The organism is Oscillatoria sp. CS-180 (assembly GCF_028330965.1).
Lineage (GTDB): Bacteria > Cyanobacteriota > Cyanobacteriia > Phormidesmidales > Phormidesmidaceae > Halomicronema.
Window position 1 is genome coordinate 57,672 of the sequence record NZ_JAQMUB010000083.1, and the last position, 57,671, is coordinate 115,342.

General features: G+C 49.7%; 51 protein-coding genes and 1 tRNA gene (1 of these 52 only partly in view). 26 read left to right on the forward strand and 26 right to left on the reverse strand.

The genetic code is table 11. The features are described from left to right. Window positions 1-2,742 carry the 3' portion of a hydantoinase B/oxoprolinase family protein gene (locus PN498_RS20595; RefSeq protein ID WP_272065270.1) on the forward strand. Its footprint begins 990 nt before the window's first position, so 2,742 of the gene's 3,732 nt are visible here — the last part of the coding sequence; the start codon falls outside the window, past its left edge; it ends in the stop codon at window positions 2,740-2,742. 240 nt (window positions 2,743-2,982) lie between these two features. Next, window positions 2,983-4,062, forward strand: a complete 1,080-nt coding sequence (locus PN498_RS20600) for a potassium channel family protein (RefSeq protein WP_272065272.1) — start codon at window positions 2,983-2,985, stop codon at window positions 4,060-4,062. 48 nt (window positions 4,063-4,110) lie between these two features. On the opposite strand, the gene PN498_RS20605 is transcribed toward PN498_RS20600, so the two are convergent. Together PN498_RS20605 and PN498_RS20610 are read right to left on the reverse strand one after the other, a co-directional pair. Further along, complete coding sequence (locus PN498_RS20605; RefSeq protein ID WP_272065273.1) at window positions 4,111-4,698, reverse strand: DUF4231 domain-containing protein; 588 nt, start codon at window positions 4,696-4,698, stop codon at window positions 4,111-4,113. A gap of 215 nt (window positions 4,699-4,913) precedes the next feature. Beyond that, entirely contained in the window at window positions 4,914-6,146 is a 1,233-nt protein-coding gene (locus PN498_RS20610; RefSeq protein WP_272065275.1) for an NAD(P)/FAD-dependent oxidoreductase, read from the reverse strand. 75 nt (window positions 6,147-6,221) lie between these two features. Here PN498_RS20610 and msrA point away from each other — a divergent pair, with 75 nt between their 5' ends. The 4 genes from msrA (at window position 6,222) to PN498_RS20630 (ending at window position 8,828) form a co-directional block, all read left to right on the forward strand. Next, on the forward strand, window positions 6,222-6,839 hold the full coding sequence (gene msrA / locus PN498_RS20615) for a peptide-methionine (S)-S-oxide reductase MsrA (protein WP_272065277.1): 618 nt from the start codon (window positions 6,222-6,224) through the stop codon (window positions 6,837-6,839). Window positions 6,840-7,031: 192 nt separating this feature from the next. Further along, a complete protein-coding gene (locus PN498_RS20620) occupies window positions 7,032-7,247 on the forward strand; it encodes a hypothetical protein (protein WP_272065279.1) in 216 nt (71 codons plus the stop codon). After that, window positions 7,244-7,588: a type II toxin-antitoxin system PemK/MazF family toxin gene (locus PN498_RS20625; RefSeq protein ID WP_272065281.1), complete on the forward strand. Its 345-nt coding sequence runs from the start codon at window positions 7,244-7,246 to the stop codon at window positions 7,586-7,588. The genes PN498_RS20620 and PN498_RS20625 overlap by 4 nt, the downstream gene beginning before the upstream one ends. Before the next feature lie 292 nt (window positions 7,589-7,880). After that, entirely contained in the window at window positions 7,881-8,828 is a 948-nt protein-coding gene (locus PN498_RS20630; protein WP_272065282.1) for a threonine ammonia-lyase, read from the forward strand. Between the two features lie 229 nt (window positions 8,829-9,057). Here PN498_RS20630 and PN498_RS20635 read toward each other — a convergent pair whose 3' ends face one another. Together PN498_RS20635 and PN498_RS20640 are read right to left on the reverse strand one after the other, a co-directional pair. Beyond that, window positions 9,058-9,612: an FKBP-type peptidyl-prolyl cis-trans isomerase gene (locus tag PN498_RS20635; protein WP_272065283.1), complete on the reverse strand. Its 555-nt coding sequence runs from the start codon at window positions 9,610-9,612 to the stop codon at window positions 9,058-9,060. A gap of 95 nt (window positions 9,613-9,707) precedes the next feature. Continuing rightward, window positions 9,708-10,031 (reverse strand): phasin family protein, encoded by a 324-nt coding sequence (locus PN498_RS20640; RefSeq protein WP_272065284.1) that lies wholly within the window; start codon window positions 10,029-10,031, stop codon window positions 9,708-9,710. A 213-nt stretch (window positions 10,032-10,244) separates the two neighbouring features. Here PN498_RS20640 and PN498_RS20645 point away from each other — a divergent pair, with 213 nt between their 5' ends. Continuing rightward, window positions 10,245-10,568, forward strand: a complete 324-nt coding sequence (locus PN498_RS20645) for a TIGR03792 family protein (protein WP_272065285.1) — start codon at window positions 10,245-10,247, stop codon at window positions 10,566-10,568. Window positions 10,569-10,595: 27 nt separating this feature from the next. After that, window positions 10,596-10,958: a zinc ribbon domain-containing protein gene (locus PN498_RS20650; RefSeq protein WP_272065288.1), complete on the forward strand. Its 363-nt coding sequence runs from the start codon at window positions 10,596-10,598 to the stop codon at window positions 10,956-10,958. Here the strand turns inward: PN498_RS20650 and PN498_RS20655 are convergent. Continuing rightward, window positions 10,930-12,345, reverse strand: coding sequence for a cobyrinate a,c-diamide synthase (locus PN498_RS20655; RefSeq protein WP_272065290.1), 1,416 nt, complete (start codon window positions 12,343-12,345; stop codon window positions 10,930-10,932). The genes PN498_RS20650 and PN498_RS20655 overlap by 29 nt on opposite strands. A 103-nt stretch (window positions 12,346-12,448) precedes the next feature. Here PN498_RS20655 and guaD point away from each other — a divergent pair, with 103 nt between their 5' ends. Next, window positions 12,449-13,786: a guanine deaminase gene (gene guaD, locus PN498_RS20660; protein WP_272065292.1), complete on the forward strand. Its 1,338-nt coding sequence runs from the start codon at window positions 12,449-12,451 to the stop codon at window positions 13,784-13,786. Window positions 13,787-13,863: 77 nt separating this feature from the next. Here the strand turns inward: guaD and PN498_RS20665 are convergent, their stop codons facing one another. From PN498_RS20665 to PN498_RS20675, 3 genes are all read right to left on the reverse strand, one after another. Next, on the reverse strand, window positions 13,864-14,346 hold the full coding sequence (locus tag PN498_RS20665; RefSeq protein WP_272065294.1) for a photosystem I reaction center subunit XI: 483 nt from the start codon (window positions 14,344-14,346) through the stop codon (window positions 13,864-13,866). Between the two features lie 69 nt (window positions 14,347-14,415). Next, window positions 14,416-14,541 carry a photosystem I reaction center subunit IX gene (psaJ, locus tag PN498_RS20670; RefSeq protein ID WP_272065296.1) on the reverse strand — a complete coding sequence of 42 codons (126 nt, stop codon included), beginning with the start codon at window positions 14,539-14,541 and terminating at the stop codon, window positions 14,416-14,418. Window positions 14,542-14,576: 35 nt separating this feature from the next. Beyond that, window positions 14,577-15,077: a Photosystem I reaction center subunit III gene (locus PN498_RS20675; RefSeq protein ID WP_272065297.1), complete on the reverse strand. Its 501-nt coding sequence runs from the start codon at window positions 15,075-15,077 to the stop codon at window positions 14,577-14,579. Between the two features lie 184 nt (window positions 15,078-15,261). On the opposite strand from PN498_RS20675, the gene tsaD reads away from it, so the two are divergent. The 3 genes from tsaD (at window position 15,262) to PN498_RS20690 (ending at window position 19,910) form a co-directional block, all read left to right on the forward strand. Next, window positions 15,262-16,308: a tRNA (adenosine(37)-N6)-threonylcarbamoyltransferase complex transferase subunit TsaD gene (gene tsaD / locus PN498_RS20680; protein ID WP_272065299.1), complete on the forward strand. Its 1,047-nt coding sequence runs from the start codon at window positions 15,262-15,264 to the stop codon at window positions 16,306-16,308. Between the two features lie 214 nt (window positions 16,309-16,522). Next, complete coding sequence (locus PN498_RS20685) at window positions 16,523-17,029, forward strand: helix-turn-helix transcriptional regulator (protein ID WP_272065300.1); 507 nt, start codon at window positions 16,523-16,525, stop codon at window positions 17,027-17,029. 178 nt (window positions 17,030-17,207) lie between these two features. Then, a complete protein-coding gene (locus tag PN498_RS20690) occupies window positions 17,208-19,910 on the forward strand; it encodes a DEAD/DEAH box helicase (protein WP_272065301.1) in 2,703 nt (900 codons plus the stop codon). A 281-nt stretch (window positions 19,911-20,191) separates the two neighbouring features. On the opposite strand, the gene pyk is transcribed toward PN498_RS20690, so the two are convergent. Then, complete coding sequence (pyk, locus tag PN498_RS20695; RefSeq protein WP_272065303.1) at window positions 20,192-21,982, reverse strand: pyruvate kinase; 1,791 nt, start codon at window positions 21,980-21,982, stop codon at window positions 20,192-20,194. A gap of 379 nt (window positions 21,983-22,361) precedes the next feature. Here pyk and crtR point away from each other — a divergent pair, with 379 nt between their 5' ends. The 6 genes from crtR (at window position 22,362) to carB (ending at window position 31,366) form a co-directional block, all read left to right on the forward strand. After that, window positions 22,362-23,282: a beta-carotene hydroxylase gene (gene crtR / locus PN498_RS20700; protein WP_272065305.1), complete on the forward strand. Its 921-nt coding sequence runs from the start codon at window positions 22,362-22,364 to the stop codon at window positions 23,280-23,282. 261 nt (window positions 23,283-23,543) lie between these two features. Further along, window positions 23,544-24,278: a ribonuclease III gene (rnc, locus tag PN498_RS20705; protein ID WP_272065306.1), complete on the forward strand. Its 735-nt coding sequence runs from the start codon at window positions 23,544-23,546 to the stop codon at window positions 24,276-24,278. A 281-nt stretch (window positions 24,279-24,559) separates the two neighbouring features. Further along, window positions 24,560-26,392 (forward strand): iron uptake porin, encoded by a 1,833-nt coding sequence (locus tag PN498_RS20710; protein ID WP_272065307.1) that lies wholly within the window; start codon window positions 24,560-24,562, stop codon window positions 26,390-26,392. A 280-nt stretch (window positions 26,393-26,672) separates the two neighbouring features. Further along, on the forward strand, window positions 26,673-27,533 hold the full coding sequence (locus PN498_RS20715) for a hypothetical protein (RefSeq protein ID WP_272065308.1): 861 nt from the start codon (window positions 26,673-26,675) through the stop codon (window positions 27,531-27,533). A gap of 99 nt (window positions 27,534-27,632) precedes the next feature. Beyond that, complete coding sequence (locus tag PN498_RS20720) at window positions 27,633-27,965, forward strand: hypothetical protein (protein WP_272065309.1); 333 nt, start codon at window positions 27,633-27,635, stop codon at window positions 27,963-27,965. Between the two features lie 146 nt (window positions 27,966-28,111). Next, a complete protein-coding gene (gene carB, locus PN498_RS20725; protein WP_272065310.1) occupies window positions 28,112-31,366 on the forward strand; it encodes a carbamoyl-phosphate synthase large subunit in 3,255 nt (1,084 codons plus the stop codon). A 152-nt stretch (window positions 31,367-31,518) separates the two neighbouring features. Here carB and PN498_RS20730 read toward each other — a convergent pair whose 3' ends face one another. The 3 genes from PN498_RS20730 to PN498_RS20740 form a co-directional block, all read right to left on the reverse strand. Further along, a complete protein-coding gene (locus PN498_RS20730) occupies window positions 31,519-31,962 on the reverse strand; it encodes a hypothetical protein (RefSeq protein ID WP_272065311.1) in 444 nt (147 codons plus the stop codon). Between the two features lie 150 nt (window positions 31,963-32,112). Then, window positions 32,113-32,186, reverse strand: a tRNA-Asp gene (locus tag PN498_RS20735). Window positions 32,187-32,259: 73 nt separating this feature from the next. Next, window positions 32,260-33,849, reverse strand: coding sequence for a TM0106 family RecB-like putative nuclease (locus PN498_RS20740; RefSeq protein ID WP_272065312.1), 1,590 nt, complete (start codon window positions 33,847-33,849; stop codon window positions 32,260-32,262). Window positions 33,850-34,275: 426 nt separating this feature from the next. Here PN498_RS20740 and PN498_RS20745 point away from each other — a divergent pair, with 426 nt between their 5' ends. The 4 genes from PN498_RS20745 to PN498_RS20760 all read left to right on the forward strand — a co-directional run bounded on the left by PN498_RS20745 (window position 34,276) and on the right by PN498_RS20760 (window position 39,125). Then, a complete protein-coding gene (locus PN498_RS20745; protein WP_272065313.1) occupies window positions 34,276-35,499 on the forward strand; it encodes an aminotransferase class V-fold PLP-dependent enzyme in 1,224 nt (407 codons plus the stop codon). 332 nt (window positions 35,500-35,831) lie between these two features. Continuing rightward, on the forward strand, window positions 35,832-37,367 hold the full coding sequence (locus PN498_RS20750; RefSeq protein ID WP_272065314.1) for an adenylate/guanylate cyclase domain-containing protein: 1,536 nt from the start codon (window positions 35,832-35,834) through the stop codon (window positions 37,365-37,367). A gap of 63 nt (window positions 37,368-37,430) precedes the next feature. Then, the gene (gene hisIE, locus PN498_RS20755) at window positions 37,431-38,063 is read left to right on the forward strand and encodes a bifunctional phosphoribosyl-AMP cyclohydrolase/phosphoribosyl-ATP diphosphatase HisIE (RefSeq protein WP_272065315.1); all 633 of its coding nucleotides are present in this window, start codon (window positions 37,431-37,433) and stop codon (window positions 38,061-38,063) included. A 249-nt stretch (window positions 38,064-38,312) separates the two neighbouring features. After that, window positions 38,313-39,125 carry a MinD/ParA family ATP-binding protein gene (locus PN498_RS20760; protein ID WP_272065316.1) on the forward strand — a complete coding sequence of 271 codons (813 nt, stop codon included), beginning with the start codon at window positions 38,313-38,315 and terminating at the stop codon, window positions 39,123-39,125. Window positions 39,126-39,232: 107 nt separating this feature from the next. Here the strand turns inward: PN498_RS20760 and PN498_RS20765 are convergent, their stop codons facing one another. The 4 genes from PN498_RS20765 to accD form a co-directional block, all read right to left on the reverse strand. Continuing rightward, complete coding sequence (locus tag PN498_RS20765; RefSeq protein WP_272065317.1) at window positions 39,233-39,895, reverse strand: hypothetical protein; 663 nt, start codon at window positions 39,893-39,895, stop codon at window positions 39,233-39,235. 444 nt (window positions 39,896-40,339) lie between these two features. Then, complete coding sequence (petE, locus tag PN498_RS20770; protein WP_272065318.1) at window positions 40,340-40,756, reverse strand: plastocyanin; 417 nt, start codon at window positions 40,754-40,756, stop codon at window positions 40,340-40,342. Between the two features lie 424 nt (window positions 40,757-41,180). Continuing rightward, window positions 41,181-41,696: a photosystem II cytochrome c-550 gene (psbV, locus tag PN498_RS20775; protein WP_272065319.1), complete on the reverse strand. Its 516-nt coding sequence runs from the start codon at window positions 41,694-41,696 to the stop codon at window positions 41,181-41,183. Window positions 41,697-41,940: 244 nt separating this feature from the next. Beyond that, window positions 41,941-42,861: an acetyl-CoA carboxylase, carboxyltransferase subunit beta gene (gene accD, locus PN498_RS20780; protein ID WP_272065320.1), complete on the reverse strand. Its 921-nt coding sequence runs from the start codon at window positions 42,859-42,861 to the stop codon at window positions 41,941-41,943. Between the two features lie 328 nt (window positions 42,862-43,189). On the opposite strand from accD, the gene PN498_RS20785 reads away from it, so the two are divergent. Further along, on the forward strand, window positions 43,190-44,218 hold the full coding sequence (locus PN498_RS20785; protein WP_272065321.1) for a squalene/phytoene synthase family protein: 1,029 nt from the start codon (window positions 43,190-43,192) through the stop codon (window positions 44,216-44,218). Between the two features lie 8 nt (window positions 44,219-44,226). Here the strand turns inward: PN498_RS20785 and PN498_RS20790 are convergent, their stop codons facing one another. The 3 genes from PN498_RS20790 to leuB all read right to left on the reverse strand — a co-directional run bounded on the left by PN498_RS20790 (window position 44,227) and on the right by leuB (window position 46,716). Then, window positions 44,227-44,997, reverse strand: a complete 771-nt coding sequence (locus PN498_RS20790; protein ID WP_272065322.1) for a prepilin peptidase — start codon at window positions 44,995-44,997, stop codon at window positions 44,227-44,229. A 262-nt stretch (window positions 44,998-45,259) separates the two neighbouring features. Further along, complete coding sequence (locus PN498_RS20795) at window positions 45,260-45,499, reverse strand: hypothetical protein (RefSeq protein ID WP_272065323.1); 240 nt, start codon at window positions 45,497-45,499, stop codon at window positions 45,260-45,262. 134 nt (window positions 45,500-45,633) lie between these two features. After that, window positions 45,634-46,716 (reverse strand): 3-isopropylmalate dehydrogenase, encoded by a 1,083-nt coding sequence (leuB, locus tag PN498_RS20800; protein ID WP_272065324.1) that lies wholly within the window; start codon window positions 46,714-46,716, stop codon window positions 45,634-45,636. A 334-nt stretch (window positions 46,717-47,050) separates the two neighbouring features. Between leuB and PN498_RS20805 the strand changes: the two genes are divergently transcribed. Beyond that, window positions 47,051-47,737, forward strand: coding sequence for a YqiA/YcfP family alpha/beta fold hydrolase (locus tag PN498_RS20805; RefSeq protein ID WP_272065325.1), 687 nt, complete (start codon window positions 47,051-47,053; stop codon window positions 47,735-47,737). Between the two features lie 36 nt (window positions 47,738-47,773). Beyond that, a complete protein-coding gene (locus PN498_RS20810; protein WP_272065326.1) occupies window positions 47,774-48,490 on the forward strand; it encodes a hypothetical protein in 717 nt (238 codons plus the stop codon). 140 nt (window positions 48,491-48,630) lie between these two features. Here PN498_RS20810 and mltA read toward each other — a convergent pair whose 3' ends face one another. Both mltA and PN498_RS20820 read right to left on the reverse strand, forming a co-directional pair. Next, window positions 48,631-49,866, reverse strand: coding sequence for a murein transglycosylase A (gene mltA, locus PN498_RS20815; protein WP_272065327.1), 1,236 nt, complete (start codon window positions 49,864-49,866; stop codon window positions 48,631-48,633). Continuing rightward, window positions 49,866-50,120 carry a hypothetical protein gene (locus PN498_RS20820; RefSeq protein WP_272065328.1) on the reverse strand — a complete coding sequence of 85 codons (255 nt, stop codon included), beginning with the start codon at window positions 50,118-50,120 and terminating at the stop codon, window positions 49,866-49,868. The genes mltA and PN498_RS20820 overlap by 1 nt, the downstream gene beginning before the upstream one ends. A gap of 199 nt (window positions 50,121-50,319) precedes the next feature. Between PN498_RS20820 and PN498_RS20825 the strand changes: the two genes are divergently transcribed. Further along, window positions 50,320-51,006, forward strand: coding sequence for a transglutaminase-like domain-containing protein (locus tag PN498_RS20825; protein ID WP_272065329.1), 687 nt, complete (start codon window positions 50,320-50,322; stop codon window positions 51,004-51,006). A gap of 104 nt (window positions 51,007-51,110) precedes the next feature. Here PN498_RS20825 and PN498_RS20830 read toward each other — a convergent pair whose 3' ends face one another. From PN498_RS20830 to PN498_RS20850, 5 genes are all read right to left on the reverse strand, one after another. Next, window positions 51,111-52,103, reverse strand: coding sequence for a pentapeptide repeat-containing protein (locus tag PN498_RS20830; RefSeq protein ID WP_272065330.1), 993 nt, complete (start codon window positions 52,101-52,103; stop codon window positions 51,111-51,113). An 83-nt stretch (window positions 52,104-52,186) separates the two neighbouring features. Further along, a complete protein-coding gene (locus PN498_RS20835) occupies window positions 52,187-53,923 on the reverse strand; it encodes an adenylate/guanylate cyclase domain-containing protein (protein ID WP_272065331.1) in 1,737 nt (578 codons plus the stop codon). A gap of 614 nt (window positions 53,924-54,537) precedes the next feature. Continuing rightward, on the reverse strand, window positions 54,538-55,362 hold the full coding sequence (locus PN498_RS20840) for a hypothetical protein (protein WP_272065332.1): 825 nt from the start codon (window positions 55,360-55,362) through the stop codon (window positions 54,538-54,540). 233 nt (window positions 55,363-55,595) lie between these two features. Next, window positions 55,596-56,510 carry a DUF1206 domain-containing protein gene (locus PN498_RS20845; protein ID WP_272065333.1) on the reverse strand — a complete coding sequence of 305 codons (915 nt, stop codon included), beginning with the start codon at window positions 56,508-56,510 and terminating at the stop codon, window positions 55,596-55,598. A gap of 425 nt (window positions 56,511-56,935) precedes the next feature. Beyond that, window positions 56,936-57,424 carry a hypothetical protein gene (locus PN498_RS20850; RefSeq protein ID WP_272065334.1) on the reverse strand — a complete coding sequence of 163 codons (489 nt, stop codon included), beginning with the start codon at window positions 57,422-57,424 and terminating at the stop codon, window positions 56,936-56,938. Window positions 57,425-57,671: the final 247 nt, after the last annotated feature.

Below are 57,671 nucleotides of genomic sequence, written 5' to 3' on the forward strand. Positions count from 1 at the left end.
GAAACCGAAGTCGCTGGTGTGCGATTGCGGGCACCCATGCTGTCAATTCATACGGTTGCAGCGGGGGGTGGCTCGGTCCTGAGTTTCGATGGTGCTCGCTATCGAGTCGGACCTGAGTCAGGGGGAGCGGATCCGGGACCAGCCTGCTATCGCCGAGGTGGACCGTTGACGGTGACCGACTGTAACGTGATGCTAGGCAAGCTCCAGCCTGAGTTCTTTCCCCAAGTGTTTGGCCCTGATGGCAACCAGCCCTTAGATACAAAGGTCGTGCGCCAAGCTTTTATAGACCAAGCAGCGACGATCGCGACCCAAACGGGCGATCGCCGTTCACCCGAGCAGGTTGCCGCCGGATATCTAGCCATTGCGATCGACAAAATGGCAAGCGCCATCAAAAAGATTTCAGTCCAGCGTGGCTATGACGTCACCGAGTACACCCTCTGCTGCTTTGGCGGTGCAGGGGGACAACATGCCTGCCTGATTGCTGAAGCCTTGGGCATGAAGCAGATCTTTCTCCATCCCTATGCCGGGGTGCTTTCCGCCTACGGCATTGGTCTAGCAGATATTCGCAACCTGCGGGAAAAAGCAATTGAGGCAGAACTCTCTGCCGAACTCTTGCCCCAGCTTGAGCACACTCTAGAACCCCTCACAGTAGAGGGACGGGCTGAAGTAGAGCATCAGGGCATCGCAACTGACGCCGTTGAAGTGATCCGCAAGGTGCATTTGCGCTATGTCGGGACAGACTCGTCGCTACTGGTTCCCTTTGGCACGTTGACAGACATGCGATCGCACTTTCAAAAGCAGCACCAACAGCGCTATGGCTTTACCCGACCCGACAAAGCGCTGATTGTCGAGTCGCTGTCAGTTGAGGTGATTGGCCACACCCCTGCTCTTGAAGAACCGCAGCTTGCAGTCCGGTCCACGTCGCTGGAACCGATGGCTGTGACGTCGTTCTACAGTCGCGATCAGTGGCATCAAGCGCCTGTATATCACCGGGACGACTTGCGAGCGGGCGATCGCATCATGGGTCCGGCACTTATCATTGAAGCAACGGGCACAAACATTATCGAACCGGACTGGACGGCTACCCTAACGGAGCAAAACCATCTCATTCTGCGGCAAGCGCAGACGACCAAAGCTGCACCGGAAACCAAAACGCTAATGGCGACAGACGCCCCCGATCCCGTATTGCTGGAAATTTTCAACAACCTATTTCAATCCATCGCAGAGGAAATGGGAATCACACTGCAAAACACCAGCCATTCCGTCAACATCAAGGAGCGCCTCGACTTCTCCTGTGCGCTGTTTGATGCTGCTGGTCAGCTCGTGGCTAACGCGCCTCATATTCCGGTTCACCTGGGATCTATGAGCGAGAGCGTCCATAGCCTGATTGCTGCTCAGGGCGATCGCCTCAAACCGGGTGACGTCTATGTTTCCAACAATCCCTACAACGGCGGCACGCACCTGCCGGACATCACCGCCATCACCCCCGTTTTTATTGATTCGGAACGTCCCATCTTTTACGTCGCTTCACGGGGTCACCATGCTGACATTGGTGGCATTACGCCGGGTTCCATGCCGCCCCACAGCAGCACTATCGAGGAAGAAGGGGTGCTGTTAGATAATGTGCAACTGGTTGATCAGGGACAGTTTTGCGAAGCCGACATTTTGGCACAGCTGACGGGTGGTTCCTACCCCGTTCGTAATCCCCATCAGAACATTGCTGACTTGCAGGCCCAGATTGCCGCGAACGAGCGAGGCAGTCAGGAACTCTGCCGTATCGCCACTCATTACGGCCTAGACGTGGTACAGGCGTACATGCATCACGTACAAAGCAATGCCACAGAGTCCGTACAGCGGGTTATTGCAACTCTGAGTAACGGTAAGCTCACCTATGCAATGGATGGTGGCCTTTCGATTCAGGTTGCCGTCGCCCTTGATCGCCAGCAGCGCACAGCTCATGTCGACTTCACAGGAACATCCCCTCAGCAGGCTGGGAATCTTAATGCACCGTTAGCGATCGCCAAAGCGGTAGTTCTCTACGTTTTTCGCACCCTAGTAGACGACGACATTCCCCTCAACGCAGGCTGCCTTAAGCCTATTACCCTCACGGTGCCCGAGGGATGCCTGCTGAATCCGCGCTATCCGGCGGCAGTGGTGGCAGGCAATGTGGAAACCTCACAGGCGATCGCCAATGCGCTCTACGGTGCGCTGGGCGTTATGGCCGCTTCACAGGGCACCATGAATAACTTCACCTTCGGCAACGAGCGCTACCAATATTATGAAACGATTTGTGGCGGAGCTGGAGCCGGTCCCGACTTTGACGGCGCTGATGCTGTCCAAACCCATATGACCAACTCACGGCTAACTGATCCCGAAGTGCTGGAATGGCGCTTTCCGGTATTAGTCGATGGTTTTATGATTCGTCCAATCAGTGGCGGCAATGGTCACTATCGTGGGGGCAACGGCGTTATTCGCTGCATTCAGTTCCGCGAACCGATGACAGCGGCAATTCTGTCAGGCCATCGGCAGGTTCGTCCCTTTGGTTTGCGAGACGGCTGGCGTGGGAGCGCAGGTAAAAACTGGATACAGCGTCGAGACGGCACCATTGAAGAGCTTGATGCTTGTGCAGAGGTGTCCATGCAGCCTGGGGATTACTTCGTCATTGAAACACCGGGTGGCGGCGGCTATGGCATGTCGTCCAGACGCTACATCGATGGGATGGGTGAAATGTTGCTGCACTAATTCTGCCAACTTTGGCGCGCAGGTTTGCCGATAACTGTAACGGGATTGCACGCACTCAGGTCATTAGCGAATCTGATTTTTAGAAGACCCATCCCTATCGTCCGGACAGAACAAGGAAACGATCTGATTTAGCCTGTCGCCTTGAGTCAAGGCTCGTTGGCCCTATGTGCGACGTTCGGTCTGACGTGCTGACTCATTAAGTATTCTTGTTAGCTTTTGAAATTCGAAGCTTCGCTTACCATGAGCGAAGCTTTTGGCACTGCTATGCAAACGTCCTTCCAAAGAATTGTCATTGGGATTACAACCTTTCTGCTGACCGTAGTTGTTGCGGTCACAGGCTACGTCTTGGCAGGATGGACGCTACTAGACGCCATCTATATGGTTGTGATCACCATTTTTGGGGTGGGATATGGAGAAGTTCAGCCGCTGACCTCAACGTCCCTCAAGATATTCACCATCTTGGTCATCATTGCTGGGGTTTTATCCGCTGCCTACATTGTCTCTGGCTTTGTACAACTCATTACCGAAGGCGAAATTAGCAAGCTTCTCAACGTAAAGCGCATGAATAAAGATATTGAGCGACTTGAAGATCACGTCATCATTTGCGGTTTCGGTCGCATTGGACAGATGGTAGCTCGCGAACTCAAGGTCGCCCATCAGTCGTTTGTCATTGTGGACAATAATCCTGACCGCATTGCGCTAGCGCAAGATCAGGGATACCTCATGTATCTTGGCAATGCAACGGATGAAACCAGTCTGCAAGATGTGCAAATTCACAAAGCCCGGACTTTAGCGACGGTCCTGCCTAACGATGCGGCCAACGTGTTTATTACCTTAACCGCGCGGGAAATGAATCCTCAGCTTGCCATCCTTGCCCGTGGCGAGATTCCATCAACCGAAAAAAAGCTTCGTTTGGCAGGCGCCAACCATGTCATTCTGCCAGCTTCAATTAGTGCGGTACGGATGGCCCATCTGATTACAAACCCGTCTGCTGTTGATTTTTTATCACAAACAGATGGACAAACCAGCTTGAACGAACTGCTAGCAGAATTGGATATTCAAATCCAAGAATTGCCCGTAGCCGATGCTCTAGTTGGTGGCACCATCGGGGATCTGGAAACGCGGGGCAAAGGTACTTTCATTATCGTGGCATTACGCCGTGCAGACGGTGAAGTCGTCATCCATCCAGGCCGAAATCTATATCTATCAAAAGGCGATGTGCTGATGTTGATGGGCCATCAAGGAGACATGCCCAACTTTGCCCAGCAAGTTGCCCTGAAACGAGAGATCCGCTATCGGGGAGCAAAAATAAGAAAATAATTCAAATGTCTTTCAAGAAGGGACTTGCAGGATATAAGCCAGCATCCTTTATTCATGATCATCGTCAGCATCATGGCCTAGCGATGGCAGAGCAGGCGTTGGTTGTTGTGCTGAATCATCCTCCGTTTTAGCCACTTGTGTCACGTATACCTCAACATCTCGCTGAATGACCTCTTCCACCTGATTGGCGAAAATCATAAAGGCATCTTTGTGGGTAGGAAACTTGGCATAGGGACCACTGAGTTGTGAAAACTGCCAACCATAAGTTTTGAGGGATTCGACGGTACGGCGATAGTGATACCAGCGTTCACCATAATGAAAAAACTCTTCGACGGCGGCGCTCACCGCCACCACTGCACTCAGTCCAATGGTGACGTATTCTTTGACTTTGTCGGCTCTCTCATTTCCGGTACTAACGCCGATCAAGACAGGGACAATCACCCCCAGAACGATGGCTGTAAGTCTGAGGCGGTAATGGCGATCGCGACAGTGATTCGCCTTTTTCTCCATCCACAGCACCTGATCCAGCCAGCGGGATCCCAAGAATTTTCTTTGCACATCGGTCAGTTCTAGCTGGCTGAAAAGGTCTTGAAAGTCTTCTTTCAGAAATTCAGCATACGGATCTGTTTTAGCCATTGGTCTCCCTAAGTTGCTCTGACAATACAGTCTTGACCATGTAGGCTTATGCACCCGACAGCCTGCGGATGCTCAGCAATACCTTTTTTAACTGGGATCCCAGAATTCGATTCTCTTTATGGAAAATTATTCACGTTTGCATCCCAAAAACCAACCATCGCAAAACATACCCGTAGGCTATTTTTTGCGCAGCAATGCACCCCTTTCCCCATCATTCAGTCCTTTGCCATTGCCTGTCCCGCCAGCCAACCCGTTGTCCAAGCACTTTGGAAATTAAAGCCCCCAGTCACACCATCAATATCCAAAATCTCCCCAGCAAAAAACAAACCTGAACAGCGACGACTCGCCATCGTCTTGAAATCAACCTCCGAAAGCTTCACGCCGCCGCAGGTCACAAATTCATCTTTGAAAGCACTTTTCCCCTGAATTGCAAACGTGGTGCGATGAGTCCGTTCCACCAGTTGATTCAAAGCTTTCTTGGATAGATTTGCCCAGGTCACTGTTTCATCCAAGCCCGTTTGCTCAACCCAATAGCGCCAGAGTCGTTTCGGCAATTGAAATGGACAGTAGTTCGCGATCGCCCGCTTAGGCACCTCATCCTTAGCTCTTACCAGTACTTGTCGCACCGCTTCAAAACTCAAGGCAGGTAGCCAATTCACCTGCAACGTTCCCTGATATCGAGTTGTGTGCAGTATCCGTGCCCCCCATGCCGATAGCTTCAGGACAGCTGGTCCACTCAGACCCCAATGGGTAATCAACAGCGGACCTGACTGGGCCAACGGTTTCGCATCAGGCACAGTGAGTTTCAGCGCAACTGGATCAACCGAAACGCCCGCCAGCTGGCGCAAGGCTTTGTCAGGCACATTAAACGTGAATAGCGAAGGAACAGCCGATTCGATCGTATGCCCCAAGGACTGAGCAATGCGATGTCCTTGAGGGCTGCTGCCCGTTGCCAGCAGCAGGCGATCGCACTCCAAAACCTCTCGCGATCGCAAGTTCACCGCAAATCCCGTTGCGGTGCGCTCCACTCCAGTGACCGCCGTTTTGGTCCGCACCGCGACGCCAACCCGCCGCGTCTCGCCCATCAAACAGTCGATAATGGTTTCCGAATCATCCGTTGTGGGGAACATGCGGCCATCTGTTTCCGTTTTGAGACGCACGCCCCGACGTTTGTACCAAGCAATGGTGTCTTGGGGCTGAAAACGAGTGAAGGCTCCCCGCAAAGCTTTGCCCCCGCGAGGATAGTGCTGCACCAGTTCAGCCGGATCAAAACAGTGGTGGGTTACGTTGCAGCGTCCGCCACCCGAAATGCGAACTTTCCCTAGTGGCTCTGCCGCTGCTTCTAGCAGAGTAATTTGAGCATCAGGAGCCACTTCAGCACAGGCGATCGCCCCAAAAAATCCCGCCGCCCCGCCGCCAATCACAATGACTTGCAACCGATCCACCATCACTCATTCACCATTTCGTTAAGAAATATGTCATGGTTTTAAAGGAAACGTATTGTTATTCCTTGCATTCCCACCATGACTCGCCGCTGGTTTAGCTTACTCCTTGTTCTTTTCACTTACTTTAGTAGCGCAACTCCTGCGATCTCTGCGCCGCATAGCCCGACTGCTACTGCTGTCTTTGCTGGGGGCTGCTTCTGGTGTATGGAAAAGCCTTTTGATGAAGTCCCCGGCGTTCTTGATACCACCTCTGGCTATACCGGAGGCACGGTCGAAAATCCCAACTATTACCAGGTTTCCGCAGGCGGCACTGGGCATGTCGAGTCGGTTCAAGTGACCTACGATCCAACTCAGGTGAGTTACGAAACGTTACTCGATGTCTTCTGGCACAACGTTGACCCCGTAGACAATAAAGGCCAGTTCTGCGACAAGGGCAGCCAGTATCGCTCCGCTATCTTTTATGGTAATGACCAGGAACGAGAGACTGCGATCGCGTCTAAATCCTCCCTAGAGAAGTCTCAAAAAATAGAGCAATCTATCGCAACGGACATCCTACCCACCTCAACCTTCTACCCTGCTGAAGACTACCATCAAAACTATTACCAAACCCACCCGGTTCGCTATCGCGTCTATCGCTTTGGCTGCGGACGCGACCAGCGCTTAGCCGAAGTCTGGGGCGATGAAGCAGGGCATTGATAGATCCTGGTGCTAAGTCTCCTTTTTGTGCATTCCAGCAAAGAGGCTAAGGTGGCATAGAAAGATAAATGGGCGAGAATGATGAGTGCCGGCCTGTCAACCAGTGTCAGGAATATCTGAACTCTGACAACTTCAAGGTTGAAGCCGCAGCACAAATCATCCTAGTTCTCGTCGAAAGGGAAGTTTATACGTATGATTGCAAATACTCAATTGATTGAGACTCTGGTGAAAGTCATTCGTTCCCTGCCTGAAGAAGAGCGACGTTTGCTAGAAGAAAAGTTGCTGGAAGGAGATGGTTATCCTACTTCGTTGGAAATTATGCAACTGGCAGAACATGGCGAGGCATTCAGGTTTCTAGAGGAGGAGCCTGACATTTACACCTCGGATGATGGAGAACCTGTGACGTGAGTCTCAAGCGCTTTGATGTCGTCTTAGTCCCCTTTCCCTTTACAGACCTAAGCCACGCTAAACTCCGTCCTGCAGTTGTCCTATACATTCGGACTCAAACAGATGACATCACCCTCTGTTTTATTTCATCTCGCCATCTTGACGTATTGGAGTCTGACGAAATTCTGATTTTGGGCCAGCATCCTGACTACCCCGCAACAGGTCTGAAATTAGCGTCCAAGATTCGCGTCTCTAAATTGCTGACTGTTTCCGAAAGTACCGTGCAACGTCGGCTGGGCTATCTGGGAGATTCTTTAAAAATGGATTTACAATCGCGGCTTCGCGAAATTTTTGAACTGTAAACCTACAATCTCTGCACTCATACTTTGTGAGGCATAGCCATCGGCAAAGTTCAAGCCTAATTATTCGAAATTTCTCACTGGCGTCCTTGATTGAGAGGGAATACAGTGAAGGCAACTTTTCTGGCTACATCCCGGCTGTCCCTGTGCCAAACTCTACCAATTCTCAACGCAACGTGCCAATTCAGAAACCTATTCAACTGCAAGATCTGAGTTCAAGATTCCAGTATTGTGTTGACGGCTATAGTATTGCGAGCATGTCTCGTGCTTGTGTTCTTCATCCAAGTAGCCACCCATGATTCAGCCTCTCTCGCTCAAGATGGTCAAAGCGGCCCGATCGCGGATTTCAGGCCATGTTCGGAGAACGCCACTATTGCAGGCGATCGCGCTCAAACAGCCCATCCCAGGGTGCGATCATCTATGGTTGAAGCTGGATTGCTTGCAGGTAACGGGTTCTTTTAAGGCCAGGGGTGCTGTCAACAAATTGCTGTCCTTGTCCCCTGAAAAACTGGAGCGAGGCATTGTCACGGCTTCTGGGGGCAATCATGGTTTGGCCGTGGCTTATGCTGGATGGATGGCAAACGTGCCTGCTACCATCTACCTACCGCACAATACGCCACCTGCCAAAGCCGACAAGCTCCGACAGTGGGGAGCAACGGTCATTATGGAGGGTGCTGTTTGGGACGACGCTAACCGTGCAGCTCTCAGACAGGCAGAGCAAGAGAATCTGGCTTATATTCATCCCTTTGCGGATCCGTTCGTGATGGCGGGGCAAGGAACCCTTGCTCTAGAAATCTTAGAAGACTTACCTGAAGTTGATACGCTAGTTGTCGCCATTGGAGGCGGTGGACTTATCAGCGGGATCAGCTTCGCAGCAAAAGCACTACGTCCCTATCTCAGCGTCATTGGCGTTGAAGCTGTAGGCGCACCGACCCTCCACGACAGCCTCAAAGCTGGAAAGATTATTGAGTTGGCCAGTGTCAACACAAAAGCTAACACTCTTGCTCCTCGACAAACCGAGGCCGTCAACTTCGACATTATTCAAAACTGCGTCAACGATGTTGTGTTAGTCACCGATGAACAAATGCAAACAGCAGCCCGCTGGCTTTGGTTTGAGTGTGGTATTGCAGCTGAACTCAGTGGTGCTGCTGCGATCGCAGCCCTGCAATCAGGACTCTACCAACCTGCCGATAACGAAACCGTCTGCGCCCTCATTTGTGGCTCAGGTACCGACGGCGTCTAAACCTACACCTTTGTCACAGCAGGTTTCTCCAGGAATTATTACCACTAACTCACTCATGAGGACGGGTTTCTAGATAAGCTCTCTCAGTCCATCCTCAAAAACCCGCCCTGGATATAGCCGTCGCCAGTTCCGTTAGGACAAGACGGCGAGCCATCTGGCTATGGGCTAAAGACTTGAATGCTATTCAGTGCATAAGCCTAGATGGCCAAAGCTAGCCTAACTATTCGCTCTATCCGATTCTTAGAAGCTCAACATCGAACAACAGCGTTGCGTTTGGTGGAATCACACCACCTGCACCCCGAGCGCCATAGCCCAACTCGGGAGGAATGATGAGCTTACGCTGTCCGCCAACCCGCATCGTAGCCACACCTTCATCCCAGCCTTTGATCACCTGACCTACGCCAATCGTGAATGAAAACGGGCGGTTGCGATCGCGAGAACTATCAAACTTCGTTCCATCCTCCAGAGTTCCGGTGTAATGGACGGTCACTCGCTGACCAGCCTGAGGCATCGCTCCAGTTCCTTCCACAATGTCCTCATACTGCAATCCAGAATCTGTCGTCACAAGTGTGTCCTCGGTAGTTGTCTCTTCGTCCGTCGCCGTTTCTTCCTCATCCATCAAATCTTCAGCAGCCTGAGCAATTTGCACTGTTTCAGTTTCAGCTACCTCTGGGTCAGACAAATTAGCCGCGATCGCCCCGTCCTGTCCTCCAGTAAACTGAGCGACTACCAAAACGAGACAAAAAACGACCAATACAGCCAAGCTGATTAAGATATCGCGCATGAGATTTCCCCCAACACTCTGCACTCAAAATAGGGTTATTAGCCCTTGAACATCCTACGAGATTTGAGGCCCCTCTGCTTCATCCTTGCAGCCGTCTAACGCCACAACTTATTCTCTAGATCCCGCACCTGTCGCTCTAGGCGATCAAGACGACCCCGTAGCTCATCCATCTCAGCCTGTCGGGGGACGCCCAAATCTTGCAAAACGTTCCTAAGTTGACGCTGAATTTGCTCTTCAAAAGCAGCCGACTCTCCTGAAAACTGCGTCATCACGTCGTCCACAAATCGACTGGCCTGATCGGGATTAATACGGCCTTCCCTGACCCACTCGTCGCTCACCTGACGTAGCCTTTCCGCCACCAACGATGTCGTGCCAATGCCAATCATAAGGAGTTGACGAAGTAGGTTGTTAGTGTCCATGTTGCCTCCCGAACGGGTGTTGCTTTCACCCAAAGTACGGCCTTATTGTGACAAAGATTAGACGCAACTCTTTACCTGAACAACCGAACTCTCTATCGAATTCAGTGTAGATGTAAAGTGTGAAAGCCCTTCAGACAGTACATTAAAGAAAGCTGAGGGTGTAGCGGAAACTACTCCCTCGATCCCAGATTGTTTCAATGAAAGCTCAACGTAATGGTTATTGAATGGCTCAAGATGCGAATGCCCGCTGACAAGCGAGAGCGTTACATCCACATCGATGACGAGATTTGGACACCCGCCCTGCAACAGTATCCTGGATTCATTTCAAAAGAGACTTGGATTGCCCCAGACGATGAGGAAGTGGTGATTTTTGTCATCCGTTGGCGTACCCGCGAAGATTGGTTTTCTATTCCAGAAGATGAACTGGCAGTGGTGAGCGATCGCTTCGATGAGGCACTCGGCTTTGGCTACACTATGGAGGAATCAAAGGAGTTTCAAGTTCGCCGCTTTCCAATCAGCAATAGTGCCTCACGCTAGGATGCAGAAAGGTTTTTGGGTAGGAATATGCCAGTTTGTCCCCGCTGCCAACATCAGGTCAAAGCTACAGATTTGGTCTGCGGCTATTGCGGCCTACAGCTGAAAGCCCATGGTCATCCCAGCATTGAATTGCATCGAACAACCGGCGGAGACGTTCTTTGCAAAACCTGTGCTTATGATGCGGATGATACGTGCACCTTTCCGCAACGTCCCTATGCAACGACCTGCACGCTGTATCAATCCATCACAGCGGAGGCAGAAAGGGCGCAGGGCGAAGTGCGATCGCGCTCCCAAGCTGCTTCTTTTCGCAGCGTTTGGCAACGCTACAAACTTGGAATCATTCTGCTAGCAATCTTTGGCGTCAGCGTGTTGTTGACTCTGCTGACTTAGTCATGAACGAGTGACAAGATTGGGCAAATCGTTTTGGCAATTCTGGATGAACACCCCAATGTAGATGAACGTATGAGGCATGAATGGAACTATCGCCCCAGCCTTCTGGCATTCGTTGTGAAGACGATATTAGAGATGTTGGATAACCTGTTAGCTGATAAAGGGGTTTTGCCGCAACTGGGGCGATCGCAGAGCGATGGAACTCATGACCCCAAAATTGTTGACCGAGTTCAACCAGCGGACTACAGCGTTTAACCATCACTCGCCGGTATCCTAGCGTGAGTTTTCCCGTCATTGTCGTGCGAGCAGGAATGGCCCCAACCATGGGCCACGGTTGTCGTTCAAAGTCGGTGAGCGCCTGACACAGATACATGAGTCCGCCACATTCCGCATAAGTGGGTAAGCCAGACGCGATATGATGTGCAATCTCCTGCTTCAGCACGGCATTTCGAGAGAGCTGCTCGGCGAACATCTCCGGAAAGCCACCCCCCAAGACGAGCCCGTTCAGATCAGGCGGTAAATGCTCGTCTGTCAAAGGACTGAAAGGAATCAGCTCCACATCTAGACGAGTCAGGGACGCTAGGTTGTCCTCATAGTAGAAATTGAAAGCGCGATCGCGAGCAATACCCACGCGAATTTTGCCAGCCCTTTCGGATCTAGGAACGCTGTCGTTCATCGTCTCAGGTGCTAACCGTCTATCCTTAAAGCTTGATTGCTCGAATATTGTCTCCAGTGCGACCCAATCAAAGCAACGCTGTCCCAACGCTGCCAGACGTTGAAATCGCTGGGGTAGATCCGAGAGTTCATCGGTAGGGACCAGGCCCAGATGTCGATCGGGCAGTGTAATTGCATCTTCGCGTCGCAGGACGCCCAGAATAGGCATATTAATGGACTGCATAGCAACTTTGAGCATAGCGAGGTGGCGATCGCTGCCGACTCGATTCAGCACTACACCGACAATGTTGACGCGGCGATCAAGGGTAGAGTATCCGTGCACAATTGCCGCCAAGGAGCGAGATAAACGAGCGCAATCCACAACCAATAGGACCGGACAGTGAATGAGGCGGGCAACGTGGGCAGTACTGCCGTAGTCTGTTCCGCCTGCCCCATCAAACAATCCCATAACACCTTCTACAACAGCGTAGGAAGTCGTTGCACTGTGGGAGAGAAAGCATCGCTGGACGTAGCTTTCCGAGGTTAGAACTGGGTCTAAGTTATAGACTGGCTGACCCACAATAGCCCGATGAAACATGGGGTCAATATAATCTGGCCCAACTTTGAAGGCTTGGACGACTGATCTCTGCGATCGCAACGCTGAAAGAATGGCCATTGTTACGGTTGTCTTACCTGACCCACTGCGATCGCCTGCAATAATTAACCCACCCATGATGTACTTTTGACGGCTGACTATGCTCGATCTGTTCAGCTTACTCTGATTGCTCAGTACGAACAGTGACCCAAAGGGTGTCCCTTTCTCCCAACATCTGCTAATGTCCTCAATTCCCTATTCGATCAGTCAACCTTCTCCCAAAGCGATTCGGGGTTCGTTTTTGGATTTTGTGGACGATCCCTTCTACGTGCCCGAGACGGAGAGCGTCCGCTACGTAGCCGATGGACTCATGGTGGTGGCCAATGGGGCGATCGTGGCTTTTGGCCCATACGCTGACCTGCAGGAGAACTATGGTGAACTGCCAACGACCACCTATTCCAACCAGATCATCATGCCGGGATTTGTGGATACGCATATTCACTATCCTCAGACTGAAATGATTGCAGCCTATGGAGAACAGCTGCTGGAATGGCTCAATCGATATACGTTTCCGACGGAGCGAAAGTTTGAATCCAAGCAATATGCTAAGGAAGTGGCAGAGATTTTCTTAGACGAACTGCTGCGTAATGGCACAACCACAGCCATGGTTTTTGCCACCGTTTTTCCTGCGTCTGTAGATGCTTTTTTCGAGGCAGCCGAGCGCCGCAACCTTTGCATGATTGCAGGCAAGGTGATGATGGACCGGAATGCTCCAGACTTTTTGCGAGATACAGCGGTGTCCTCCTACGAGGAAACGAAGGCGCTGATTCGTAAATGGCATAAACGGGGACGCTTGCGCTACGCAATTACACCTCGTTTTGCCATTACTTCGACAGAGGAGCAATTGCGATTAGCGGGGAAGCTTTTGGAAGAATTTCCCGATGTTTATTTGCATACCCATCTGTCTGAAAACGTTGATGAAGTTGCTTGGGTACAACAGCTTTTTCCGGACTGTCAGGGCTACCTTGATGCGTACGATATGGCGGGACTCGTCAAAGAGCGCTCAGTGTTTGCCCATGGTGTTCAACTGACCGACGCGGAATTTCAGCGACTCTCAGCAGCTCAATCCGCGATCGCCTTCTGCCCCACGTCCAATCTGTTTCTTGGCAGCGGCCTCTTCAAAATTGAGCAAGCAAAATCTGCGCACTATCCCATCAAGGTCGGTTTGGGAACTGATGTCGGTGCTGGAACTAGCTTTTCGATGTTGCAAACCGCTAACGAAGCTTACAAAGTCGCACAGCTTCGCCATCAGAAGCTATCGCCCTTCAAAGCACTGTTCTTAGCCACACTGGGAGGTGCAAGAGCACTGTGCCTAGAGGATGAGATCGGGAGCTTCGAGGTTGGCAAAGCCGCTGACTTTATCATTCTTGATCCACAAGCGACCCCCCTGATGGCATTCCGCAATCAATCTTGCTGGCCAGAGCAGCTTGACGAGTTGGCTGAGCTGGTGTTCTCGCTGATGATGATGGGAGACGATCGCTCAGTTCACGCAACCTACATATTGGGGCAGCAAGTTTAGCGACAGTAATAACCTATTGATCGCCAAAGGGCGCCCTTAGACGCCCTTTGAAGCATTTAGGAACTTTATCCCTAAATCTAGCTATGACCACCCGAGACAACGGCTAGAAGCGTTGGCATGTTAGCCGCCAACAGGTAAGCAAACGTTGCGCCACCGATTCCACCAATGAGGAATCCACCCGCAAATTCACTCCAGCCTTCATCAGAGGCAAAATCGTCTGGAGGGTTGAAAGGTGTTGTGGTGTTAGCTACAGCTGAGTTGACCCCAGCTCCTGAATAGATAGACAGGCAGGCCGTAAGGATGACCACCAATGCCGCAGCCGATAACAGCCCGGCTAGTCCTGGAATGTCTGAATCCCGCAGAGGACCCAGAAGAGCAAACGGCCCATATAGCAAATAGCCATGTGCCATACCGATTTCGAGTCCCCGACGCTGCGGAGACAGTCCTCGGCGGTAAGCAGGCAGATTGCCAATAAAGGCTTTGGTAAAGCCAGAAGAGTTTAGCGGCGTTTCTAGATTGCCGACTTGGGGATCAATCGCAGGCTTAATAGCATCCGACATGTCCTTGAATTCTCCTACTCACGAAACGACAAATACATAGTAGTTTTTCCAATAGCGATGCTCCAGCCTCTACGGATGGAGTAGCAAATCAGGAAAAAAGCGATTGAATTCAATGAGGATGCCTGCAGTAAATGCCAGCCAAATTGTGGCAATCACTGGAGCCGTAGATAGGTAAGTGAGAAAGTTCTTATCCATGAGCGCTCTCGAACAACAGCAGATTAGTGATGTGCCTAACGAGGAGACACGGTGATTTCATCGTCCTTAGCAAACATTTCGCCGCTGAGGATTTCTTTAGCAGCAGTCAAAGGCCAAGCAAAGCCAGAAAGGGAGCACTTGATAGCCAGAGGCACATCGATAATGATCTCTTTCTCTTCGGGGTTCTTCTCTCCCCGTACGGCAATGATGTAGAGCCGACCGACCCAGCCAATCCAGCCAGCAATATACAAAAATAGGAGACTTGGAATGAGGAACTCACCGGCATGAGCCAAGTCACCATCTACGACTAAATGAGGTAGTCCTTCTGGACCACAGAGCAAGCTAGAGCTGCCGTAAAAATCAAAACGCGCCTTATCTTTTGTAGTAGAGGCATTAGCAGCACGCTGCTGGAAAGCAGCATTTTCACCGCAAGGGGTGAGGCCAGCCACATTGTCACCTGCAATGCTTGCAGATGCGGGTAGCGCGAAACCGAACCAGAGAGAAATTACTAGAGCCAGAGCAAACAACCGTCGCATACGTGGTTTCCCTTTATTACGCAAAGGTCAAAGTTTTGAAATCAAAACGTTAAGTTATTTGTAGGGATTTTTCCCAACCTGGACGCCATAATACCCTGCCCTCGATACCCGGTAAAGCAAAGCTGGGAAGGGGTTTACATCTCTCAAACTTTTTGAATAAGTTTTTTCTAAATTCTTTTTGAAAATGAAAACTGTCTTGGCTTTAGAAACCAGTTGCGATGAAACAGCGGTAGCAATTGTCCGCGATCGCACTGTTCTCAGCAGCGTTGTGGCCTCTCAAATTGACATTCATCGCCGCTATGGTGGTGTTGTTCCTGAAGTGGCGTCGCGAGCGCACGTTGAAAATTTAGGCGCGGTGATTGAGACCGCTTTTCAACAGGCAGATGCTGGCTGGAGCGACATTGACGGCGTTGCGGCGACCTGTGCTCCGGGCCTCGTGGGCGCTTTGATGGTAGGCGTCACGGCGGGCAAAACCCTTGCCATGCTGCACGATAAGCCTTTTTTGGGAATTCATCACCTGGAGGGCCATATCTATGCGTCTTATCTCAGCCAGCCAAATTTACAGCCGCCTTTTCTTTGCCTACTGGTCTCTGGCGGTCATACTAGCTTGATTCACGTTAAAGACTGTGGTGATTATGTGACTTTGGGCAAAACCCGGGATGATGCTGCTGGAGAAGCGTTTGATAAGGTGGCGCGACTATTAGACCTAGGCTATCCCGGCGGTCCAGTGATTGATCAGTTAGCAACGACGGGCGATGCCAGCGCATTCGTCTTGCCTGAAGGCAACATTTCCCTCCCAGGCGGAGGCTATCATCCTTACGATTCCAGCTTCAGCGGTCTGAAAACAGCCGTACTTCGTTTAGTGCAATCTCTCCAAATGAAAGGCGTTGAGCCGCTCCCCGTGGCAGACCTATCGGCCAGTTTTCAAGCAACTGTAGCTAAAGGATTAACTAAACGCGCTGTGAAATGTGCGATTGACTACGATCTTCAGGCGATCGCTGTTGGCGGCGGCGTCGCTGCTAACAGTGGTTTACGCCAGCATTTATCGACCGCAGCCCAAGCAAAGGGCCTCACTGTGCTCTTTCCGCCTCTGAAGTACTGCACCGACAATGCCGCCATGATTGGCTGTGCAGCGGCTGATCACCTTGATCGCGGACACACCTCAACCCTGGCATTGGGAACGCGATCGCGCATGTCCTTGATGGATGTCATGGCGCTCTACGAGAGTTGACTACCCGGAGCGCGACGATAAAGCCATCAAACTGACTCAATACGCTGCTGGAAAATTGTGGGAAAAAGCCTGTCAGACCTTGAAAATCCGTAGCGGCTGTCGCATAAATTTTGAAAACTCAGGAAAAGCTGTTCCAAAATTCCAAAGGCTGAGTACTATATAAGCCACGAAAAACCATCTGTTTTAAGCACTTTGGGTTCATCGGGCACTCGTAATGAAACCTGGCAGCAAATACTACCCCCTATATGAGCGACTTTCGCAGAACGAGGGCGACACGCTCGCTCTGACGATAGACGAGATCGAAGCGCTCCTCCCCACCAAACTTCCGTCCTCCGCACGGGTCAATCGTTCTTGGTGGAGCAACCGCAATAGCGGAGCACTCCAAGCAACCGCTTGGATCGAAGCTGGATACCTGACCGAGATCATTGATCTCGACACGCAAACGATCACCTTTAAGAAACCTCAAGAAACCTATGTTGTTCAGCAGGTGAACGGTCAGATCAAATGGGACAAACTGGCTATCCGCTCGCTTAGGAAATATATGAAGATGACCCAGTCTCAGTTTGCAGAAACTATGGGCGTGCGTCGTCAAACGATTAGTGAGTGGGAAAACGGTGTCTACCTTCCTGATCGCTCCACTATGAAACACTTGGGTCTTGTCGCTGAGAAGGAATCGTTCGAACCTCTCTTTGAGGACGAATTGCCGACGGAAATAGAGTAGTTCCTACTTCACTAATGGAGGTTATTGCAAGGTGCACTGCTCAGCAGTGCACTCAATTTAAGTTGGCCGCTGATCACCCTATGAGTTACAGAATCCAAGGTCCATCTTGATGAGGGCGGGGCGTTCTGAGTAAGACGCACTAGAATGGACGCAGTTCATTCGTTGTGTGTAGGATCCAGTGCTCAATCTGGAAACGCTTTTCCCCTTTCAACTCGATACTTTTCAAAAAGATGCAGTTCAGGCGCTAAACGAGGGCAAATCTGTTGTTGTCTGTGCTCCTACTGGCTCTGGCAAGACGTTGATTGGCGAGTACGCTATTTATCGAGCCTTAGACACTAATAGACGAGTTTTTTATACAACTCCCTTGAAGGCGCTATCGAATCAAAAATTACGAGATTTTCGTGAACAGTTTGGTGCTAAGAATGTCGGCTTGCTGACGGGGGATACTGCCATCAACCGCGATGCACCAGTGGTGGTGATGACAACTGAAATCTTTCGCAACATGCTGTACGGCACTCGTATTGGTGAGGTAGGGACGTCACTAGCAGATGTCGAGGCGGTTGTGCTGGACGAGTGCCACTATATGAACGATCGCCAGCGAGGCACTGTCTGGGAAGAATCTATCATTTACTGTCCGCCTGAAATACAGGTTGTGGCTCTGTCTGCAACGGTAGAAAACGGAGATCAGCTAACGGACTGGCTATGTCAAGTTCACGGTCCCACAGAACTGATTTATTCAGACTTTCGTCCCGTTCCGCTCGACTTTCACTATTGCCATAGCAAAGGGTTGTTTCCTCTCCTGGATGAGACCGGAAACAAAATTAATCCGCGTCTGAAACAGCGCCGTCGTCAAACCTCTTCTCGCAAAGGTAAGAAGGATGGCTTGAGTATTCCTTATGTGGTGGGCCAACTCCATCAGAGAGACATGCTGCCCGCTATCTATTTTATTTTCAGTCGCCGGGGGTGCGATCGCGCTGTCACAGGGATGGGCAACGTTTCGCTAGTCAACGAACAGGAATCTGCTCAGCTCCAGCAAAAGATTGACGAATTTCTAGCCTGGAATCCAGACGCTGCTAGAGCGGGACAAGTAGAACCCCTCTATCGAGGCATTGCCGCTCACCATGCCGGTATCCTTCCTGCTTGGAAGGGTTTAGTTGAAGAACTGTTCCAAGCAGGACTCATCAAAGTCGTCTTTGCTACCGAGACCCTGGCGGCAGGGATCAACATGCCGGCCCGTACAACCGTCATTTCTAGCCTGTCTAAACGAACCGACAGTGGACATCGTCTACTGATGGCTTCAGAATTTCTGCAAATGTCGGGCCGAGCGGGCCGACGCGGCATGGATGATTTGGGGCATGTCGTCACGATTGAAACGCCGTTTGAAGGAGCCAAAGAAGCGGCGTACTTAGCCACGGTTGGCCCGGATCCCTTGGTGAGTCAGTTCACGCCCAGCTACGGCATGGTCCTAAATTTGCTTCAGCGGCATACTCTGGAGGAAGCCAGATCGCTGATTGAGCGCAGTTTTGGACAATACCTTGCCAACCTGCATCTAGCCCCTCAGCAGGCCGCTATCGACAATCTCAAGGCTGAGCTAGAGCATGTTCGTGCTCAGGTTGAAGCCTTTGACGAAGCCGTGTTTGCCGACTACGAAAAACTACGAGAGCGCTTGCGAGAAGAAAAGCGTCTCTTGAAAACTCTTCAACAACAGGCTGCAGAGGTGCTGCAAGGGGACATGGGAACGGCATTAGCTTTTGCGATCGCAGGCACAACGCTGTCGCTCAAAGGTAAGCATGTTCCTGTGGCTACTCCTTTACCCGCAGTACTCGTCAGCAAAGTGCCTAGCTCGGGTCACTTTCCCTACCTAATTTGCCTGACTCAAGACAACCGCTGGTACGTTGTTGCCACGGGTGATGTGGTCGGTCTCCACGCAGAATACACTCGCATTGCTGCAGTAGACGACTTAGTGCCGCCTGCTGACATGCCCCACAAGCCCGGCCAACACCGCAAAGGCAATGCGGAGACTGCCACGATTGCTTGCCAAATTCCACAGGCCCCTCCTTTGGCAGAGGTTGCGCCCGAAGTGAAAGACCAGCTGGACCGAATGCGATTAGTCGAAGAGCGCATCGAAGAGCATCCAGCTCGTGAATATGGCAATCCCAAACGGCTGCTGAAGCAATTCCGTCGGATTCAGCGAATGCAGGGTGAGATTCGCGATCGCGAGCAGACTTTGTCCAACTCTAGCGATCGCTACTGGCAGGAATTCGCTAGCATCATGGCCGTCTTGGAACACTTTGGCTGTCTTGAAGACAATCAGCCGTCTTCCCTGGGCGAGACTGCTGCAGCCATTCGAGGAGACAATGAACTGTGGCTAGGGCTAGCTCTATCATCGGGCCAATTTGATGAGCTTACGCCTCCTCAGCTTGCCTCTGCCTGCGCTGCTCTCGTGATGGAGAGTGCCCGTCCCGATACGTGGGTCGACTATCATCCGTCTCCTGTGGTGGATGCGGCCTTGGCTAGCCTCAAGCGACTTCGCCGAGAACTGTTTCAGCAGCAGCGACGTCATAACGTCATGTTTCCGATCTGGATGGAATATGAGCTGATTGGTCTTGTAGAAGAGTGGGTCAGCATGGGACAGAAAGCCGAGATGGTTGCTCCTGAAGGATTTGGAGTAGGAAAGCAGGGGGGCGATCGCAGCGACTGGACAACGCTATGCAGCAATACCAGTTTGGACGAAGGCGACATCGTTCGTGTCCTACGGCGTACCCTAGATTTTCTGTCTCAAATTCCCCACGTTCCCCATATCTCAGCCCAATTGCAATCCAACGCCCGTCAAACCTGTGATTGGATGAATCGCTTCCCCGTTAACGAAAATATGTCGTAAGCAGTTTCCTTAGCATCTGACCAACCTGTGCCGTCTCATCTGGCTCAAAGCCGATTGCCTCGGTGAGGGTCAGCAGGGCAGGCAGGTCACCGATCTGGGCAAGACGAATCATAGGACACCTAAGGTTCAGCTATTGAGGTCAGTCATCTTTACAGCCGTCTGATCCTAAGGAACGGGAACGTATTTAAGTATCAACTTTGAGCTTTGAATTCGCCTATAACTCAATCATTCAAAACTCAAAACTGAGAACTTAAAATTCATTCCTAAGGAACTGGCGACAGCTACACAACCAGAGAGGTTTCAGCCTTGATAGCGCCCAAAGCCCCTGAATAGACGAGTCCGCGACGGGTATCTAAGGTCAAGATTGTGCCGTCTCGAACCGTCTCTGTTACGTTTTTGACGCCAACGATAACAGGAATACCCAGCCGCAAGCCGAGTACCGCTGCATGGCCCGTGCGATCGTCATCCTCAGTGACGATGCCGCCTGCCTGACGAATCGCATCCACAAAGTCAGCGTTCGTTTTAGAGACAACCAAAATCTCACCCGGATTGAAATCAGACACGTCTAAACCACTGTGAGCAACCCGCGCTCGTCCACTCACAGACCCCTCACCAATACCAATGCCGTTACCCAATACAGCCGTCACGATATCGACTTTGATTAAGTCAGTGGAGCCTGAGACTCCCTGTAGGGTTCCTGCCGTCATCACGACCAGATCTCCCTCTCGAAGAAAGCCTTTTTCCTGAGCGATATTCATAGCGGCCTGAAACGTCTGGCTAGCAGAAGGCAGATCTAATACAACAAGCGGTCGGACTCCCCAGACCAGCTGCAGATGACGCGAAACATCGACATGGGGCGTCACGGCCAAAATGGGTGTCTTAGGACGAAACTTTGAGACATTGCGAGCTGTGGCACCTGATTTGGTCAGCGTCATAATGGCTGAGGAATTCAGCTGAGACGCAATGCGGGCAACGGCCTGACTAATGGCATTAGGGATTGATCGCGGTGCGCCGACCATATCGTCTGCTTCATAGCCAAAGTTCTCCTGTTCTGTCCTCAAGGCAACGCGGGCCATTGTTGCAACGGCTTCAACCGGATGTTTACCCACTGCCGTTTCGTTAGACAACATGACGGCATCCGTGCCATCTAGAATCGCATTGGCAATATCGGAAACCTCTGCTCGGGTAGGTCGAGGATTATTGACCATACTGTCCAGCATCTGAGTCGCCGTGATAACCGGGATCCCCAATCGATTCGCTGTTGCAATCAGCCGTTTTTGCAGAATCGGCACTTCCTCCGGCGGCAATTCTACGCCCAAATCACCCCGAGCCACCATAACGCCATCAGACAGGGACAAAATGGCGTCCATTTGCTCGATCGCTTCGTGCTTTTCGATCTTAACGATGACGGGTACCCGCTTACCCACACTGGCAATCAGTTCCTTAATTTCCAAAACGTCTTGGGGGTTACGGACAAAGCTGAGAGCAACCCAGTCCACCCCCTGATTGAGACCAAAAACAAGGTCTTTTCGGTCTTTATCCGTCAAAGCTTTGATTGAGAGATAGACCCCTGGAAAATTAACGCCCTTGTTATTAGAGAGAACCCCCCCGACAATAACGCGGCAGTGAAGATTGCCCTGTTCACGCTCAATGGATTCCACCTTCATCTCAACTTTGCCGTCGTCGAGCAAAATCGTTGCGCCGTTGGGAACCTCTTCTGCTAAAGGCTCATAGGTGACGGAGCTGATGTTCTGAGTTCCAGGTAGAGCACGGCTTGTTAGAGTGAACTTATCGCCCTTGTTAAGATGAATTGAGCCATTCTCGAAGCGACCCAGTCGAATTTTGGGGCCTTGCAAGTCTTGCAGAATACCGACAGGTTGATTGAGCTCAAACGAAACCTGGCGAATCAGTCGAACGCTGCGCTGATGGTCTTCATGGGTTCCGTGGGAAAAATTTAGTCGTAGGGTGGTTGCCCCGGCCTCAATGAGCGATCGCAGCACATCGGCATCTTGAGTTGCTGGCCCGATAGTAGCCACAATCTTAGTGCGTCGCAGAGCATTTCGAAATTGCATAACCGTTTTACGGAAACTCAGTGAAGTGAAGATGACGAAACCTGAATCGCCCAAAACCGCTGGAAATTCAACGTTAGCTATGGGCTAAACCTTCGGGATAGTAGCACGTTAACCCTACCTCACGCAGTCCAGCAAGGCTTGAGCTAGCGGTTTACAGTCTCTTCCTGAGGTCAGATTCAAAATCCACCTAGAGACTTGTAAAACTGCTCTCCTATAAAGCATCCAAATTAGTTAGGCTATCGAAGATACTGAATCACTATGATGAGGTCGAAACGCAGTGATACCAACTGAAATACTTAGATGAGATTGCGTCACAAAACTTTATTGTTACCCGTAAGTAACGTATACTACCGGAGTCAGATTAGAAGGAGCTTTGCGTATGTCGGTGGCAGGTCAGCCCCTGACAATTCCTAGGACTGTTCCCTCAGATTATTTGAAAGCTGACGGAGGCTTAAGCTTAGACCTACTGATGGTGATGGCTTCTGTAGCGCTAATATCGATATCTACCGTAGGTTACTTTCTCTGGGATTGGGTGAACTGGTGTGTTTTTTGCATGAATGTCCTCTCACTGCACCTAGCAGGGACTGTAATTCATGACGCTTCTCATAATGCTGCTCATCGCAATCGAGCCTTGAATGCAATCTTGGGACATGCCAGCGCATTGATTTTAGGATTTTCGTTTCCCGTATTCACCCGGGTTCACCTTCAGCATCATGCTCACGTGAATGATCCTGAGAATGATCCAGATCATTTCGTTTCCACAGGTGGACCGCTCTGGTTAATTGCAGCACGCTTCTTCTACCACGAGATCTATTTCTTCCAGCGGCGGCTCTGGCGGAAGTGGGAGCTGCTGGAGTGGTTTTTGGGACGGCTTGCTGTGGGGCTATTGGTGTTCACGGCAGTGCAGTTTGATTTTTTGGGATACATCTTTAATTACTGGTTTTCGCCTGCTTTAGTCGTTGGCATCGCTTTGGGGCTATTTTTCGACTATCTACCGCATCGCCCTTTTGAGGAGCGCGATCGCTGGAAGAACGCCCGTGTTTATCCCAGTGGAGTCCTGAATCTGCTCATCATGGGCCAAAATTATCACCTCGTTCATCATCTTTGGCCTTCCGTTCCTTGGTATCGCTACAAGCCGACTTACGAAGTGATGAAACCCCTATTGGATTCAAAAGGGTCTCCGCAATCTCTAGGTATTTTGACGGGAGGCAAGGACTTTTTCGGTTTCTTATACGATTTGGTGTTGGGGATCCGCTTTCATTCCCATAAGCAGCCTCAGGACTCTGAGGAATCTACCTAATCCAACTCTAGCTTTCTGAACTAATGGAGGGCCGATGGTTTAGGCTGGCCCAAATTCAGCAACATCGACAATCAGAACAGGATAGACAATTCGCGAACGTAAATGCTGCTTGGCGATAGTATTGAACGGAGCAGTCCTAAGCTATAAGTTTTAGAGCTTGGTGACAGACCGCATAATCTGGCTGTAATGAAGTGCCTGCCCTATGCAACCCGTATTGTTGTTCGTTAATGCTGTCTGCTGTCGATTTGGGTGTTCAAGGTAATGACCGATTATCCTTTTCCACCTCCTGCTGCCTTGCGCCAGTGCGTAACTCATCTCGGTATTGCTGAAAGTGCTCTTCGTTGGGAGCTTTTAGACCAAGCTCTAATCCATTCGTCTTACTCTTCGGAGCGAAACAACGAACGGCTGGAATTTTTGGGGGATTCGGTACTGCGATTAGCAACCGCTGAGTTTCTGATGGAGAAATATCCTGATGCCTCAGTGGGAGATCTAACGATGATGCGATCGCACCTCGTCAGTGATCAAACCCTAACTCGGATTGCCGAGCAGTTAGGGTTAGAACAATTTCTGCACGTTTCCAGCGCTGCTGCTGGAGATCAGGCCGCTCGACCTAAACGCTTAGCCGACGCTATGGAAGCAATTTTGGCGGTACTGTATCTCAGTAAGGGTGATTTGCAGTTGGTTCATCCCTGGCTTGATCCCCATCTGGAACCCCTAGCCAGAAAGCTGATGCAAAACCCCGCCGGGCACAACCCCAAAACAGCGCTACAAGAGCTGACTCAAAAGCAATACAAGGTGTTACCGGAATATCGCACGGCAGAGATTAGCATGGTTCATGGCGATCCAGAGCGGTTTCGGTCAGAAGTGTGGTTTCGCGATCGTCATTTAGGGACTGGGGTTGGCGCGTCCCGCAAAGCTGCTGAGCAAGCCGCTGCATCGGAGGGATACCGTGTTATGCAAGCGATGTCTTCCTCTACCTCATCGCCGTTCTCTTAAAGTGCTCAACTAAAGTGCTTGACCTCCCCCTGTTGGCTCAGTCTGAAGAGATTAACGGCATTAATAAAACGCTAGCCAAACCTGATCGAAAATAAATCTCCATTAGGTAGAGATATTGGGTCATAAGGGTTTACACTCCTAGTGAATCATTGGAAATCTTTGAAACCGTTGACTTCGGCCAGGGCTAGGAGTCTATTTTGTGGCAGCAGAACTTTTTGACACGCCTGTTGCCGCGGATTTGTGTGGTTTTGAACAACAGCCATTTTCTGGGATAGGGCGCTATGAAATATCGCAATCTGGTGGGAGCAGCATTTGGACTCGCTTTCTGTCTAGGGGTACAAGAAAGTCGGGCCGCTTCAAGTTCAGAGACTGCAGTCCCTGAACTTGACGTCACAATATCTGATACCGATACAGCTGATGTCTCAGCAGTTTCCCTAGATGCCGAGATGACTGAGATGATTCCAGCATCTGATGACGCGATCGCGGTCACCCCCACCGATGAACTGAACGTATCAATGGGTAACACTGTCAGCAATTGGACTGAGTCTGCTCTAGAGCGTCTGACAATTGCAGCGTCTGAACCTGAGGTGATAGAGCTGTCGGTTGCTGATCTAAATACTGAGATGACTGAGACCGTCTTGCCAACGGTTGACGCGATCGCAGTGACGACTATCGATGAGCTATCTGATGTTTCTCCGACCGATTGGGCTTATCCAGCGCTACAAAGTTTGGTAGAAAACTACAGCTGCATCGAGGGCTATCCTGACGAGACCTATCGAGGCGATCGCTTTCTCACCCGCTATGAATTCGCTGCTCTCTTGGATCGCTGCTTATCGGTCGTGAGGTCCTTAGCTGCTGAGGGTCAAGTTCCCGATACCGACCTGCAAACGATTCAGCGACTTCAAGCTGAGTATCAGTCAGAGCTAGACGCCTTAACCTCTCGCGTTGAAGCCCTTGAAACTGAAACGGCTTCTCTGCGGGCGACGACGTTCTCGACCACAACACGACTGCGGGGAGAGGTGGTGTTCTCTCTGGAGCATTTGGCGGGTGGCGATCAGGCTAATGGTAGCGGCAATGATTTGTCTGAAGCGCTAGTTTTTGGCAGTCGGGCACGGTTGAACTTCAACACTAGTTTTACCGGGCGTGACCTACTCAAGATTCGATTAGACGCGCTCGATCCAACCCGATTCACGGCACCTGTCACTGGGACCAATATGACTCGGCTGGCGTTTGACCGCACGAATAACAACGACTTTGACATCGGCAAATTTTTCTATCGGTTTCCAGTGGGCGATCGCCTATCACTACATATTGACTTCACTCGTGGTGCCTATCAGGCTAACGTTTCTAGTACGTTCAATCCGGGTCTGGCAAATCCCATTAGTGGAGCCGTATCCCGGTTTGGTCGCTTCAATCCCATCTATTACCAGGGAGCATTGGGGACAGGCATTACGGGCGTCTACGACATTGCCCCTAATCTGTCTTTTTCAGCGGGCTATTTATCCCGCTCGCCAGGGTCCAATAATCCAGATGATGGCGGATTGTTTGGCAGTGGCTATACGGCTTTAGCGCAATTGGACTATCGCCCGACTGAGACGTGGGGCCTTGGGTTAGTGTACGCTCGCTCGTACTATCCGGCGGGGGCGATCGCGGTTTCGGCAGGAACCGGAAGTCGATTAGCCAATGCGCCCTTTGGTCGCAACGTGGCGACCTCGGCCAATCATTTTGGCGTGCAGTCTAGCCTCAAGTTAGGTTCGGCAACCCTTTCTGGCTGGACCGGATTAAGCCTAGCGACAGCAGAATCCGACAGTGCCTTAGTCAGCGATGGTGACTCAGCCACGATGCTCAATTGGGCCGTTACGCTGGGGCTGCCCAATTTAGGCGGTCAGGGCAATTTCGGTGGACTAGTCGTGGGCAATCCACCCCGGGTCTTAAGCAATGATGGCGGTGCCGATGAAGAAGATCCCACGTGGCACATTGAGGCTTTCTATCGCTATCGAGTCAACCAGAATATTGCTCTAGTTCCTGGCTTTTTTGTGTTGATCAACCCTGAAAATAACAGCGATAACGACACAATTTGGGTCGGCAGTCTCCGGGCCGTCTTTCAGTTCTAGGACAACCGTGACATCTCGTAGTAAGAAGACGTTGAAGGGAATTATGCTTTAGAGCACAACATATAGCCCTGTGCAGCTTGGTCAAGTACATCTCAGCGTCTTAAGGGAATAGGAAACCGGGAATGGGGGTGTGCTTGATACAAGTGCATGCCGCCATAAGTGTTGATCTGCTCAAGGTCTGCTCTTTTTTCTTTGCCCTAACATTGAGATTAGAAGGGTGTTGTTGCACTCTCACATTGACGATGTTCTGTGTCAGCTTTGACCTAAGAATTGCAAAACCTTGAGAATTATTCTGAGCCGCAAAGGCTTTGACTCTAGCTATGGCGGCAAACCTAGTCCCATTTTTTCTGATGGCACTCTCTGTTCATTGCCCATTCCGGAAGGGAAGCGCGGACAGCAAGCAACCTGCTACGACGATATTTGTTTTGGAAACCACAGCCTGGGGCATTTGGTCGAAGATTTGACGAATGGCAAGGTGAAGGCGAGTCGCCGAGTGCATCTTGACCCTGATTTGTGCCCAGGCAGCCTGCCGCGACGGTCTTACTGGCGGCCTCTGTTTGGGCAGACGGGAGCGGCTGAAGGACATTTGCGAAATCGGGGCATCTCAAGTGGTGACCTGTTTCTCTTCTTTGGCTGGTTTAGGGAAGTGGAGCAGGTCAACAATCGCTATCGGTATGTGAAGGCTGCTCCGGACCTGCATGTTCTCTTTGGGTGGTTGCAGATCGGCGCTCGAATTGATGTTGAAACAGAGACTGATCTACCCGACTGGCTTACCTATCATCCCCATGTATACAACCGCGATCGCTACTCTCAACATGCCAATACGCTCTATCTGGCACCGTCGACCTTGAAGTTGCCATCGCGATCGCTCAATCAGCCCGGAGCAGGAACCTTCCCGCAGTTCTCAGCAGCGCTACAGCTCACGGCTCCAGCAGCGGCATCTCGTAGTCTATGGGAATTGCCCCGTTGGTTTTATCCAGCGGGTAGACCATCGGCCTTGAGCTACCATACGAAGCCTAATCGGTGGCAGTTAGGTAATCGCTCAACCTATCTCCGATCGGTTTGTCAGGGTCAAGAATTTGTGCTGGACTGCCAGCACTATCCTGAAGCGATCAATTGGGTAGCCGCTTTGTTGACCTAACCGTCCCATAAGAATATCTGTCGGCTGGAACCCGCAGCTTGCCCGAAGGTCAAAGTAGTATGGGCAATAAGAGTGGTTGATCAATGGGAAGGTAATCTCATGGCAAGATTCACGCTGATAGCTTTACTAATGGCAATTCTGGTGTCTAGTGCGGCAAGTTTAGCTGTGGCGGAGAGTCCACAGGACCAGCAAGAGAATGCTCCAGTCATTGCGCAACTTCAGCTACGAGACCATACCGTGGTTATCACCTCTGATGATCAGGGTAAGTTCTATTCCGTTTACGACAATTCGGGAACGTCTTTGAGTGCAGGGCTTACTGAACAGGAGATTGCGGACCAGTATCCCGAATTATTTGATCTGCTGCGGCCTGCGATCGCAGACGGTGAAAATGGTGAGTTGATGATGATGTTGGCTCCAGTCAGCATCTACTAATAGCGCATAGGGCAAACTCGTCGATCAGAGCTGGAGAAACTTCATCCTGCTCCAAATCCGAGTAAATCCAGATGACCTGCCATGGGGAGCAGCATCGGCATATAGAATAATCAGGATCTATATCCCTGCTTCCCTGGATAAAACTTATGCCGCGCCGCGACGACATTCAAAAAATTCTGCTAATTGGCTCTGGTCCGATTGTGATTGGGCAAGCCTGTGAGTTTGACTATTCCGGCACCCAAGCATGTAAAGCGTTACGAGAAGAGGGATACGAGGTTGTGCTGGTGAACTCCAACCCGGCCACCATCATGACTGATCCGGAGACAGCTGACCGTACCTATATTGAGCCACTGACGACAGAGATCGTCACCAGAATTATTGAGCAAGAACGCCCCAATGCTTTGTTACCGACGATGGGTGGGCAAACCGCTTTAAACTTGGCGGTGGATTTAGCCAAAAGCGGAGTCCTGGAACGCAACGGCGTTGAGTTGATTGGGGCACAGCTAGCGGCCATTGAGAAAGCTGAAGATCGCAAGCTGTTTAAAGAGGCAATGGAGCGTATTGGGTTGGCGGTCTGTCCGTCCGGTCTGGCCGAAACGATGGCGGAAGTCAAGGCCGTTGCTGCCAAAATCGACATGTTTCCGCTGATTATTCGGCCTGCGTTCACTTTGGGCGGAGCCGGAGGGGGGATTGCTTACAACCAAGAGGAACTGGAGCGAATTGCCCGGTCTGGTTTAGATGCCAGTCCCGTTTCACAAATCATTATCGAACAGTCGCTTTTGGGTTGGAAGGAATATGAACTGGAGGTCATGCGTGACCTCGCCGACAACGTTGTCATTATTTGCTCAATTGAAAACGTTGATCCCATGGGTATCCATACAGGAGATTCCATCACGGTCGCCCCAGCTCAAACCCTGACCGATAAGGAATATCAGCGATTACGCGATGCCTCTATCCGCATCATTCGTGAAATTGGCGTAGAAACAGGCGGTTCTAACATTCAGTTTGCCGTCAATCCGGTAGATGGAGATTTCATTGTCATTGAGATGAATCCTCGCGTTTCTCGGAGTTCGGCATTGGCGTCAAAAGCGACGGGCTTTCCGATCGCAAAATTCGCTGCCAAGTTGGCCGTCGGTTATAGCCTTGACGAAATTTCCAACGACATTACGCAAAAGACGCCGGCCAGTTTTGAACCCACAATTGACTATGTGGTGACTAAAGTGCCGCGCTTCGCTTTCGAAAAGTTTCCCGGCACTGATCCCATTCTGACAACCCAAATGAAGTCGGTGGGTGAAGCGATGGCAATTGGGCGGACCTTTCAAGAGTCGTTTCAAAAAGCCTTACGATCGCTCGAAACAGGACGAGCCGGTTGGGGCTGCGATCGCAAGGAAACCCTACCTAATCTCTCCACCCTGCGCTCTCGTCTCAGAAAACCGAGTCCAGATCGCATTTTCACGGTTCGCCATGCCATGCAGCTGCGGCTTGAACTCGACGAGATCTATTCGCTGACGGGGATTGATCCCTGGTTTTTGCATAAGTTTGCTGAGCTGCTCGAAACCGAAAAGTGGCTTAAACGCACCTCGCTAGGGTCATTGACGGCTCAGCAGATGATGCAAATTAAGCAGCAAGGTTTTAGCGATCGCCAAATTGCCTTTGCGAAGAACACAACGGAAGCCGAAGTCCGCGCTCTGCGTCAATCGCTCGGTGTCCGTCCCGTATACAAAACGGTTGATACTTGTGCGGCTGAATTTGAAGCCTACACGCCCTACTACTACTCTACCTACGAGACCGAATCAGAAGTTCAGCCCAGCGCTCGCCGCAAAGTCATGATTCTGGGCGGTGGACCCAATCGGATTGGGCAGGGCATTGAGTTTGACTATTGTTGCTGCCATGCCTCCTTTGCGCTACAGGCAGATGGTTTCGAGACCATCATGGTGAACTCCAATCCCGAAACAGTTTCTACCGACTACGACACTAGCGATCGCCTCTATTTCGAGCCACTGACTCAAGAAGATGTCCTCAACATCATTGAAACAGAGCAGCCGGAAGGCATCATCGTTCAGTTTGGCGGCCAAACACCCCTGAAGCTAGCCGTTCCCCTACAAACCTATCTGCAAAAGATATCTGCGCCCTCACCCGATCACCCATCTACTCGAATTTGGGGGACTTCTCCTGACTCCATCGACATCGCTGAAGACCGAGAGCGCTTTGAGCAAATTCTTCGGGAACTGGATATCGTGCAGCCTGCTAATGGTATTGCTCGCAGCTATGATGAAGCGCTCAGCATTGCCCGCCATATCGACTATCCAGTGGTTGTGCGCCCCAGTTATGTTCTGGGTGGGCGAGCGATGGAGATTGTCTATTCCGATCAGGAATTGGAACACTACATGACCTATGCCGTGCAGGTGGAGCCTAATCACCCCATTCTGATTGACAAGTTTTTGGAAGACGCGGTTGAGGTAGATGTGGATGCGATCGCGGATGCGACAGGAACGGTTGTAATTGGTGGCATTATGGAGCACATCGAGCAGGCTGGTATCCACTCTGGGGACTCCGCCTGCTCCATTCCAACAATGACCTTGGCTAAGACGTCTCTCGCAACTATTCGAGAATGGACACTCAAGCTGGCCAAGCGGCTACAGGTGGTTGGATTGATGAATATCCAGTTTGCTGTGAAAGATGAGCAGGTGTATATCCTAGAGGCCAACCCTCGCGCTTCTCGCACCGTTCCCTTTGTCTCCAAAGCTACAGGCTTACCCTTAGCAAAATTGGCCGTGCAGGTGATGGCAGGTAAAACGCTGGCTGATTTGGGAATCACTGAAGAGATTATCCCTGGCTATATTTCTGTCAAAGAGGCGGTCTTGCCCTTTGAACGCTTTTCCGGCACGGATACGATTTTGGGGCCAGAGATGCGATCGACCGGTGAAGTCATGGGCATTGATGTGGATTTTGGTAAAGCCTTTGCCAAGGCCGAGCTAGGAGCCAATCAGCATCTTCCCCAGGGCGGGACGGTTTTTGTCTCAATGAACGATCGCGACAAAACAGCCGTCGTTCCAGTGGTTCAAGAGCTGGCCGATTTAGGCTTTGAGCTAGTTGCGACCAGCGGCACCTGTCAGGTTCTCAAGCAAAACGGTCTCACGGTCGATCCCGTGCTGAAGGTTCACGAAGGCCGCCCTCACGTTGTTGATTTGATGAAAAATGGACAGATTCAGCTCATCCTCAATACACCCATAGGCGATAAGGCTCAACAAGACGACCATGAGATTCGCCGGACAGCACTGAGTTACAAAATTCCTACCATCACCACGATCGCGGCTGCCCGTGCCACTGCCGCCGCCATCCGTACCCTGCAAAAAGAGACTCTCTCAGTCAAAGCCCTGCAGGATTATTTGAAAGACTAACGGTGTAGATGCACAGCTATTCTCGTAATTCAATGACGAAAATCTTCGACACGATGCCAACTTATCTCGATTCGGGAATCAAACCTTTGTTTGGGGACGCGACACATCGCGTCCCGCTTCCACATCTCTAAAAAGTCACCAACCACTCACTCTCATACATTGATCTGCTTCTGAGACCTTCCCTTCTCAACCACAAATAAAGTGTCCAAATCTCGCAGATAAAATACGCCGAAACAAGCAGCTAACATGGGCCAAGCTGCAAAAAAGAGAATATTAGGTGCGGTAAAAGGGTCCAAATATCGTGGAAAAGACACGATTGTCGAAACCGCATGCATGAGCAACACGGCACCATAAGTCCACGTCTTTTTAATGCCTGCAACGAAGCCCAAAACAATTACGAGTTGGACAATCCCGATGCCATAAATCAACGCAGTACCCAATCCTTGAATGCCATAGAAAGCAGCGAAAACCTGACTAGCGTGATCGGGCTTTAAAAACTTATCCAGCACCCAAATCAGCATGACGACGAAGATACTCAGACGGAGCAACAACAAAACGAGGGGCACACGTCCACCGACCGTATTACCGTTGATCACAGCAACCTCCTGATAGAGCTGAAAAGACTTCCTTTAGGATTAAGGACGTCCCTGAGGAGATGCTGAGCTTGATATGAAAATTAGTATTTGATAGATATCGCCGTCACCATCCAAGGTGAGACAAGCACAAATCAATGATTTCCAGTAAAACGGGCCTGACGGGATTCGAACCCGCAACTTCCGCCGTGACAGGGCGGTGCTCTAACCAATTGAACTACAGGCCCTTACAAAGGACGATCTCTATCTTGTCTTCCAGGACTGATTTTGTCAAATGTTTTGAGAAAAAATTTCAGTGGGTTAAGCAGAGGCGGTTAGGTGCGGAACTGTGGTGACTTGCCAGTAGGGTTTTGCGAAGTTGGTGAGCCACTGTTTGACGTGGTAAGTGGCGCGGCAGTCGTCTTCGTTGTAACGGAGGATAGCGTTGAGGTAGGCGCGATCGCCCGTTGTCAGCCATTCGTTATACCAGCAGATCGACTGTGCTCCATTGGCATCGCTGTCGCGCCATTCAAACCCCATCCAGCGGGCAATGTGCTTTAAGGCATAGCTTTCCACCGGAAGCGTCACCGCCTCAGTCACACACCAGTGAATGTCTACGAAACGGGCTAGCAAGCGCCGTAGGTCGTCTGGGGGGAGACTGCCGTAGTGTTGGGTTAGCTTCTTTGCCGTCTGTGCCTCATAAGGGCAAAAATGGTAGATGGGAGCTTGAGGATATCGCAGGACCAAATCAAGAAACTGCTCCCATGCCGTTTGTTCGTCCTCCACAGTTTCTGCCAAGAGCGGATGGAATTCTTCGGTTTGAGTCCGGTGGTCAACTACCAGTACGCCGTGCAGATAAATCACATCGACGTCAGGAGCTGCCTCGATATCGAAGTACAGCTCAACCTCTGCGCTGGGAAGATCTTGGGGCGCAAGAACAAAGCCATTCAGGGGAGGTGTCGGGGTGCGGGCGATCGCCTCGTTATACAAAGTTGCCTGAGCTTGGTGAACGAGCTTTTCGGCTACGGCATCGCCAAAGCCTGGCAGATACGCGAGCTGAGTTGGATGGGCCTGTGCCAAATCTGAAACAGTGGTCAGATTTTGAGTTTTAAGATGACTGTAGCGAGCTGGGGTGACGCCAGGGAGTAACGAGAGATGAAACGTATCTCGGGCTGTTTCATAGCAATGACTGAACCAACGACATAGGTCACAACGACTATGGGCAATGAAGACCTCCGGAGCGCGATCGCTCTGCAAATCAGCTAGGCACGCCTCTAGAGCTTCGCCAAACTTGGAGAGTTGCTGATCTAGATCAACAGAATGGTAGCGGCCTTCTCGTAGCGCCAGCCAGCTTTCATGGGGCCAGTTGCCTTGAGAGTAGGCCAACACATAGGCGTGGAACGTCGCAACAATTTGGTAGTCGAGCTTGGGTTTTTTGCCGAGCTTGATATCAACAGGAGCATACTGCCAGTCTCCCCAAACGGACCACCCCGCTTGTTTAACCAGCAAGTCCGGACGGCTCACCAGGTAAAGGTCGTTTTCCACAGCATTGAGCAAGACGCCGCCAACGATGTAATCTACCCCCTGTGACATCAAGGCGATCGTTTCTTGGGCACCTTTACGCCAGTCCCCGCGCTGATATTGAGGACGGCAAAGCGGCTCATAGTCTTCTAGGACAGCAGCTCGATGCTCTGCGCTATCCTGCTTGATTTTTTGCAGATAATCACTAGGTCTATCGGCTTGGGCAGAGTCGTGATGGGTGTCTAGATAAGCGCGACGGGAACAGCGCTGGTAGTGGAGTAGCAAGTCGTCAGTAATCCACTGGAGGGATTGCTGAGCAGCGTCTTTGAAATCTCTAGCAATGGGGCGATGCGGCTCTGTCAGGGGTCTCAATTGGCTACCCCCAGACATGAGACGATGTGGCAGGGGGTAGCTAGCAGACAAGGTTAGTTATCGAAAAAACAAAAGGTTTGAGAAAGGGTGACATCCGATCAGGCATCTTCAGCATCCTATGTGGTTGCTGCTGCAGCACACTTTTGAGAACCTCATGTCGTTCCCAATAAGATCCTTGGTCAGGTCGGCAAGATACGGTCACAGTGCTCTTCAAAATACCGTCCGAGGAAGCGATGCCCTACTATCTTGTAGCGAACCATCACGCTACGAAGACAGCATAAATTCTGATCTATTGACAGTTATACAGCATTATGGGGTGCGTCAGAGCACTGTTTCGTGCTTCTTACTTCTGTCGAGGGGTGCAAGGTATTTTTTGATTAAAAGCAACTCGGAGATAACACTGATACGCTGATAGCATTCGGTTTATACATTTCTCTGATTGATATGGTTTTGAGTTCTCCTTCAGAAACGGATGCTCGTTTGCAGCAGTTTCGCCAACAGTTTCCGGCATTGGTGAACAAGCGCTATTTCAATTTTGGTGGACAAGGACCGCTACCTCAATGTGCGCTGGATGCCCTGCAGCAGGCTCAGCTGAAAATTCAGAGGGAAGGTCCTTTCTCTGGAGCAGTCAATCAGTGGCTGCAACAGGCTGGAACGGAAATGCGGCAGGCTCTGGCAAATGTTCTTCAAGTTCCTGGAGATACGATGACGCTGACTGAAAGCGTTACAGTGGGCTGCAATATTCCTTTGTGGGGCATAGATTGGCGACCGGGCGATCGCATCCTCCTCACCGACTGTGAGCACCCCGGCATTGTCGCCACTGTGCAGGAAATCAGCCGTCGATTTCAGGTCGCTGTGGATGTGTGTTCCGTATTAGCAACCGCTCAGGAAGGCGATCCGGTGGCCGCAATCGCTGCGGCTCTTCAGCCTCGAACTCGACTTCTGGTCGTCAGCCATATTTTGTGGAATACTGGGCAGGTTTTGCCCCTGGCTGACATCGTGCGCCTCTGTCACGACCATACGCCTGACCCTGCCTGGGTCCTGGTCGATGCGGCTCAATCTGTGGGCATGATGCCTCTGAGTCTGAGTGACACTGAAGTCGATTTTTACGCCTTTACAGGCCATAAATGGTGCTGTGGTCCTGCGGGTCTTGGGGGGCTTTATGTCAGACCTGAGATGCGGCAGGCGATCGCCCCAACCTTTATTGGCTGGCGCAGCATTACAACGGATGCCCATGCTAATCCAACGGGCTGGCAACCAACAGGACAGCGCTACGAAGTGGCGACGTCCGATTACCCCCTAATGGCGGGCTTACAGGCAGCACTAAGTTTGCATCAAACCTGGGGAAGTTCTGGCGATCGCTATCAGCGAATTTGCACCCTTGGACGTCAGCTGTGGCAGCAGCTAGCAACGCATCCTCGCATTCGCATGATTTGCGCCGAGCCACCTGAATCGGGTCTCGTGTCCTTTGAAATATTGGATTCAACTGAGACACCCTCCCGAGAGTGTCATGTGCGCTTAGTCAAAGATCTTGAGGCGGATGGAATGATGCTCCGAACTTTGCTGGATCCCCATTGCGTTCGGGCCTGTGTCCACTACCTCACCCTAGAGGCTGAAGTGGGGGAGTTAAGCGATCGCATTTTTCGTTGGATTCAAAACAATGGGTAATTCGCAAGATTCACCCAAAAGGGTTAGTGCGCCCACCCAATTTCTAGTTTCTAATAGTTAACACCTGCATCCCTTTTGCGATCCCTGGGGTATACAGAGAGCGGTGGTGTATCTCTAACGTGCTAAACAATATCTCTTAAAACTGGGTATTGAGAAAGGTTCAATAAGGTGTCAGATTTTCTCAGTCGCCATTCTTCCATCGAGGATATAGGATGGCTTTTGTCTCTACTCAGTAAAAATCAGAATTCTTATGAATCCCTAACTCTAATCCCCAGCACCCTAAACTTTATTGGCTTTAAGAGAATCTAGAGACAAGTTCTCCAGTGAGCTGCATGATAGCTGATATTCAGACCAATCCTCTTCTTAAGCTTGAGCGGCAGCTACGATGGCTGTTGCCGCCGGATTTGTATGCAGCAGTGTGGGTGGATCCGTCTCCTCCAATGTTAATGAAGGTCTTTGAGCATCTGCGAACATTGCAGCACGTGCTGATCGACTACGTTCCACGCGATGTTTATGACAATCCACCGCACCCTGGCCATCCTCGCTACAGTTGGCAAGAGGGTGCCCTACTCTTTACTGATCTAGCTGGGTTTACGCCCCTGCTAGAAGCTTGTGCTTCAGAGGGATTAGTGGGCGCGGAACTACTTCTGAAAGTACTGAATAATTATTTCTCTGAGATGATTGAAATTCTCAGTAAATCCAGCGGTAATTTGTTGGAATTTACGGGAGATGCTCTGCTGGTTCAGTTTGCGACGGGGGAACCGCAACGCGATATTACTCAGGCCATCAACACAGGTTTGCGCATGCAGCGAGCCATGAAACCGTTTCAAAAAATTGCGACTTATCGAGGAGAGCTATCCCTCAATATGCGGGTGGGTATCCATGCAGGGCAATACGTGACGGCTGATATTGGAACACCGCAGCGAATGGCCCATGTTCTTTTAGGAAGAGCCGTGACGGTGGCTAAAAAAGCTGAAGGTTGTGGCCAGATTCGCCAAGTGTCGCTGACAACTTGTGTGAAGGAAAAGCTCAGCGATCGCATTCAGCTCACTCCTATCGACAACCATCACTGGTTAGTGGTCGATAATCTAAGTTCTGAGGAGCTTGGAGAATATGAAATTACCGTCGCCCGTCGCCGCAGCACCTACATGTTCTTCGACCGGAGTACTGATGGTTTACTCAATGAGATCGAAATGGCTGTACAGCGTGTAGAACCATTGACCAGCTACATGCCGCGTTCTGTGCTGCAACTGATGGTAGAAACGGCTTCCGATCGACGAATTCCGCCGGCATTTCCAACGATTGCGATCGCGTTTGTGAACTTGATGGGGCTGCCAGAGTCGGTCGATGATGCCTTACCTGAAGAAACTGCCGATCTGGTGAATTGCTTCTCCAATGCCTTCTCCCTCATCAATGGCGTTGTTGAAGTTAAAGGCGGCATTCTGCAGAAAGTTACTTATCACTCGATTGGTTCAGAAATTTTGATTCATTTCGGAGTTCTAAATCCTGATGCGAATGATTCTAAACGAGCCATTGAGACGATGAGCGCCATTCGAGACTTAGTACAGTCCATTGCGCCGCCAACCGTGCAAGGTCAGCCCATTCAGTTGACCTGCCGCATTGGACTGACCTATGGTCCCGTGTTTGCGGCTGAGATTGGAGAGCGACGCGGACGACGGGAATTCAATGTCTTAGGCGATACGGTAAACACAGCTGCTCGTATTATGAGCCGTGCCGGTGAGAATGAAATTTGGATGAATCAAGCCATGCACGATCGCATTAGCTCTGAGTTTGAGACCTATCCGTTAGGGGAATTCTGTTTAAAGGGAAAGTCCTTGCCGCAACCTATCTTTGCGCTAAAAAATTAATGTGTCTTAGGGAAGTGCTGCTGAAAGGGATAATGATGAAGTTGATCTCACTAGCGATTGCCTATGTCCCTCAGTAAAACGGCTGTTCCCTTAGACGTTATTCGCTATAACGAGCAAGGATTGGTTCCGGCGATCGTGCAGGATTATCTAGATGGCACTGTGCTGATGATGGCCTGGATGAATGTAGATTCCTTGCAGAAAACCTTGGAAACGGGCGAAACCTGGTTTTGGAGTCGCTCTCGTCAAGAGCTATGGCATAAAGGTGCAAGTTCGGGTCATCTCCAAAAAGTGCAAACCATTCGTTACGACTGTGATAGTGATGCTTTGTTAGTGACGGTTGAGCAAGTGGGTGATGTGGCCTGCCATACCGGGGAGCGAAGCTGCTTTCACCAAGTTGATGGACAGATTCAAACGCCGATGGCAGATACGCTGTCTCAAGTGTTCGCGGTTATTTGCGATCGTCAAGCGCATCCAAAAGAGGGGTCATATACCAACAAGCTACTGACTGGAGGGGACAATGCCATACTCAAAAAAATTGGTGAGGAAAGCGCTGAAGTCGTCATGGCCTGCAAAGACGATAACCCTGATGCGATCGCTGGAGAAGTTGCTGATCTGCTCTATCACACATTGGTAGCATTAGCGCATCACCAAGTTGATATCAAAGCGGTTTATCAAAAACTTCAAGCACGGCGATGATTGAGCGAGCGTGTTAAATTTTTGACAAACATCAGCCCGTATGGGGCTACACTGAGGCAGCTATTATCTACGCCTTCCTGTATATCTGTACAGAAATTGATCAAGTCAATGTAATGTGCCTGACTTTGTTCAAATCAGGTTTTCTTGAGAGGTGGCACGATATTGATGTGATTGAGTTATTCTTTGTATCGTTCTCTGAGTATTTGGGTCGTAACCTCGGTTGTTTTCCTGGCATGACAACTTGAATCAATGGTTAAGATTATCGCCCTACAAGCGTGCCGTCATGGTATCGGCTGTTCTCATCTAGTCGCTAACCTAGCCGTAATTTTGATGAACTGTGGATATCGAGTTGGCCTTCTGGAAACAGATCTTCAAGCGGGAGGAATTCGCACGCTCTTTGGGCTAGATAAATCTCTGGCACAAGATACTCAGGCTTATTGGTGGTTAAGCTCGAACGCAAAAAAGACACCCGCCCTCCAGACGGATTTGTGTCGATATGAAATTGCTTACGAAAATAAAGCGACTGGTATTTATTTGCCTGCGGTGGGTGATGGTCTCGCGGCAAATAGTGAGCAGTTTAGGGTTTGGCAAGAACGATACGATGCCGAGAAGCCGTTTGATGTTTTTCAAGGTCTGAGCCAAGACCTAGCGCTGGATTTCTTATTGGTTGATAATCAGCCTGAAATGACCAATGACAACTTGATGGGACTATCCATAGCAGATGTTTCAGTTGTTTTGATGCAGTTGGATACCTATGATTTGCAGCGAACAGCAGTTTTGCTTGAGGTCATTAAGCAGCTTGAAGTGGTTAAAACTTGGTTAGTTCCTACGCTGGTATTGCCTAGTATTGAACGTGGTGTAGTCAAGCATATGCTTGAGAATACCTATGGTTATCCGGTGGCAGGCATTCTTCATCTCAGCGATGAGATGGCTAGTTTTGCGAGCCAAGGTCTCTTTTGCCTGCACTATCCAAAGCACTTCTTGACGCAAACGATGATGACGATCGCGCATCAGTTGGAACAAGATGCCCAAGCTTTGTCCATGTTTTCAAAGCAGTCTTAGCCGCGATCTCCACTTGTAGCCGCCAGGACTCTACTGAGATATTGGAATGGTGAGCATATCTCTGCCGTAGTGTGCTAGGGCGATCGCGGCTAAAGGCAGGAACTCAATCACATGTTAGCCACTGAGTTGAGGCCAACAATGTCTTCGTAAGCTGCTATAACTGCACAGGCTGTTAAAGGGACCGTAATCAGTAGACCTAAACCGACAAGAATCAGACCACCTAAATTCAGAAGCCCTAGCAGAAGAGCAAATCCAAAAAAGCTGAACCACTTTTTCCCAACAACTTTTCTGCTAGTCTCCAGCGCAGGCCAAAAATCAAGGTTTTTATCGAGTAGGAGTGGCAGGCTAATCATGTATGAAACTGCCAGATAAATGCCAGGAATGATAACAAGAATAAAGCCTAAGGTGATAAGGACGCCGCTAATGATGGCAAGCAACAAGATAGGCAATGCGCGCTTGAACCCACCAAAGAAATCGCTGAAGGACGTGGGGCGATTCCGCGCAATTTGTAAAGCGACAATATAAAAGCCAGGTCCTAGCAGTGTTGAGAGAATATTGCCGACAATGTTCCCCCCTATCTGACCTGCTTCGGGATTACCGCTTCCCAGGGGATAAGGCAGAATGAGTGAGACAACGGCGACAATAATACCGATTAAAAGAGTGAATCCGATAAATGGGAGTGCATTAGCCTTGAAGATATCCCATCCTCGACTAAAGTACTGTCCCATCTTGAAGTCATAATCACGATTGCTAATATCAAATGCGCTCATCTTCCCGTCTCACTAAAGGACAAGTGTTAGACCAACCATATCCGAGACAAGTTGAGGCTGGGACAAGCTTTAAAAAAGTTTTTGCTTGAACAGTAATTTTTGATACTTTGTCGGGGAACTAAAGCTGCTTATAGCCTTAACTTAGGTCACAAAGAAAGGAATCATAGATGAATACCTCTGTTTACAGGTTGTTTATGGGTTCCGCTGTGCAGCCCTTGAATGCATCAAAAACTGACGTGAACTACTAGGCGTAGCGTAATGTGGGACATGTTTACTCTACCTGTGGTTGTTTCTGTTCAAGTGTCAGCATAGGTGAGTCTTGCGGCTCTATGGATACCATCTAGGACTATAGATTTCAAACAGGCAATTGAAGCTACAAAAAAACCTCTCCTATATTGAGGAGAGGTTAACTAAAATCTATGCAACTTTACTAATGCGACAGATCTAGCCGTTAACAGTAATGGTGCCGACCATCCCAGCGCCTCGGTGGGGAGCGCAGTAGTACGTATAATCACCAGTTGGCATATCCGCAGTAAAGGTTGTGGAATAGGATTCGCCTGGGGCAAAGGTGAGTTGGCTATGAGAAATCTTATCAGCCAAAGACTTATCACCAGGGCTTTGGTTTGCGTCAAATATGACGTTGTGGGGAGCCATCTTGTTGTTGACCCAAGTGACAGTATCACCAGGTTGAACGGTTAATTTTGCTGGCTGAAATACTAGCAGACCGCTGTCAGATCCCATCTTGACTTCGTAGTCGGCTGCTAAAGCGGGGGAAGCGGATATAGCAAAAGTAGCAACAGCGATAACGAGTGCTAGGCAAGCTAGACCCAAACGACTCAAAGAGCGTGCAATCTGTTTCATAAAAACCTCTAGAACAGTAGGTTGTTTTAACTGTTACTTAGAAGTTTACCTTGAAGCGCAACAAACTACACCTCCTGTAAGAAGGAGATTTTAAAATTGTCACTACCCACTTGAGCGAACGACAGCAATTTAGAGGCCGTCTTTCCTAATAGTGGCCTCTACAGTAATTTTTCCTAGCGTAGCCTATGAATCTCCATTTAGGGGAGTTTTTGCGGCGTTTGCTGTTACGTTTTGTGCAGACAAAACTAGTGCAGCCCCAACTCAACTGCAAGATCTAGATTCCTCACCATTTCAAGCTTGACGTTTCACTAATCATGATCAATAAATCGCCCCCTACAACCTGAAATCTCAGTGCTGTAGGGGGCAATGACGGATATCAGAAATTGACAAAGCTAATCCTAGCCAGAGCGGTTCATTAGGCGTTCTAGACTTCGCCTGTACCGGGTGCAGAGTAGGTGCTCTTGCCGCCGCCCCAGAGGGGTCCGATGACCTTAGGTTGCAGCAGAATATGACCTGATATTGCAACCAGATCATCCTCTGTTAAGCTCCGCATTTTAGGATAAATGTCGGTGCTTTTTAGACTTGGGTGCAGCTGAGAAATCTCAGTCAGACCATCATAAGTAGTGGGATTCTCCAGATAGTCTACAAGCGCCTCAAGATTGTTTCGCTGCGGCAGTGCACCAGCTAAACTCTCAGGGTCTAGACCCACCGTAGGATTTGTCTTGGTAATTCCTGAGGAGTGGCACGTCGCACAAGCATAGTTGAACTGCTTTCGTCCTCTTGCCACTTGTTCCAGGGAAAGAACAAGTGTATCTCCTTCTTCATTGAGCTTGATGGTGCGCGTCGCCTCATCTAGCTCTGCTGCGACGGCGGGATTGACAAAAAGCTGGCTTATGACCAAAACCGCGATCGCAGCTAGCCAAACGCATCTCTTAAGCATGGTTCTCCTCAAAGGTATTTATGGCTAGCCATTAAACAACACAGCAGACATACACATAAATGAAAGTGATTGATATTCCAGGAATTTGCAGGACTATCTTATTGCCCGAGCCAATCCTGAGAGTCAACTATCAATCTGTGTTAAGTCTTTCTCATATTGTTTATCATGCCACTGAACGGTTTTATTCCAAAGCATTTCAAAGGTTTACAGCAGCCATTTTGGATTCGTAGCGGTCTGTAAAACCTTACTGCGAGAGGGCGGTATGTGAATTAGGAGAGGCATGAAGGGATTGTATTGGAGACGATAGTACAGGTTGGTGTAGCCGAATGAGCTTGCTCAACGTTGCTTTCAGCTCTGTTCGGGGCACAATCGCATCAACAAATCCATGTTTCAGTAAATACTCAGCGGTCTGAAAATCGTCTGGTAGCTTTTCTCGCAGGGTTTGCTCGACAACTCTGCGCCCAGCAAAACCGATAGTAGCCTCAGGCTCAGCCAAAATAATATCTCCCAACATGGCAAAACTCGCTGTCACACCGCCTGTCGTTGGATGGGACAACACAGGCATATAAAGCAGTTTCGCCTCTCGATGTCGATCCAGAGCAGCGGATATCTTTGCCATCTGCATCAGGCTCAGCATGCCCTCCTGCATCCGTGCTCCCCCTGAAGCGCAGACTACTATTACGGGTAGCTCAAGTCGGGTACTATGTTCAATCATGCGAGTCAACTTTTCGCCGACTACAGAACCCATACTGCCGCCCATAAATCGGAAGTCCATTACGCCTAGCCCAACGGAAATCCCGTCAAGTTTGCCCTCTCCTGTTTGAACTGCGTCAGTCAGCTCTGTGCGAGTCTGCATATCTTGGAGGCGATCCTTATAAGCTTTGCGGTCCCTGAACTTTAGAGGATCTTGCGGCAGGATATGCGTGTCAAGTGGGTGCCAGCTACCTTCATCAATGAGCTGAGAAATGCGATCATCGCTGAAAACTCTGTGATGATGCCCACATTCGGCACACACAAGTTGATTCGCTCTTAAATCCTTGGTGTAAGTCATGACACCGCAAGCCTCACATTTAGACCAAAGGCCATCCGCAATTTCACGTTCCTGCCAGTCCTGACTGGTCGGACCAGACTTACGACGATTTGCAAACCAATCAAACAGAGACATGCTTATGAAAAAACTACTTAATAGGGAACAGCTTACCTTTCAATCCAGGCTGAAACTAATCCTATCGGTTTTGGTCGCGGTCATGCGAGGTCAATGTGTTGCTAGGTCAACATAAACAGTGTTTTATAGGGTAACGATTTTCCTCAAGAGCTATAAAATCTCACTCGGTATACTATCGCTCACATCTTTGAGAACAGGGTTTTCAGAAACTAATAACAAATCCCTATAGAAGCCCTGTAGAAGCGATTTGCCTGTCATTTTGGCGAAAATACCGAGAACTTTTATTCACTATTTTGCGAACGCAAGTCAAGGGTGCACCACTTAAACAATGAAGATTTCTAAAGCAGTTGCCTCTTCAGTCTGCAACGGCATCGCCGACGATGCTCTTAAAGACGAAGATAATGGTTTTTGGTTAGCAAGTTTGCCTACCTATGTTCAAACTGTTTGGCAGCAGCGATTTTATTGGATCCGCTGGGTGGATCGTTTGGCTGAACAAGACCAGATTGTGCAGCCTGGCGGAGAGCAGTTCCCCATGCTGTACCAGGCGTGGAAGCGCCTATATCATCAACGTTTCTTGTCTTCAGGGGATCAACATTGGAAAATCTTGAGGCAAATTGAAACGACTTGGTTTTTGGAAGATGCCCATGAGCTGCACCAAGCTGAGATAGAGGCTTGGAATTGTTATATGGATGCGATCGCCGACTATCACCAGCCCGAACTCACCATCGCGACACTTCAAGATTACGAGACAATGCTTGACCGGCTAGCGGGTGCTTGTTTTCAGCTACTCCCTTTCCTAAAAGCTCATCATCGTTTAGTCGCTCGTCGGTTTGGCATTGTCGATCAGTTTTACAACAACCTCCGGGACCTATATGAAGACGCGCAGCAGGGGGTCTGTTATTTCCCAACTGATTTACTACATCAATTTGGGTTGAATCGCCAATCCATTTTAGATTTGAGCTGTCTGAAGGAACCTGGTTTTCAGCCCCTTATGAAATATTGGGTCGAGAGCTATCTGCCTCAATTGCGCCAGCAAAACATGTCGTTGATGTTAGCAGCCGACCTTCATCCTGCATGGCAGTGTCTGACCACTTGGTTTGTCCATCGCTATATGCGAATTGAACAGGTCTTACGAGCCTGCCAGTACGATTTTGTAGCGTTTGCTAATCGCTATTGGACCGTTGTGCAGCAAGACCTCGATCAGCAGTTGGCTAAAGTAAAACAGGTGACTCTAACGGGGCGTCCCTACATTCCCATTGATGTGGCTGAGATTGCTCCATTTCTCAATGTGTCCCCAACTGTTCTAGGGATTTCAAGATATCCACACGGACCTGCCATTTCTGAAAGTGTGTTTTAGAGCCTGTCTTACCCAGACATAAAGAAGAACTGAAGATACCAGTTGATTAGGCGATCGCCCCAAAAAAGCGCGATGAAGGCTCCGAGGGTCAAAAAGGGACCGAAAGGGATCGGTGTTCTACGATTGAGTACTCCCAGGGCGATCGCGCCGCCTCCAATAAACGCACCCAAGGCACAGGCTAGGAAACTGCTGAGCAACATACCTTGCCACCCTAACCAAGCTCCTAAAAGGGCTGCAAGTTTGCCGTCACCTCCGCCCATCACCGTTTTACCCGTTAGGAACGATCCGACAAACCCAATGACTTCAAAAATCCAGAGGCCCAAAACAGCGCCGAGGATAGCCCTCATCAGCCCTTGAGCAGCGATCGCAGTTGTCCAATGGGGGCCATCGGCTGGGAGCAAGACAGTTTGCGATACTATCCCCAAGATGAGTCCCGATTGGGTGAGCTCATTGGGGAGTGTCAGCGTGTCTAAATCAATGCAGGTGAGACAGATGAGCCAACATATCAGGATCCAAACGCTTAGCGTGGTCCAAGATAGTTCAAACTGCCAGAATGTTGCTAAAAACAATAGCCCTGTGATGGCTTCAATTAGGGGATAGCGTGGCGATATACGAGTGCGGCAGTAGCGGCATCGCCCTTTCAGCCACATCCACCCCAATACAGGCACGTTGTCATAGGGACGCAACACATGATGACATTGAGGACATCGAGAGGGGGGATGCAAAAGTGAGAGCTTTTCAGGAACGCGATAGATCACAACATTGAGAAAACTACCCATGGAAGCTCCAAAGGCAAAAACAATGAAGGAAAACAGAGCGTTAATCAAATTAGGTCACGCGATCGCGCCGATGGCAGGACATTAATGCGGACTCGTGCAAGGATACCTATGGTATTAGATCGATGCTAGGCATCCAATACACCCCTGTCAGCGCTGAGTTTGACTCTCTTCGACATTAATTGGCAGAGAGAATCATCTCAGCTTGGAGTACTAATATGTATCATTGTTTTGCGAAGTTTGTTGCGGAACCTGTTTAGCGGTCTTAATGAATATCTGGTTCGATCTGATCGAGTGGAATGAAACACTCACTCGGTAATAACACAGGGGGACCACTGAAAATGAGTTTCCCTCGCCGCGTTCGGCGGCTAATCGCTACGCCAATGGGGCGTTGTACGTCGTCGGGATGGACTTCATAATAGGTTCGGTAAATATGCCGCGCTGCTTTCAGCAGTGCCGGATTGTAGACGGCAGCAGCCCCCGAAATTTCATCTGGGTAAGGCATGTGTGGCGCAGGTGGGAGCGGCTGGTGATAGCTATGCACAGCTCAGGAACCCCTAGGTTTTTTGGACAAAAGCTCAGTCAAATATAACAGGCACGCTCGCGATCGCCTGTCCAGGAACAGCTTTGCAAAACTTCTTAAGCAAGCGCATTGAGGAGAGCCTCTCCCATGCCCTGACAGCCGACTGCGGTCATACCTTCAGCCATGATATCGCCAGTCCGATATCCCTGGTCGAGAACTTTGACAACGGCATCTTCTATCTTATCGGCTGCAGCGGGTTGATGCAGGCCATAACGCAACATCATTGCCGCACTGAGTACTTGAGCGAGGGGGTTGGCTTTGTCTTGTCCGGCGATGTCAGGGGCTGAACCGTGAACTGGCTCGAATACGCCGGGTCCGTCTGCACCTATGCTAGCTGACGGCAACATGCCGATACTTCCTGTTAGCATAGCTGCCGCATCAGACAAAATATCGCCGAAGAGGTTGCCTGTAACAATAGTGTCAAATTGTTTGGGCCAACGTACGAGCTGCATAGCGGCATTGTCAACGTACAAATGGGAGAGTTCAACATTGGGGTAATCGTCAGCCAGCGCCGTGATGCGATCGCGCCATAGCTGAGATACTTCCAACACATTGGCCTTGTCCACTGAACATAGCCGTCCCTGCCGTTTTTGGGCAGTCTTAAAAGCAACCCGACCAATGCGATCGATTTCGCTGTCTTTATAAGCCATTGTGCTGACGCCGCGCTTCTCTCCTGTTTCCGTTTGGAAAATACCCTTGGGTTCACCGAAATAAATGCCGCCCGTGAGTTCACGCACGACCATGATATCGACGCCTTCGACTACCTCTTGCTTCAGCGATGAGGCGTCAATTAACTGCGGCAGAATTGTGGCGGGTCGTAAATTCGCAAACAGTTCTAGTCCTGCCCGCAGACCGAGTAGACCTGTTTCAGGGCGCTGGTGCCGGGGCAGTGAATCCCACTTGTACCCACCGATCGCGGCCAGCAGCACAGCATCGCCACCGCGACAAATGTCTAGTGTTTTTTCTGGTAAAGGTGTGCTAGTTTCATCAATCGCAACCCCACCGATTAACGCTTCCTGAAACTCAAAGTTCAGATCCAGCTGGCTGCCGACCTGCTTCATGACGTCAACTGCAACAGCCATAATTTCAGGGCCAATGCCATCGCCCGGTAGCAGCGTAATACGAAAGGTTTGCGTCATGATCCGTGGCGTCTCCCTGTGTTGACTAATCGACGTTGACTCGTAAGTGATATAGCTTTAGCCATCTAGGCGTATGCACTCCATAGCATCCCAGTGCATAGCCCATAGTCAAATAGCTCGCCGTCTTGTTCTAACGGAACTGGCAATGGCTATACTACTTCGCTTTTTGTCCGCTACATGATGTTAGAACTGAATCGCAAATCTACAGTTCAAAGTTGCAAATCGGCATAAGCGGGCGGTGGATACCCAGAGGCGTATTATCTTACGTCTAGGACAAGTTTCTCAACAAGTAGTTGCTAAATGGACGTTAGCAGCGATCGCGGGATGTATACCTATGAATTATCTCTACCTCCACGGATTCGCCTCCAGTCCTCAGTCCTCGAAGGCGCAATTTCTCAAACGTCAGCTAGCGGCTGTAGGCAAAACCTTACACATTTTGGACCTCAATCAAGACGATTTCAGCCATCTCACGCTGACTCGCCAAATCAACCAAAGTGTGGGCTGGATGCAGCTTCAAAACGAACGTCAAGAGCAGCCTCAGCCATTTACGATCATGGGTTCTAGCTTGGGTGGTCTAACGGCTACTTGGATCGCTCAGCAGCCAACTGTTCAGCCCCATATTAAGCAGCTTGTCTTGCTAGCCCCCGCGTTCCAGTTTCTCAATCAGTGGCTACCTCGGTTGGGGGCTGAGAGCATTGCCCACTGGCAGCAAACAGGTTGGCTTTCCGTCTATCACTACGGGTTAGCTCAGCAGGTGCCCCTTGCCTACGACTTTGTGGTCGATGCTGAAACGTATGACGAGCGTCAGCTAGATGCACCCATTCCAACGCTGATTCTCCACGGACAGCAGGATGAGGTCATTGACCTTCAGGCTAGCCGCGACTACGCGAGTTCTCGTCCATGGGTGACATTGGTTGAGCTAGACAGCGATCATAGTTTAGGAAGTGTTCAGCCCAAGCTGTGGGAAGAAATGCGATCGTTCCTCAACATTGGGATGCAGCTTTGGAATCAAAAAACTTGATATATTTGCGTATGGTTAACATCTATATTGCAAATCATGGGTCTTAAAAATACAAATATTGGCGACAGCATAGTTATCATTTCCGGTGCAATAGTTGCTTTAGCTACTCTGGGGCTGTTGTTTGCCGCAGTACTTGCTGATTGGGATCAGATAACGGCTACGCTCTGTGGTTTTTTCCCTGAATTTTGTAGCGATGACGATGGCAAAAATTCTCATTGGATAGCAGTAAGAACCGGAGAGCCAATTCCCGCTAAAGCCATAGATACCGGTGATGAACGCACATCCTATCAAGAAGTTGGCAAGCCAGATGATCTGCATAAACTGTATGTTTGTATGGCTGACAACAAGATTGGGAAAGTTGGAGCCTCAGGACGGTGTGATATTCCGTACTACCGAATTAATACAAAGAGAAACAGTGAAAAGGACTTATTGAAAAACAGATCAACAGAAAACTTTTCAAGCTACAAGATTCTTGTTGATCCAGAGAGCGAACTGTACTGGGAGGATGCAAATTACTCGGGTACAGCCTTTGCTGTTGAAGCTTCTGATGACTTACGTCCAGCGGTAGGTGACTCTCTATCTATATGCAAAGCTTATTATTCGGCTCGTAATGAAGTAGGAGAAGATAAAGATGGATGGCACCCTGGATTTGTCGATAAAAGGATTGATAAATGTATTTTTGTTTGGGATGACGACCGGGTAGGATTTGACACGATTGAAAAATATGAACTACTTTTTAAGAGGGAGCAATAGTATGCTTCTATATGTTGACTATTTTACATAATTCATTTTCTTTATTGATCAACTAGATTAACTAGAAATTGGCGAAAAATTTGAATTTAAGTTATTAAAAAAGTAACTGGTAACCCGCGTTATTCCAAGCAAAAGAGAAACTATTCTCTCAAGAGTAGAAAAAATAGGACGCCATCCGTGTTGATTTGTCCAGCTTGTTCTCCGGCAGCATGGCCGCTACCGATAAAAATATCAACGCGCCCGGGTCCTTGAATTGCACCTCCAGTGTCTTGATTGAGGACATAGCGGCTGCTGGGAGAGGGTTGCCATTGACCCGATTCAGTGGGTTGAGGCCAGTCGAGATTGATGAGCGCGATCGCGCCTGCTGGCATCAATGTTTTATCTGTTGCAATAGATCGCCCAGCAGTGACTGGAACAGAAAAGGTGCCCGTGGGGGGACCCCCTGAGGTTTCTCGGAAGAAGACGAAGCGATTATTGCGGGGCAGGTACACGTCCAAGTCTTCAGGATGTGCTTGGAAATAGGCTAGTAGCCGCTCTAATGTCATTCCCGCTTCAGGAACTTTGTCATCGTTGATCAGTTCGCGTCCAATGCTGACGTAGTCATACTCTGTACGTCCCGCATAGCCAACGGATAGGAAAGAGCCATCCGTGAGCTGTAGCCTTGCCGATCCCTGGACCTGAACGAGGAATGCTTCTAGGCGATCGCGCATCCACACCAATTCCAGTCCAGCCAAGGGCCCCTGATGACTCTGCAAGCCATCCGTGCCTTCTAGCTCCACACGGGTTGGATGAGGTTTGGTCCAGTCATCCAAATTTTGAGGTCGCTGATAGAGGGGATAGCGATACTCTGTGGTTGGAATCAGGCTGGCTTGGTAAGACGGCTCAAAATAGCCTGTGAAGTGAACCGTTCCTTCGCTGTCATTACCAATGGATTGATAAAGGAGAAACTCTCGCTGAATTGCCTCGTGGAAAGACTCTGGGGAAGAACTAGTGATCAGCAGTGTGCGAAAGCGCTGTAGACTGCGGCGGACGCGATCGCGCGTGATACCAGGAATTGGATAATTCTCGTACGCGACTTCAGCCGCCGGAGTGTCTAAAAACGATAGGCTGTGGGCGATCGCGGTCAGTAACCTCAATTGGGCGGAGGTGTTGTTCTCTTCCCAAAGAGCGTCGTCAATAACAGATCCCTCCGGCCATTCCTCTACAGCTGTCAGGGGAACAAGAGGTGTTGTCAGAGGTGTCGTTAGTGTTTCCTCTGGCGGCTCTGGCAGTGAGTTAACTGACGGTTCCGCAAAGGCGCTCTCCAAGCCCAAAACGCTGAGGAGACTCAACAGGGCGAGCGATCGCTTGCAAATCAGTGTTTGAGATAAACTCATCAAAATCGTTCAACACTGGAGCTAAAGACAGGTTCAACTCGAATGGCTAGGAGACGGGAAGGGCGAATGACCATGTATTCACCAGGGTTAATCTTAGGAACTGGAACGCTGATGAATTCTTCTGACGTGGCCTTTGGCATTAGCTCGCCGCTGTACCATTTCTGAAATTCTTGAATGGTTGAAAATCTCACTTCTTCGTGATGTCCGCCATCAAAGAGCATGTGAATGATGTATTCGCTGGGCGTTCTTGGCATCGTACTCCCCGTTTTCTCAAACGCTGCCCTGACGTGGGCTGCTGGAACAGACAAATTGTACCCACGGATGAGCACATCGATTACGAGGCATTGTACCAATACGTGAAAAACGGTTGTTGTGCACCGGCAAGGCGCAACCTGGGATCGTGGCTAATGTCACAATGTCCAGATGACAGAGAATTTTGGTTCTTAGGAGGCCATGTCTGTGCACAATGACCCAGAGCAAGTTCTAGCTGATACGCTTCATCAGTTGTCCAGTCAAACTAGTGATATGGGTTTAGTGGGCGATCGCCAGTTGTACCTACAGACAGACCCGATGATTGATTGGCAGCATCCTGAGATCATGCGCTTGGCGGAACAGCTTGCTGCGAAGGGGAATACGCCAATCGGCATCGCTAAGGTCTGCTTTGAGTGGGTCAGAGATGAGATCTACCACAGTTCGGATTATCAGATGAATCCGGTGACGTGTCGTGCTTCCGATGTCTTGAAACATCGCACCGGATACTGTTTTGCCAAGAGTCATTTACTGGCAGCCTTACTGAGGGCTAATCAAATTCCAGCAGGATTTTGCTATCAGCGGTTAAGCATTCACGACGACGGTGCTCCCTACAGCCTGCATGGCTTTAATGCTATCTATCTACCGGATATTGGCTGGTATAGGCTGGATGCCAGAGGGAATAAAGCAGGGATCAACGCTCAATTTAATCCACCTGAAGAGCAGCTAGCGTATTCGACTCAGCTGCCGGGCGAAGTTGATTTTAGTGCTATTCTGCCTCGACCGTTAGCAGTCGTTGTCTCAGCTCTGCAAAGCTGTAACAATTGGAACGATATGCTTCTCAACCTGCCAGACGTTGCCGATCTGCGGAGATCAGAGGCAGTGCAATAAACACTCAACCTGTTCTGATCAAAGATTGCAATTGCATCAAACAGCTTGGGCTGTCCAAAACCATCATGCTCAGTCTATACGTTATGCAACTTTGCCGAATGCTGTCAACGATGGATACTGCCGTCTGGCATAGTGGTGCCTTTGAGAATCGTGTCGACGAATGTGGCGCTGCTCAGCTCTGCTCGGGTTAAAACGGCATCTGTGAGGTCAGTTTCAGTCAAGTTAGCCCGACCTAAATAGGCTTCGATTAAAGTAGCGGCTTTGAGATTGGCTCGGGTCAGTTCTGCTCGGCTGAGATCTGACAAGTTCAGGTTGGCCCGGGTCAGAACCGTATCCTGCATGGACGTATGAGATAACACGGCACCCGAAAGACGAATATCGTGCATATTCGCCTTATCGAGATTGGCACCGGATAAATCAACTCGGTTAGCCAGCGCGCTAGTGAGGTCGGTTTGTTGCAAGTTGGTTTCAGACATCAGTGCGTCGCTCAAGTTGGCATTTTTGAGGCAAGCACTGTCTAAATTGGCGCCATGCAAATCAGCACCTTGGAAGCTCACGTTTGCTAGGTTTGCAGCACTGAGGTCGACATAGGCTAGGTTCGCGCCGCGTAGATTAGCGCCTTCCAAATCCGCTTCTCGCAAATTGGCTCCTCGCAAATTGGCCACATATTTGCGGTCTTCCTGCCGTAGATTGGCTCCTCGCAGACATGCTCCCGCTAAGTTGGCTCCGCTGAGGTCGGCATTTCTCAAATCCGCTTCTAATAAATTGGCGTCCATCAGGTCTGCCAACGTCAAATTAGCACTCCTCAAATCTGTTCCTTGCAAACTAGCGCCGTGAAGATTGGCGTCACTAAGGTTTGCTTTGGTTAAATTAGCCTGATTTAGATTGGCCCCTGCCAGCTGTGCCTTAGAGAGATTTGACTGTTGAAAATTAACCCGGGTTAGATAAGCGAGTGTCAAATCGGCATTCTCCATATCTGCAAACTGCAAATTGATGCCGATTAGATCTGATTTAGAAAGATCAATACCAATAAGAACAGCACCTTTGAAGTTGGTTTCACCAGAAGCATAGCGGTTCAGAAGATCTTGAGGATTCATGGGGGTGGGGCCAATAGAGCCGCAATGGGCTAAGGCGAGGAGCAAAGGAACTGATTGCTAATTGGAAAGGAATAAGCAGTCACCTAAGGATAAAACGGTTTCATCGCTTGCAAGATAGCACCTGCTGTTTGAATATTTTCACCAACATTATCGACGCAATGACACATAATTGTCAGCTTACTCTCTAGGTCTGCAAAGGTTTTGCAATATTGGAAAGTGTCTTGAACGAGGTCATCTAATGATTTTGATTTGAGTGTGATCCAGTCCTGTGGGGTAGAAGCGAAAGGGCTACGTACGGTCGAAAGCAGAAGAATCTTAGCCCGCAGCGGATTGGTGTAGCGCATAATTTCCAACCGCAAGTCGAATAGATTGGCGCGATCGCGGGACTTGGTGGGTGCCGAAGCGGTATCGCTATTGCCGTCAGCCGGACGCTGATCGTCAGTTTGAGCATCCGTATTTTCCAAAGAAAGCTCTACCTGTTCCCACCGAGTCAGTGAGGTAGGATTCTCTTCGCTAAATGAGGTTTCATCTCCCATCATCATTGTTTGGCTGCCGTCAGAAACATCCAACGACGTTTCTTCTTGTGGTTTATCCGAAAAGCCGATGGAGGTGCCATAGAGGGGATGAAACGCCTCTGAGATCATTAAAGCCAGCTGGGTGTAGCGATTTTGCCGATTCAAACGCTTGACAATGCGTTCCAAATGGTAAGTCAGGTCAGCTTCAGTAGGGGCGATCTGATGCACATCAGCGACTAGATCATCTAATGTGTGGAGTGACAGCGTGGCGGGATCGTTTTCCCATACTGTGTGGACCAACGCATATAAAAGTTTCTTGATCCGTAGGCGATCAGCATGTCGCGAAAGATTGTGAGCGACTTCTCGATAATATTCACGCATTTGAGCCGTCGATGTTTTTTCAGAATCGCTGGCAGCGTCCTCTGCCTCGTAGTAGACAGGTTCCAGTGCAACCAGGATGGTATCGGTCACCGCTAGGTACACTTCTTTATGGTTCAACCGAGAAGCCATTGCCTGCAAGGCTTTCTCTAGAGAAATCAGCGTATGGTGTCGCTGGTGTAGCTTTTCGAGGAGAGACAGCAGTTCAAACTGAGCTAGAACTTTGGGATCGTTTTCCCATACACCCTGATAGGTACCGAAAATCAGCTTTTTAATGCGACGGATTTGAGAATCTTGTTCTAAAGCTTGAGTGGCGATCGCGAGTGGTGACTGAGGAATGCCCCCGGCCTGAGCCGATGATTCAGAGACAACCATCGTGGCAGATTGCCCAAAGGGCGGAATTTGAAAGGCTGTGACACGCTCTTGAATGTTTTTTAACTTCAACGGCCCTAAAGGAGTCACATTAATGTCGACGCGAGCTTTCACAACGTCGTACACCGTCTGAGAAATGCAGATACCGCCTGGTGCAGATTTCGTTTGTAGCCGTGCTGCAATGTTGACACCATTGCCTAGAACGTCTTCATGACTGAAGAGGACATCGCCTAGATGAATACCGATGCGATGTTGAAGGTATTCTTCTAACGGTAGCCCTTCAGCAAGTTTTGCTAATTGCTTTTGGATCTCTTTGCTACACAAAACAGCTTGTACAGCACTGTAGAAAGACATCAGGAGACCGTCACCAGTGGACTTTAAGACCTGTCCCCCATAGCGAGCACACAACTCACTAATTAAGTTGAGATCTCTCTGGATGAGTGCAAGCGTGCCTTCCTCATCAACTGACATACGAGCGCTGAAGCTAACTGCATCGGTTAATACGATGGCAGCCAAGGCTCTTTCAGTAGCGGATTGGGCACTGCTTAACTTCATATTATTCAGACGCTGACGACAAGAAACTCAGGACGTCGCTTTTATCTTGCCCGATTTGGACATCAACACAGCAAGCAATTTTACGGAAGTCCATAAGGGTGTAGACGTGTACATTTCCAAGAATCACCACGGAGGATCGCTGAACTTCTTGAAAGTCTGATACGTCTACCCTTTTTCTTAAAGATTGTCTATGGAAAACGGCTGATTAAAACAGCCTATATTGAGCTACCAATAAGCCCTGTCTCCACCAAACTATGGACTGAGATATTCGATGTGTCAATGCAGATCTATCCAAGGACTGCTGACTACATCCGGTAAGATGCGATGGTTCTAAAAAGATAGTATGCGTTTCCTGGCTACGGCAAGCAGAAAACGGCCACTTTATTTTGATGGTTTTGATTACTATACGGAGATGCGTGAGGGATATGGACTTAGGGGTGGAAAAAAGTGATCAAAATCACGCATTTTTGTGATTCCCAATGTTTATTGGGCAACTATGCAAAAGGCCCGGCGATCTGCCGAGCCTTTTGCTGCACCCTAAAATCTAAATATAGATCTGATTAGTGCTCCTTAAATCAAGTAATGGATGACGGAAGCTGTATCGAAATTCAGCTTTATAGAGCAGAGGGATAAATTTCATCCGCAACAAATACTGGCCGGCTTTCATACTCTGCTTCGACTTCCTGCTGCAGTTCAATATCCCACGTTAACTCATAGTCTCTGTCAAATTCTGCATAGACAAAGGGACGGAGAGTACCCGTGACAACAACTTCTTCGCCTTGAGGATAAGCGATCGCAGTGTCGGGGCTGACAACGAGCAAATCTTCTTCCCCAAAGAGAACCTCTTCATCCAAAGTGATGACGTTGTCAGACATCACAAGATCGACTTCTCCTTCAACAGCAATTCGCTTACCATAGTAGTCCTCAGGGCGCTCATTAATGTCGTCGGGATCAGGTGCTAGTGCTAGAGATTGAGCGATGATAACAGGCTGTTCTTCATAATCGCCAAAGAGGTCTGGCTCTAGTTCTAGATCATACTCCTGCTCTACATCAGCTAGAACAAATTCTCTGACTTCACCCGTTACTTGAACGTCTGTACCCTCGCCTTCAACCAACGTCAAACCTTCGCCTGATGCATTGATGACTAGAATCCTTTCACCACCAAACAGCTGATCTTCATCTAGCAAGAAAGCGTATTCGCCAACTAGTTCCTCAGCTTCTTCGCGAACGGTAACGGTTTGACCAATATAGTCCTCTACGCTACCCGTGACTTCTTCAGCCGTCACATTGTTTTCTTCTGCAGCTTCAATAGGGTCTTCAGCGACTTCGGTGGAGTTGCTGCAGGCTGGCAAGACGACAGACGCCGTCAGCAGCGCGACTGCTCCAGTTAACTTAAACGCTTTTGACAAAAAACCTCTGTTACTCTTGTCAATACTCATCTAAAACTCCTAATTACTTCATTAAAGTCACAGCCCAAATAGATTTCTCATCCCTGACTAAGCACTAGAACAGCCTTGCTCTTTGGTTAGAGGTGTGATTGCTGACTTGTGCTATGGGCTATTTCCTCCCATGACCCACGTCTACGCCATGGAAAGCTCAACTTTATTCCCACCAATTTTACTGAGAGCAGAGAGCCTGTAGCCTCTGCCAGACACAGGATTCAGCTTTCTATTTACCTATCCGAAAGACGTATTTTGGCCGCTTTCTTAGTGTTTTTAGAATGATGCTGAGGGAATTTTCGATAGAACGCGGATATCACCATGTAGGTAGCGTAGGCGATAAATCCAAGGGCGATCGCACTGAGCCAGAGTGCTCCAAATCTTTGTTCGCCTAATTGAGCAAGGGTTTCTCCCAAGCCTCCAGCAAGATTATTCTCGATATGAAAGGCCGCTAGAACCAGGTAAGAGCCAACCAGAATAAACCCTACACCTCGGGCCGTGAACCCTATTTTGCCAAGCAGCACTGTCCATTGTTTAACCGTACGATGGAATTCTGTTTGAAAGCGGCTGATAAAACTGCCTGAAAATGCGCCATAAATATAGGCGCAGCCAATGCCAATAACGAATAAACCCGCTATCAAAACTACCCACGGACCAATGGGCCAGTCAAACAGCACTGCGGTCGCGTCCTCTACCGTGTCATCAAAATCGATAGCTAATCCAATGGCAACTTGACCTGCGGTATAAGCCACACCTAGATACGTTAAACCACTGCACAAATATCCCAACCGCTGCACAAGACTGTGAAGACTAAGGCTGTCGTCATGACTAGGATCTAACACAGCTTGAACGATTCTCCATAGGACATACCCTAATAGTCCAAAGGCTAGAAACGTAAGGATAAAACTGCCTGCAAAACGGTCATCTAAAATGTCCATGACTGCCTTACTGCCGCCTATTTCACGGGCAGCATTCCCTAAGCTGCGAAGAGTTAGCAAGCCGATGAGGCCATAGAGTGCTCCTTTAGCGGCATGGCCTATCCGCATCCAAAGTCGCCCAAATCGACTCCGTAGCGCTAAGTGAAGCCCATTCCGAAAAAGGATTAACACCTGCTGGATTCGACGAAGTGGCCATTTGCTGCGACGCATAAAATTAGGTCAGCTTAGGGTTAGTCAGCATTTCAATAACTGACCTTTTTGAAATGACTACTCGCACCACTGGACAGACCACTGCTGTCTGTTCAAGAAAAGTAAGGATGCGATCGCCACAAACGTAATGGCAGTCGTTATCGTCTCAATATTCTACGACCCCGGTAAAAAAGACATCTGCCCTAATGGGTAGCGACTGGGTGATATTATCGCTTTGGCCATCTAGGCTTGTGCACGCAACAGCGTTTAGGTGTTCAGCTCATAGCCCAATGGCTCACCGTCTTGTCCTAACAGAGCTGGCAACGGCTATAAAAAACAGTGGCTTTGCACAGAATAAATATTCTTGGAGAGACTAGCAGTGACCGAGAGACACTTGCGATTGTATCCCTCGGATCAAAAAGTCAACTTGGCTTAGACGCTCAACTCTAGTCAAGATAAACAGAGCCAGATTCGCTGACGACGATACTTCCCATTTGAGTCAAAATTGAGTCAGCAGGCAAGAACTCAACAGTCACCATATCTTGATTAGATTGAGCAGAAACGACAGCTGCTCGTGTCAAGCCACCATCTAGTTGTCTGAAGCCAACTTGAGCGGGTAAATCCAGTCCCATCAGGCTAAATTCTTCTTCAGGTTGAAGCGCTACATATCGGCCTGTGTTTGGGATCATGAACGACACAACTGAGGGTGTTCCATTCACCAAGGTCATATCGACTGCTCCCCTAATCGGGCTGACAAACGCATCAGGCGTTTTACGAACTTCAACCGCTGGAAACTGTGCCAATATCTCAGGTGACGCCTCTTGCCTCGAATTAACAATGTCCTGAGCTTTTACAGGCACATTGACTGCAAGAGAGGCTGTAGTCGCAAGTGCGCTAGTCAACACAGTCAACATCGCTTTCTGACTGATTATCATAAGTCTTCCTCCGTGTTTCTAAGTTAAAAACAGAAGGCTATAAAGTCTTTATTGTTTAATCTACTAACTTAAGGCCAGTGGCTTACGCTTATGACCTATTGACTGCTTAAAACTAAGCCCTCAACCGCTATCAGGACTTACACAAGTGAGCTTTAAACTTGAGGACCGACGCAAGACAAGCGTTATTCACTTCACTACTTCACTGACACACGTTCTGCATGAGTCCTAACTACTCAAGACTTCTATA

What these genes read in the sequence shown, in the direction of transcription:
- PN498_RS20600 (WP_272065272.1), top strand. Translation starts at nt 2,983, where the DNA reads ATGAGCGAAGCTTTTGGCACTGCTATGCAAACGTCCTTCCAAAGAATT.
- PN498_RS20605 (WP_272065273.1), bottom strand. Translation starts at nt 4,698, where the DNA reads ATGGCTAAAACAGATCCGTATGCTGAATTTCTGAAAGAAGACTTTCAA.
- PN498_RS20610 (WP_272065275.1), bottom strand. Translation starts at nt 6,146, where the DNA reads ATGGTGGATCGGTTGCAAGTCATTGTGATTGGCGGCGGGGCGGCGGGA.
- msrA (WP_272065277.1), top strand. Translation starts at nt 6,222, where the DNA reads ATGACTCGCCGCTGGTTTAGCTTACTCCTTGTTCTTTTCACTTACTTT.
- PN498_RS20620 (WP_272065279.1), top strand. Translation starts at nt 7,032, where the DNA reads ATGATTGCAAATACTCAATTGATTGAGACTCTGGTGAAAGTCATTCGT.
- PN498_RS20630 (WP_272065282.1), top strand. Translation starts at nt 7,881, where the DNA reads ATGATTCAGCCTCTCTCGCTCAAGATGGTCAAAGCGGCCCGATCGCGG.
- PN498_RS20635 (WP_272065283.1), bottom strand. Translation starts at nt 9,612, where the DNA reads ATGCGCGATATCTTAATCAGCTTGGCTGTATTGGTCGTTTTTTGTCTC.
- PN498_RS20640 (WP_272065284.1), bottom strand. Translation starts at nt 10,031, where the DNA reads ATGGACACTAACAACCTACTTCGTCAACTCCTTATGATTGGCATTGGC.
- PN498_RS20645 (WP_272065285.1), top strand. Translation starts at nt 10,245, where the DNA reads ATGGTTATTGAATGGCTCAAGATGCGAATGCCCGCTGACAAGCGAGAG.
- PN498_RS20650 (WP_272065288.1), top strand. Translation starts at nt 10,596, where the DNA reads ATGCCAGTTTGTCCCCGCTGCCAACATCAGGTCAAAGCTACAGATTTG.
- PN498_RS20655 (WP_272065290.1), bottom strand. Translation starts at nt 12,345, where the DNA reads ATGGGTGGGTTAATTATTGCAGGCGATCGCAGTGGGTCAGGTAAGACA.
- guaD (WP_272065292.1), top strand. Translation starts at nt 12,449, where the DNA reads ATGTCCTCAATTCCCTATTCGATCAGTCAACCTTCTCCCAAAGCGATT.
- PN498_RS20665 (WP_272065294.1), bottom strand. Translation starts at nt 14,346, where the DNA reads ATGTCGGATGCTATTAAGCCTGCGATTGATCCCCAAGTCGGCAATCTA.
- psaJ (WP_272065296.1), bottom strand. Translation starts at nt 14,541, where the DNA reads ATGGATAAGAACTTTCTCACTTACCTATCTACGGCTCCAGTGATTGCC.
- PN498_RS20675 (WP_272065297.1), bottom strand. Translation starts at nt 15,077, where the DNA reads ATGCGACGGTTGTTTGCTCTGGCTCTAGTAATTTCTCTCTGGTTCGGT.
- tsaD (WP_272065299.1), top strand. Translation starts at nt 15,262, where the DNA reads ATGAAAACTGTCTTGGCTTTAGAAACCAGTTGCGATGAAACAGCGGTA.
- PN498_RS20685 (WP_272065300.1), top strand. Translation starts at nt 16,523, where the DNA reads ATGAAACCTGGCAGCAAATACTACCCCCTATATGAGCGACTTTCGCAG.
- pyk (WP_272065303.1), bottom strand. Translation starts at nt 21,982, where the DNA reads ATGCAATTTCGAAATGCTCTGCGACGCACTAAGATTGTGGCTACTATC.
- crtR (WP_272065305.1), top strand. Translation starts at nt 22,362, where the DNA reads ATGTCGGTGGCAGGTCAGCCCCTGACAATTCCTAGGACTGTTCCCTCA.
- rnc (WP_272065306.1), top strand. Translation starts at nt 23,544, where the DNA reads ATGACCGATTATCCTTTTCCACCTCCTGCTGCCTTGCGCCAGTGCGTA.
- PN498_RS20710 (WP_272065307.1), top strand. Translation starts at nt 24,560, where the DNA reads ATGAAATATCGCAATCTGGTGGGAGCAGCATTTGGACTCGCTTTCTGT.
- PN498_RS20720 (WP_272065309.1), top strand. Translation starts at nt 27,633, where the DNA reads ATGGCAAGATTCACGCTGATAGCTTTACTAATGGCAATTCTGGTGTCT.
- carB (WP_272065310.1), top strand. Translation starts at nt 28,112, where the DNA reads ATGCCGCGCCGCGACGACATTCAAAAAATTCTGCTAATTGGCTCTGGT.
- PN498_RS20740 (WP_272065312.1), bottom strand. Translation starts at nt 33,849, where the DNA reads ATGTCTGGGGGTAGCCAATTGAGACCCCTGACAGAGCCGCATCGCCCC.
- PN498_RS20745 (WP_272065313.1), top strand. Translation starts at nt 34,276, where the DNA reads ATGGTTTTGAGTTCTCCTTCAGAAACGGATGCTCGTTTGCAGCAGTTT.
- PN498_RS20750 (WP_272065314.1), top strand. Translation starts at nt 35,832, where the DNA reads ATGATAGCTGATATTCAGACCAATCCTCTTCTTAAGCTTGAGCGGCAG.
- hisIE (WP_272065315.1), top strand. Translation starts at nt 37,431, where the DNA reads ATGTCCCTCAGTAAAACGGCTGTTCCCTTAGACGTTATTCGCTATAAC.
- PN498_RS20760 (WP_272065316.1), top strand. Translation starts at nt 38,313, where the DNA reads ATGGTTAAGATTATCGCCCTACAAGCGTGCCGTCATGGTATCGGCTGT.
- PN498_RS20765 (WP_272065317.1), bottom strand. Translation starts at nt 39,895, where the DNA reads ATGAGCGCATTTGATATTAGCAATCGTGATTATGACTTCAAGATGGGA.
- petE (WP_272065318.1), bottom strand. Translation starts at nt 40,756, where the DNA reads ATGAAACAGATTGCACGCTCTTTGAGTCGTTTGGGTCTAGCTTGCCTA.
- psbV (WP_272065319.1), bottom strand. Translation starts at nt 41,696, where the DNA reads ATGCTTAAGAGATGCGTTTGGCTAGCTGCGATCGCGGTTTTGGTCATA.
- accD (WP_272065320.1), bottom strand. Translation starts at nt 42,861, where the DNA reads ATGTCTCTGTTTGATTGGTTTGCAAATCGTCGTAAGTCTGGTCCGACC.
- PN498_RS20785 (WP_272065321.1), top strand. Translation starts at nt 43,190, where the DNA reads ATGAAGATTTCTAAAGCAGTTGCCTCTTCAGTCTGCAACGGCATCGCC.
- PN498_RS20790 (WP_272065322.1), bottom strand. Translation starts at nt 44,997, where the DNA reads ATGGGTAGTTTTCTCAATGTTGTGATCTATCGCGTTCCTGAAAAGCTC.
- PN498_RS20795 (WP_272065323.1), bottom strand. Translation starts at nt 45,499, where the DNA reads ATGCCTTACCCAGATGAAATTTCGGGGGCTGCTGCCGTCTACAATCCG.
- leuB (WP_272065324.1), bottom strand. Translation starts at nt 46,716, where the DNA reads ATGACGCAAACCTTTCGTATTACGCTGCTACCGGGCGATGGCATTGGC.
- PN498_RS20805 (WP_272065325.1), top strand. Translation starts at nt 47,051, where the DNA reads ATGAATTATCTCTACCTCCACGGATTCGCCTCCAGTCCTCAGTCCTCG.
- PN498_RS20810 (WP_272065326.1), top strand. Translation starts at nt 47,774, where the DNA reads ATGGGTCTTAAAAATACAAATATTGGCGACAGCATAGTTATCATTTCC.
- mltA (WP_272065327.1), bottom strand. Translation starts at nt 49,866, where the DNA reads ATGAGTTTATCTCAAACACTGATTTGCAAGCGATCGCTCGCCCTGTTG.
- PN498_RS20820 (WP_272065328.1), bottom strand. Translation starts at nt 50,120, where the DNA reads ATGCCAAGAACGCCCAGCGAATACATCATTCACATGCTCTTTGATGGC.
- PN498_RS20825 (WP_272065329.1), top strand. Translation starts at nt 50,320, where the DNA reads ATGTCTGTGCACAATGACCCAGAGCAAGTTCTAGCTGATACGCTTCAT.
- PN498_RS20830 (WP_272065330.1), bottom strand. Translation starts at nt 52,103, where the DNA reads ATGAATCCTCAAGATCTTCTGAACCGCTATGCTTCTGGTGAAACCAAC.
- PN498_RS20835 (WP_272065331.1), bottom strand. Translation starts at nt 53,923, where the DNA reads ATGAAGTTAAGCAGTGCCCAATCCGCTACTGAAAGAGCCTTGGCTGCC.
- PN498_RS20840 (WP_272065332.1), bottom strand. Translation starts at nt 55,362, where the DNA reads ATGAGTATTGACAAGAGTAACAGAGGTTTTTTGTCAAAAGCGTTTAAG.
- PN498_RS20845 (WP_272065333.1), bottom strand. Translation starts at nt 56,510, where the DNA reads ATGCGTCGCAGCAAATGGCCACTTCGTCGAATCCAGCAGGTGTTAATC.
- PN498_RS20850 (WP_272065334.1), bottom strand. Translation starts at nt 57,424, where the DNA reads ATGATAATCAGTCAGAAAGCGATGTTGACTGTGTTGACTAGCGCACTT.